Genomic DNA, 57,671 nt, shown 5'->3' on the forward strand with positions numbered 1-57,671 from the left:
TGCTTATGGTACACCTTCCCCGGTTTTCCGCTTCTGGCAGATCTGTTTCCTTGGGATGAAGTGATTTATGATTGCAGTGATCTGTGGGCGGCTCCGATCAGCGGCCGGTCCGGGGTGTTGTCAAATGTTAGAAGAAACATCATTAAACAGGCGGAATTGAGAATCATTCAGCGTGCCGATTCCATTACGTGTACATCTGACTGTCTGCACCAGGAGGTCGGAAAAAAGCTGGAGAACCCGCACCAGAAAGTGTTCACCATTGAAAACGGAGTGGAATATGACCTGTTTTCACGGGAAAATAAACAGCCGGATGAAGACATTTTACGGGGACGGAACGGAACGGTTCTCGGTTTTATCGGCGGAATCAAACCGAAGCTCGATTTTGCGCTTATGTCGGAAACGGCAGATGTGAGGCCTGACTGGACGATTTTATTGGTAGGCCCGAACACGGCTCAGGACGATCCGGATTTCAAGTCGCTTCTGGAACGCCCGAATGTCATCTGGACGGGACCTGCCGCGCCGAATGAAGTGCCGTCCTATATGCAGCTTGTCGACATCGGCATCATGCCGTATAAAAATTCACCTTATAATGACGCGGTATTTCCGCTTAAGCTTTTTGAATTTTTAGCCGCCGGGAAACCGGTTGTCGGCTGCAACCTTTCTTCTACGTCAAAAATCAAAAGGCCTTTCGTCTATGAATACGTTGAAGGCAGTGACCCCGCAGATTTCATCGCGGCCTGCGACGCGCTTCTGGCAGCGGACCGCAGCGGATCATACGAGGCTTTGCGCCGTGAATTGGCCCGGAGACGGGATTGGAATGTTTTATTCGGCCGAATGCTCGAATGCACGGGTATATTGAAAAATGCGCAATCCCATTAAAAGGGAAAGCGCATTTTTTGATTTGCGTGTTTCTTTTTGATGATGCTTGTTATAATAACTAGTAAGAATTATAATGGAAGGAACGGTTCAATATCAGAAAAGACTTCATATAATTCCAAAGGAGACTTCTTTATGCTTGACGAACGCATGTTTCGCATAGTTGTTGCGTTTTTTGTCTCTCTGCTAACGGTTTTAATCCTAACTCCTATCGTAAAAAAAATTGCGATCAAAATAGGTGCAGTTGACCAGCCCAGCAACCGAAAAGTACATGATAAAATAATGCCCCGTATGGGCGGCTTGGCCATCTTTATCGGCGTAGCGGCGGGTGTGCTCGCGGCCGGCATATATAATGAAACGAAAATGACCGCCATCACGGTGGGTGCGTTTATTATTGTTATTTTAGGAATCCTTGATGATAAATACCAATTAAGCGCAAAGGTAAAGTTTTTCGTCCAGCTGGCCGTGGCCATTATGATTGTGAGCACGGGACTGAAAATGGACTTTTTCTCCGTACCGTTTTTAACGGAACGTTTAGAATTGGGATGGGTCGCTTACCCGCTGACTGTGTTATGGATCGTCGGTATTACGAACGCGATGAACCTGATTGACGGTTTGGACGGACTCGCTGCCGGCCTGTCGGTCATCGGACTCTCCACTATCGCCGTTATGGCGTTGTCCGGAGGGAAAATCCTTATTCTGTCACTTTCACTTGTCGTGATAGGAAGCACACTCGGATTTTTATTTTATAATTTTCACCCGGCAAAGATATTTATGGGAGATACCGGATCGCTCTTTCTCGGATACGTCATCTCAGTACTCTCATTATTAGGTCTTTATAAAAGTGTTACTTTATTCAGTATCATCATTCCGATCATCATTTTGGGCGTGCCGATTTTTGATACGACATTCGCCGTCATCAGGCGGATTTTAAACAAACAGCCGATCTCAGCGCCTGATAAGTCACATATACACCACCGGCTGATGGCCTTCGGGCTGTCACACCGCACGGCTGTCATTATCATTTATTTAATCGGTTTTATTTTCAGCGTCAGTGCCATCCTGCTGAAAAGCGCGACCATATGGCTTTCGCTGTTTATTATTTTTGTATTGATTGTATTTATGCAAATCATAGCAGAGGTCACAGGGTTAGTAAATGAACAATTTAAACCATTTACCAAGTTTTACAAGAGATTGGTAAAGAAAAATTAAAAAGAGCAGATCATGCGAATGGTCTGCTTTTTTGTGGATTCTGCTATTCTCTTATTATATAAAAAAACCCGATCCTGCTCAAAGGATCGGGTTTACTCTTAATAGCCTGTTGTGCCGCCGGACTGTGTGCTGTCCGTACCGTTTGCACCAGCAGTACCGTTGGTTGAATCGGTTGTGCCGCTTGTTCCTGTGCTGCCGGAAGTCGAATCAGTCGTGCCGTCTGTCCCCGTGCTGCCGGAAGTCGAATCAGTCGTACTGTCCGTTCCTGTGCTGTCAGAAGCAGGATCGGACGCCGTGCTGCTTCCGGACGGGTAATCCAGGTGTTTCTGCAATTCCTGCCGTACTTTTTCGAGATTGGTCGGATCGGGCTGGAAATAATACGTTCCGCCCGTAGACGCGGTTCCGCCGCCGCCTAAATATAAATCTGATCCTGTTATGGTCAGTGTATCAATCTTTTTGCTGGTAAAGCCGTTGTAAATCTGCTGAAGGGCGAGTCCTTCAGTGATTCGGATATTCGTTTGGACGTTATTGCTTGCTGTTTCAGCGATTTTATCGATTTTAGCAATATTTCCAGCTTTAGACATTTGGTCGATCAGTGCATTTAGGATTTGCTTTTGGCGGTCATTCCGGCCGAAGTCTCCGCGCTTATCCTGCTTTCTCATCCGCGCGTAAGCCAGAGCCTGCTCACCGTTCAAATGCATGTTTCCTTTCTTGAAGTAGATCCGTTTCTTTTTACTGACGTCACTCATTTCGTCGAAGTCAAACGGCACTTTTACATTGACTCCGCCGACTTCATCAATAACATCCTTAAAGCCGTTAAAATCGACAGTGACATACTTATCAATCGGTATGCCTAATAAGTCTTCGACGGTTGAGACGGTTTCATCCGCCCCGCCTTTAGCAAAAGCCGCATTGATTTTTGATTTTTTACCGGTTGTATCGCCGGCAAGCGTCACCCGCGTATCACGCGGAATACTCAGCATTTTCATTGTTTTATTTCTCGGATCAAGGGTAACGACAATAAGAGAGTCTGATCGTCCGCCTTTTCCGCTTGTGGCATAATTTTCGATCCCCATAAACAAAATGGAGAACGGTTTTTTCTTCATATCGATGACTTTATCCCGAAGTTTTGATTTGTCTCCGCGGGAAAGGGCATCATATGCATTATCTGCCGCATTGATCGTTTTGTATACTTTGTATCCGCCAAACCCGGCAGCGACTAACAAAACGAGGGTAAGCAGCAGCAAAATCCGTTTGAATATGATCTTTCGTTTGCTTTTCTTTTTCTTTCGAACACGCACTCTTACACGTTCAGCCATTACATTAGTCTCCTTTAGGGCTGACGTCTGTTTCTAAATACGTCAGTTCTCCCTCTGTATTCTTACTCTTGCCGTTCGTCAGTTCTGTCATCCATTTTATAAACTCGTCTTTGTCTTTTTCTTCAACGTAAGTTTCAAATTCGACATGATCCGCATAATGGATATCTTTCAGTAAAAAAACTGATTCTCTCAGTTCGTTCTCTATCTTGCCGAGCCACGTATAATCCGCTGATGTATGCATAATCCGCATCAGCTTCCGCTCCGTAACTCCTATATGATTTAAGCCTTCAGACACTGACTTCCCATATGCACGAATCAATCCGCCTGCACCGAGCTTTATTCCGCCGAAATACCGGGTAACCACCGCGCAGGTATCTTTCAGACCGCGTTTTTTCAGCACTTCCAGCATGGGGACGCCGGCTGTGCCGCTTGGTTCTCCGTCATCATTCGCCTTTTGTATATGGTCGGTTTCGCCGATCAGATAAGCTGAGCAGTTATGAGTCGCATTCCAGTGCTGTTTTTTTATCTTTTGTATAAATTCCTGCGCTTCCTCTTCAGAAGCAGCACGGCTCAGGTGACAGATAAAACGCGATTTTTCAATCACAATCTCATGTTCACCCGTTTCTTTAACTGTTAAATAGCTGTGCAGCATGATTGCTGGACCCTCCTGACAAGCATTAAAAGACTTGTTTCTACAAATTCGAACAGACTTTAGAATTTTTGCGCATATTTTGGTATCATGAAAGAGTAAGATACTATATAAAAATGTTTTTTTCTAGAATATACGCATTCTTTCATTATAATTCGACATAAATTGCAGTTCAATTACATTTATAATAAAAATACATAACAACACCGTTACGGAGGGAGACAGATGAATAAATCGAAGATGGACTCCAAAGTTTTGGATTCTATACTTATGAAAATGCTGAAAACCGTGGACGGGAGCAAGGACGAGGTTTTTCAAATCGGAGAGCAGTCGCGCCAGCAATATGAGCAGCTGGTTGAAGAACTCAAACAGATCAAACAGCAGGTGTACGAAGTCATTGAGCTGGGCGACAAACTTGAAGTTCATACGCGGCACGCACGAAACCGCTTGTCTGAAGTGAGCAGAAATTTCCATAAGTTCAGCGAAGAAGAAATTCGCAACGCCTATGAAAAGGCGCACAAGCTTCAAGTGGAACTGACGATGATCCAACAGCGCGAAAAGCAGCTGCGGGAGCGCAGAGATGATTTAGAACGCCGGCTTTTGGGGCTTCAGGAAATCATTGAACGGTCAGAATCATTAGTCAGCCAAATAACCGTCGTTCTGAATTACCTGAATCAAGACCTTCGCCAAGTAGGGCTTCTTCTTGCCGATGCGCAGGCTAAACAAGATTTCGGTTTAAGAATCATTGAAGCCCAAGAGGAAGAAAGAAAAAGAGTTTCCAGAGAAATCCATGACGGTCCCGCGCAAATGCTGGCAAATGTCATGATGAGATCGGAATTAATTGAACGGATCTTCCGCGACCGCGGCACGGAGGACGGATTTCAGGAAATCAGAAATCTACGGCAGAATGTGCGGAATGCCCTTTACGAAGTCAGAAGGATTATATATGATTTAAGACCGATGGCATTGGACGATCTTGGGCTGATTCCGACACTGAGAAAATATCTTTATACAACTGAAGAATACAACGGAAAGGTGAAAATACATTTTCAGTGCATCGGAGACACGGAGAACCAAAGGCTTGCCCCGCAATTTGAAGTGGCGCTTTTCCGTCTCGCTCAGGAAGCCGTCACAAATGCACTCAAGCATTCAGAATCAGAGGAAATTACAGTAAAAGTGGAAGTAACCGCTGATTTTGTCGTTCTCATCATTAAGGACAATGGAAAAGGCTTTGATATTAAGGATGCTAAACAAAAGAAAAACAAGTCATTTGGCTTGCTGGGAATGAAAGAAAGAGTAGATCTGCTTGAAGGAACGATAACGATAGACTCTAAAATAGGTCTTGGGACATTTATCATGATTAAGGTTCCGTTATCTCTCGGCCTATAATTTGTTAAATAGAGCCAAAAGACATATTGACCGAACAGCGGCGTATATAGAACAATAGGATAAGGAGGCGTAGCGTGTGACTAAAGTAAATATTGTTATTATCGACGACCATCAACTATTCCGTGAGGGTGTAAAAAGAATATTGGATTTTGAACCTACCTTTGAAGTGGTAGCAGAAGGTGACGATGGAGATGAGGCGGCTCGAATCGTCGAGCATTATCATCCCGATGTTGTCATAATGGACATTAATATGCCGAATGTAAATGGTGTAGAGGCTACTAAACAGCTTGTTGAGCTGTACCCTGAATCTAAGGTGATTATCCTCTCCATCCATGATGATGAAAACTATGTGACTCATGCTTTAAAAACAGGTGCAAGAGGCTATCTCCTGAAAGAGATGGACGCAGATACTTTAATCGAAGCAGTGAAAGTGGTAGCCGAGGGCGGTTCTTACCTTCACCCGAAAGTAACCCACAATCTTGTCAACGAATTCCGCCGTCTTGCGACAAGTGGAGTTTCTGCTCATCCTCAGCATGAGGTTTACCCGGAAATCCGGAGACCATTACATATATTAACGAGACGGGAATGTGAAGTGCTGCAAATGCTTGCAGACGGAAAAAGCAACCGCGGAATCGGTGAATCATTGTTTATCAGTGAGAAAACAGTGAAAAATCACGTGAGTAATATTTTGCAGAAAATGAACGTTAATGACCGGACACAAGCCGTTGTCGTGGCCATTAAAAACGGCTGGGTAGAGATGCGTTAGTCATGTGTGAGAAGACTTGCCTGTTATGGCAAGTCTTTTTTTACAGCTGCATATCTATTAAAATACTTATTAAGTACTTAATAAGGCAGGTAAAGTGATGAAGATTGCAGTTGTAACAGACAGTACAGCATATATTCCGAAAGAGATGAGAGAAGAACATCATATTCATATGATCCCTCTCCAAGTGGTTTTCGGTGAAAAAACATTCCGCGAAGAAACAGAACTCGACTGGAGAAGTTTTTATAAAGAAGTAAAAAATCATGATGAGCTGCCGACTACGTCTCAGCCTTCTTTCGGTGAATTAATCGCATTGTACGAAGAACTGGGCAAAACATATGATGCAGTCATAAGCATACATTTGTCCAGCGGAATCAGCGGAACATATAACAGCGCCGTCTCAGCAAACACTATGGTTGATCATATTAAAGTTTATCCCTTTGATTCAGAGATCAGCTGTTTGGCACAAGGTTTTTATGCATTAAAGGCAGCACAGCTCATTAAAGACGGTGTTGACTCACCGGAAAAGATTATAAAAGAGCTGGAAGAAATGAAAAAAACAGTCCGTGCGTATTTTATGGTGGACGATTTATCACACCTCCAGCGGGGCGGGCGTCTAAGCAGTGCTCAGGCTTTTATCGGCGGTCTGTTAAAGGTAAAGCCTATTCTTCATTTTGACAATAAGGTAATTGTTCCTTTTGAGAAGATTCGGACACGCAAAAAAGCGATTTTGAGAATTTTTGAGCTGTTTGGGGAAGATGCAAGTAAAGGAATCCCGATGCGGGCCGCTGTCATCCATGCAAACAGGGAAGAAGAAGCGGCGGATATTATACAGGAGTTAAGCGGTAAGTATCCTCATGTCGAATTCTATAACAGCTATTTCGGTGCCGTGATCGGAACCCATTTGGGCGAAGGCGCCATCGGAATCGGCTGGTGCTTTAAAAACTAAGTGAAAATCTCCGTTTTCAAGAGCGGAGATTTTTTATTTTTTAATTTTCGTAATTCGACAAAAAGTTCCCGGCAAGGCATACTTTGTGCAGAAAGGAGGCAGGAAGATGTCCGAAGGTGCTTCAAAGTTTTCAGAGGTGCGGGATTTCTTTTACGGCCGGCATTTATTGAGATCTGAGATACCGTTTTCAGATCATCGCATCCAGCGTTTAATAGAAACAGAATATATAACGGACGAGCCGTCAATCATCCGCCGGAAAAACCGTTACATTTGCCAACGATGCGGCCAGTTTGATCAAGCCTGCTTTGCGGCATTTTGGGCGCCCTCTGCCAAAAGGCATATTACCTATTGCCGTGCCTGTGTCATGATGGGAAGGGCTGATGAACTGACATCATTATATTCTTGGAATCAAGCCTCTGAAAACAGCTGGGAGCCTGTAAAGCTTTCTTGGGAAGGAACACTGACAGACGGACAGAAGCAGGCGGCCGCCGCGCTTACAGATGCGATAAAAGAGAGACAAGAGCTGTTAGTATGGGCGGTTTGCGGATCGGGGAAAACAGAGATGCTGTTTCCGGGTATCGAGTTTGCGCTGAATCACGGTTTGCGCGTCTGTGTCGCGACTCCGCGTACAGATGTCGTACTTGAACTGCTGCCGAGACTGAAAAAAGCATTTGAGAAAGTCGAAGTTTCTGCTTTGTACGGCGGCAGCGAGGACAAAGGCCGCTTGACTCCGCTGATGATTTCAACAGCTCACCAGCTGATGCGCTACCGAGACATTTTTGATGTCGTGATAATAGATGAAGTAGATGCGTTTCCTTTTTCAGCCGATGAGACATTAAGATTCGCTGTTGATAAAGCGAGGAAGAAAAACAGCGCCCTTGTTTATGTAACGGCAACTCCTTCAGATACATTAAAAAAGAAGGCTGAAGCCGGTTTGCTGAAAAGCGCCCGCATACCGGCCAGATATCATCGGAAACCCCTCCCGGAGCCGCGTTTTTTGTGGTGCGGCAATTGGAAGAAGAAGCTTCAGAAAGGAAAACTGCCGCGCTCTGTAACGGATTGGGTTTGCCAAAAACTTCAATCAGAGCTGCCTGTTTTCTTATTCGTTCCGTCTGTACACGTATTGAAAAAGACAACGGATTATTTTCAGAAATTAAACATACGGGCAGAAGGCGTACATGCGGAAGACACATTCAGAAAGGATAAAGTGAAACGGTTCAGAGACGGCCGGCTTGACCTGCTGGTAACGACTACGATTTTAGAAAGAGGGGTTACCGTGCCCAAAGTTCAGACATGTGTCCTCGGCGCAGAAGCACCTATCTTTACTGAGAGCGCGCTCGTACAGATCGCAGGCAGAACGGGAAGGCATTATAAACATTTCAGCGGTGATGTCGTCATGTTTCATTTCGGAATTACAAACGGAATGAAAAAAGCAAAAAAACATATTGAACATATGAACAAATTGGCACAAAAAAGTAAATTGTTGGACTAGTTAATTTCAGAAAACGTGATACAGTATACTCATACTTTCCTATGAGGAGCTGTCAGCATGCTTGTCAATTCTAAAGAAATCATATTAAAGGAACTTCTCGACCGCCATATGCCTAAGCTTCATATGAAATGTACATGCCGGGTATGCAAAAATGATGTACTGGCACTTTCATTAAACCGGGCTGAGCCGGCATATGTTACAGATAAAAAGAAAGTTGCTTATGCAAAAGCAGAGATAGTTGATAAACAGAAAAATACGGCGCTGCTTGTCATTCTGGCTGAATCAGCGGCGATTGTTTCGGTTAATCCAAGCGAGTTCTGTGAAACTCGGGAAGGAGCGTAATATCTCTGAATTGTTTATTGTGTGACTCACCAATTTCAAGTTCATTGACTTGGAGATCTCTGTTTTCTCTGGCGCCCGAGCAAGAGGTATGCAGCATATGCAGCAGCCAATTCGAAAAAATTGAAGGCCCCGTATGCAGTATATGCGGGAGGCCTCAGGAGTCAAATGAAAAATGCGCTGATTGTGCGGCCCGGGAATCAAAAACGGAAAAGCGCTTTTTGCTGCGGCAAAACCGTTCGGTATATTTGTATAATGATGCGATGAAGGACTCATTGGCCCGGTTTAAATTCAGGGGTGATGCGAAAATCATTCAAGCATTTGAACGTGACTTTGCTGCCGGCTTTAAAGCGGCATATCCATCAAATACACATACTCTCATCCCTATTCCGCTGAGCGGCGAACGGCTGGCGGAACGCGGATTCAATCAATCCGAGCTGCTGGCCTCTCTGCTCGGAATGCCCGTCATTTCCCCCCTCATCCGACTGAACAACGAAAAACAATCCAAAAAGAGCAAAACAGACAGGCTGTCTGCAGAAAAAAAGTTTTCAGCAGCCGAAAACTCCGCCGAAGGTATGAACGTCATCTTAATAGATGATATTTATACGACGGGCGCCACACTTCACCAAGCCGCCGAAGTCCTGCTGACAGCGGGCAAAGCGTCATCGGTCTCCTCTTTTACTTTAATCAGGAGCTAAATCATTCTTTTTTTCTGCCGATATAATTGATAGAAATATAAGGCAGATTAAAGAAGGAATAGGAGTTAATACGATGGGTGAATTGGCGAATTGTCCAAAATGCAATGCTTTATTTTTTAAAACGAACCTGCAGACCGTGTGCCAGGCATGTATTAAAGAAGAAGAAAAAGCATTTGAAACCGTCTATAAATTTTTGAGAAAGCAGATCAACAGACAGTCGACGATGCAGCAGATCACTGAGGAAACAGGTGTGGATGAAGAGCTGATCCTCAAGTTTATCAAACAAAAAAGGATTCAGATCAGCCAGCTTCCAAATTTGGCATATCCTTGCGAAAGGTGCGGAAATCCAATCAGGACGGGGAAATTTTGCAAGTCCTGTCAGACAGATATTGAGTCGCAATTAGACCATATGAACCAAAAAACAGCCGCTGAATTCGAAGAGAAAAACAGTACAAAAGACACATACTATGCCTATAATACCAAAAACACCTGATTCCCTAAACTAACTGATAACGCAGTCGATAAAAGAATTAGACTGCGAACAGAAAGCGAGAGGAATCCTATGAAAATCAATCAGTACGGAACACAATCCGTTAATCCATACCAAAAAAATTACGAAAAGCAAGCCGTACAAAAAGAGGCTGCAAAGCCGAAGGACAAAGTGGAAATTTCTTCTCATGCAAAAGAGCTTCAAAATGCGTCAGATGCGGTCACTAAAACACGTCAGGAAAAAATCGCTCAGGTTAAAGCGGATATAGAGAGCGGAACATATAAAATAGATTCAAACAGCATCGCTGAAAACATAGTGAATTTCTATAAAAAGCAATAAAAAGGAGAAAGCCAATGTCAGCAAAGCCAATTATTGACCAACTGAAGCGACTTTGCGCACTGCATGAACATCTGCTCACGCTGTCTGAGGAGAAAACGGAAGCGCTGAAAGCAGGTAAAACAAAAGAGCTCTCCAACATATTGACCAAAGAGCAAAAGTATATTCAGGCAATCGGGCAGACTGAGGAAGAACGAATCAGGTTAACTTCTCAGTTTCTCAGCCGCGGTGAGGACAATACAATTGCTGCATGCATCTCCAGAACTTCAGGCAGTGAAAAACAGGAGCTTGAAGGGTTATTTCACTCTTTGTCTGCGCTTCTTGACCGTCTGAAAGAAGTGAATGAGATGAACAAACAGCTCACGATTCAGGCTTTACAATTCATCTCGGGGGCATTCGATATGATCATGCCGGGTGAAAAAGAGAATATGAATTATAAAGAGCCGCAAGCGGCGCGCAAGCCTGTCAGCCGTTTGACATTATTCGATTCAAAAGCTTAGAACGGAGGATTTTCAATGCCATCGACTTTTATGGGGCTCGAAACAGCAAGGCGTGCATTGAGTGCGCAGCAGACTGCATTGAGCACAGTTTCAAATAACGTTGCAAATGCAAATACAGAAGGATATACGAGGCAGCGCGTCACATTACAATCGACGAGCCCTTATCCCGCAGTATCAAAAAACAGTGATCTGACGGCCGGCCAAATCGGAACAGGAGTTAAAGCCGGTTCAGTTGAGCGCGTCAGAGACAGTTTTTTAGACTATCAGTACAGAACTGAAAATACAAAATTAGGGTACTATACAGCCCGTTCCAATTCATTGTCGCAAATGGAAGGCGTCATGAAAGAGCTTGACGATAACGGATTAAACGGATCGCTCAGTTCGTTTTGGAATGCCCTTCAGGACCTGGCGACGAATCCGGAAAATACGGGAGCGCGCTCAGTTTTGCAGGAGCAGGGGAAATCTCTTGCCGAAAGTTTTAACTATATATCTACCTCTTTGACTAACATTCAGGGTGATATTAAAAAGAACCTGGATAACACAGCGGATCAGGCCAATTCCATTCTCAATCAGCTGAATGACCTTAACAATCAAATTGCGGCAGTTGAGCCGAGCGGTATGCTCCCTAATGATTTGTATGACCAAAGAGACAGATTGATTGATCAATTATCTTCTATGGCAAATATTAAAGTTTCATATAATAAGTCGGGCGGACATGCCTTGGCGACTGCTGAGGGCACGGTTAACGTCGAATTGCTGAACGGGAACAACAATTCTCTCGGTACGCTGCTCGACGGTAACACAAAAACAGTTTCAGAAATGAAAATAAACTACGACAAGGACAGCGGCCTCGTGTCGAGTGTGTCAGTCGGCAGCAGTACGGTCAATGCGGATGCATTTACCGGAAAAGGCTCACTTTTAGGTCTTATTGAATCATACGGCTATATGTCAAACGGAGAAGAAAAAGGTCTTTATCCTGAAATGCTGACGGCTCTTGACAATATGGCGCTATCCTTTGCTGACGCGTTTAATGCAGTTCATGAAAAAGGGAAGACCTATACAGGTGAACAGGGCGCAGCATTTTTTGATTTCAGCGGGGGTGAAGCGGTGCCTGCAAAAGGTGCGGCAGCGAAAATAAAAGTCAGTGACAAAATTCTTGCGTCTACTGATAATATCGCAGCGTCGTTAAACGGAGAAAAAAGTGACGGCACAAACGCGACAAATCTTGCAGCCGTACAGAACAGCAAGCTGACTATTAACGGTGAAACCACTACAATTAATGACTTTTATGAATCCCTTATCGGAAAGCTGGGCGTTAATTCACAAAAAGCGGCCAATCTTATGAACAACTCTGAAAGCAACACCCTTTCAGCCGATGAACGGAGACAATCAATCAGTGCAGTATCTTTAGATGAAGAAATGACAAATATGATTCAGTTTCAGCACGCTTATAATGCGGCTGCGCGGATCATAACGATGCAGGATGAAATATTCGATAAAATTATTAACGGTATGGGCACCGGAGGAAGATAGGAGATAAGTAAATGAGAGTAACTCAAGGGATGATCGCAAAAAATTCTCTTCGATTTATCGGCTCAAGTTATGACAAGCTCGATCGGCTTCAGCAGCAAGTGTCTACGGGGAAAAAAATCACGAAAGCTTCTGATGATCCGGTCGTTGCAATGAAGGGAATGCAGTACCGTACTCAGCTTGCGCAGGTAAACCAGTATCAGCGGAATGTTTCGCAAGGCTTTACATGGCTGGAAAACTCGGAATCAAGCGTAAACTCGGAAACGGATATTATGGGGAAAATCCGGGACTTGATGGTTCAGGCGAAAAGTGATTCGAACGGTGAAACAGAATTGAAAGCAATCGGTACAGAAATCGGCCAGCTGAAAAAGCAGCTCGTTTCTGTCGCGAATACTCAGGTAAACGGACGTTATCTGTTTAACGGAACAAATTCAGACGTCCCGCCGATCACTGAAAATGCCGACGGCACATATACGTACAATTATGAGAATTATACCGGTGCTTCGGATGTTAACATCAACATCTCGAACGGAGCAGTGCTGAAAGTGAATTCTGATCCAAACTCAGCTTTCGGAGGCGTCGCACAAAATGGAGATAATGTATTTGAATTTCTAAACTCCCTAGAAGCTTCTTTAAGCAAAGGCACGCTGTCCGAAGCAGATTCAAATCAAATTCTGTCAGATATCGACGGTTTTACTGACAAAATGAATGCTGAAAAATCCAATATCGGCGCACGCACAAACCGGTTGGAACTCATTCAGACAAGATTGGAATCACAAGCGGCAACCGCTGAAAAAGTATTGTCGGATAATGAAGATGTAGAAATGGAAGATGTAATTGTTGATTATTTATCTCAACAGACGGTTCATAGAGCAGCGCTGTCAGTGAATGCGAATATCATTCAGCCGTCACTGATTGACTTCCTGAAATAATATAACTGACCGTCTTCAATATATAAAAAAGCGACTCACACCAGGGAGATCGCTTTTTTTACTAAAATACTATAAACAGGAGGGATCTCTGTGCAGATGCCGAGATTGATTATTGACAGTGTGCCTGCTAAAATCGGTATAACCTTTCAAAAGGAAGAAATCGAGATGGAACAGCCGCCCGCTGACTTGGAAATCGAACAGCCGCCGGCAGAGCTGAACATTGAAAGTACGCCGGCCAAACTGACGATTGACCAGACGAGGGCGTGGGAGAACTTGAATCTCAAATCATTTGAAAAGCTGAACGCTGAAGCCGCCCAGAAAGGTGCGGAAGCCTGCAGCGAGTTTATTGCAAAAACAGTCAGGGAAGGGAAGGAAATGGCGGCTATCGAAAAGAAAACGGGCAATGTGATGGCCCGGCAGGCAGCAGATGTCAGACCGCCCGATCCATTCGGCGAATTCAGCGACTTTCTGCCTGCGCAGTTTCTCGTCGACATTGACTGCATTCCTTCAAAGCTTACGATTGATATTGAAGCCCGCAAACCTTCAATTGAAGCAGCCGTCAATAAACCTGTATGGAATTATACGCCGGGGAAAGTTCAGATTGATATGATGCAAGACCCTAAGGTGACGATTTCGGTTGACGATGGCAACGCAGAATAAAAGATGAAAGTGGTAAAGGATTGTGAAGCATGATAATTAAAACAAAATATCACGGAGAAATCAGAATAGATGAAGGGCAGATTATCTCATTTGAAAACGGCCTGCCGGGATTTAATGACGAGACTCAATTTGTTGTTCTTCCTTTGTCGGAGGATTCACCGTTTTTGGCGCTGCAGTCTGTCAAACAGGAGCACATCGCCTTTATTGTCGCCAGTCCGTTTATTTTCTTTAAAGGGTACGAATTTGACATTGACCATGCGACGCTTGAACTTTTGCATATTGAAGATATAGAGGACGTCGAAGTGATGGCGATTTTAACGCTGGAAGAGCCTTTTGAAAATACAACCGCCAATTTAAAAGCGCCGATTATCGTCAATAAAAAGGAAATGAAGGCGAAACAAATCATTTTACATGATGCTTCCTATGAAACAAAACATCTGATAGGAGGAGGATCATGCTAGTTCTCTCAAGAAAAGTGAATGAGTCCATTCAGATCGGGCCGGATATTGAAATAAAGGTGATCGCCATCGAAGGAGAACAAGTGAAGCTGGGAATTGAAGCGCCTCAGCACGTAGATATTCACAGGAAAGAAATCTACTTGTCGATCCTGGAAGAGAACAACAGAGCTGTATCTTTTAATACTGATTTATTACTTAACTTATCCTCACAAAAAAAGTGAGGATTTTTTTATTTTCAATATAAACAATGGAAGCGGCCGTCCGATATATATATTGTAGCCAATGAGAGGAAAAATTTTCTTCGGAATGACGCTGCGCAAATGCACAAGGACGTGCGAAAAACAATTCAGGGAGGAAATACAAAATGAGAATCAACCACAATATCGCGGCTCTTAACACTAGCCGTCAGCTGAATGCAGGTTCAAACTCTGCTGCAAAAAACATGGAAAAATTATCTTCAGGTCTTCGCATCAACCGCGCTGGTGATGACGCTGCGGGTCTTGCGATCTCTGAAAAAATGCGTTCTCAAATCCGCGGTTTAGACATGGCGTCTAAAAACGCTCAAGACGGAATCTCTCTTATCCAAACATCTGAGGGTGCATTGAACGAAACTCACAGCATTCTTCAGCGTATGAGCGAGCTTGCTACACAAGCGGCGAACGATACAAACACTGATTCTGACCGTTCTGAGCTTCAAAAAGAGATGGACCAATTAGCGTCTGAAGTAACAAGAATCTCTACTGACACTGAGTTCAACACGAAGAAACTTCTTGACGGAACTGCGCAAAACCTTACGTTCCAAATCGGAGCTAACGAAGGCCAAACAATGAGCCTGTCTATCAATAAAATGGACTCTGAAAGCCTGAAAGTTGGTACGACTTATACAGTATCCAATGATCAAAATACACTTACAGCAACTGACGGAAGCACTGCTACTTGGGCGGATGAAGTAACAGATCCAGATGGTAAGGTTACAAAAGCAGCCGGCTATTATGATACTGACGGTAAAGTTGTTGCATCTGAAAAATTAGCTGCAGATTCTAAAGTAACAAAAGGTATCGACATCTCATCTTCAGCTAAAGCTGCGTCTTCAGCTCTTACAACAATCAAAACAGCTATCGACACAGTATCTAGCGAGCGCGCTAAACTTGGTGCGGTTCAAAACCGTTTAGAGCACACAATCAACAACCTTGGTACTTCTTCTGAGAACCTGACTTCTGCTGAATCACGTATCCGTGACGTAGACATGGCTTCTGAGATGATGGAGTACACGAAAAACAACATCCTTACTCAGGCTTCTCAAGCTATGCTTGCGCAAGCTAACCAACAGCCTCAGCAAGTTCTTCAATTGCTTAAAGGTTAATGACGGAAAGATCCTGGTTCTCCAGGGTCTTTTTTTATTTCTTCAGCTATTTCCCCCTTCATCATGCCAAAGAACCCTATTGACAAAATGAAACATTATATTTTGCAGTTAAATTATTGAAAACCTTTTAATATGACCGATATAAGAATAAGATCATACATTTATGGAGCTGTGATATGATAAACAGTCGGAAACTCACTGTTGTCATAGAGCCGTATACGACTAAACGCCGAAAAGGAGAGGGTACATATGGTCACAAGAATCACAGGCCTTAATTCCGGTCTTGATGTAGATTCTCTGGTGAAAAAAATGATGGATGCCGAAAAGCAGCCGCTTAATAAATTAAATCAGCAAAAGCAGACGCTTGAATGGAAACGCGATGCATATCGCGAAATGAATACCCAGCTTGCCGACATGTATTCTACGACATTTAATAATATGCTGATGTCCACAAACTGGAATAAAAAAACAGTAACAAGTTCAGATTCCAGTGTGACCGCGGCGGCCGTCAGTGCTGAACAGAATATTTCAACGAGCATGTCTGTACAGCAGCTGGCTACGCCGACGACTTATAAATCCTCAGGGGTCATCAATTTCACTTCGGGTCAAAGCCAAACATTGAAATTCAATGTCACAAATCCGGGTGAAACGAAGCCGACTGAGGTAAACGTCACGATCGCCGCAACCGATACGATTGACGATGTCATTTCCAAACTGAACAGCTCGGGTCTCGGAGTGACGGCTTTAAAAGAGAAAATCTCCAACGGCTCGGATTATGTGGATACGATCGCGTTCACTTCCAATAAAACGGGGGAAGGGTTTACCCTTGCCGCAGGTGATGACGCAACCAAAAGCTTTCTGAAAGATCAGCTCGGTTTTGCAGTTGATGATGCGACAAATGAACTGACGGCCAATGCCGAAGGGAAAAACGCGAAGTTTACGTTCAACGGGCTTGAAATGACAAAAACGTCAAATAACTTTACGATCAACGGCATCAAATACACGCTGAACAGCGTGACGGACAGCAATAAAACGGTTACGATTAACAGCACGACTGATACGGACGGCATTTTTAACAACATTAAAGATTTCGTTGATAAATACAATACGTTAATTAAAAGTGCAAACGAGAAGGTAACAGAATCAAAATACCGCGATTATAAGCCGCTAACCGATGAACAAAGAGAAGCGATGACCGATAAGCAGATTGAGCAGTGGGAGGCAAAAGCCAAAAGCGGTTTATTACGGAGCGACAGCACGCTGCAGAACGGTTTGGCGGAGATGCGGCTTGATCTGTACTCAACGGTTACGATTGACGGGAAAAAATATCAGCTTGCCGATTTCGGAATTGAGACGTCTGATAGTTATACGGATCAAGGAAAGCTTGTCATTAAAGACGAAGCGAAACTGAAACAGAAAATTACCGAGAATCCTGCTCTCGTGGCTAAACTGTTTAATGCAGACAGTCCTGATACAGCGAAAACCAAAAACCCGGAGGAACAGGGGATTGCCCGGAGATTAAAAGACACATTAAACAAAATGCAGACCCAAATTTCAAAACAGGCGGGTACGGAAAGCTCGGTATCAACCAGCTTTGCCATCGGAAAAAGCCTGAATGAAATAGAAACAAATATTTCCAATATGAAAACGAAGCTGGATGACATCGAAACGAGATATTATAAAAAGTTCAGCGCACTGGATACGGCATTGGAGAAATTGAACAGCCAATCTTCATATCTCACGTCAATGTTAGGATCTTCAACATCATAACCTTGGAGGTTTTATAAAAATGGCAATAAATAATCCTTTTGCTGCTTATCAGCAGACATCCGTCTTTACAGCCGCTCCGGAAGAGCTGACCCTTATGCTTTATAACGGCTGCCTGCGATTCATTAAGCTGGCAAGGCAGGCGATGAAGCAAAACAACCTTGAAGCCAAAAATGAAAATATCGTAAAGGCGCAAAACATCATTCAAGAGCTCAGCCTCACGTTAAATCGGGAGATTGAGATTTCCGAGCAGATGTCATCCATTTATGATTACATCCGCCGCCGGCTGATCGATGCGAACGTGCAGAATAACGGAGAGTTTTTAGATGAAGCGGAAAAGCTCGTTACTGAATTTCGCGACACGTGGAAGCAGGCCATGCAGAGTGAACGGAAAAACAGCCACGGCGCGGGCGGCCTTGCCTGATGAACAGCAATGTCTTTTCTTTGTATAACGAAACGAAGAACATGTACGCCGCACTGAAGGACGCCCCGGAAAGCGACGGTCTCATCAGCAGCGTTACGGCATTTACGGAGAAAAGGGAGGAGATGCTTGCGGGCATTAAGCCGCCTTTTTCCGAAGAGGAAAAAACGCTGCTTCAGCAGGTGGCCGCGATGGACCGTCTGATTACCGGCGAAGTGAAACGGATTCAGGATGGTATCCGAAATGAAATAAAAACGCTTAAGAAAAAACGAATCTACCATAATACGTATTTCAATCCGTATCATCAAACGACAAGTGACGGCCGTTATTACGACAAACGCAAATAGGTGAGTGTTTTGAGAAGTTTGAACGATTACCATTTGGTGTCAGCCTATTACCAGCTTCTTTTTACGATTGATGAGGGGCTTTGCTACCTGTTGGACACGCAGGATGATTTTTTTAAGACGGAGGGCGAGCGGATTTACAACGATTTGATTCAGGCTTTTTTTCATCTCGATTCCTCTCATGCGCTTCTGCTGTCTATCATTGAGTGCCGATGCGTGAAGACGGCGATCCGCTCATTTGACGAGATCTTTCAGGATTTCAGCATGTTAAATGATTATGATTTCCCGTCCGCCCCTTTTCAGGAGTTTTTAAAAACCATCTTTCTGCCGCATTATAAGCTATGGATGGAGCAGACGCACGACTGCATCAAACCGTATGTTCTTCACTAGACCTGCTGCAAGCGGCAGGTCTTTTGCCTGCGTCTTCCGCATATACTTATAATCCTGCCGGAAGCTGCCTGATAATACCGACACCATTCGTCATCGTTCACCGAATTTACACATTATTTTAACGTTTCAGCAGGGATCAGAAGGGGTAAAAGAGAAATAGTTACATATCCTTAGATAAAGGGAGGCGTTCTTTGATGAACTACAATATCAGAGGAGAAAACATTGAGGTTACACCTGCGTTAAAGGATCATGTGGAGAGAAAAATCGGCAAGCTGGAGCGATATTTCGAGCAGAGCGTCAATGCCGATGTGAACGTCAACTTAAAATTCTATAATGATAAGGAATCCAAAGTTGAAGTCACCATTCCGATGACTGATCTGGCGCTTCGTTCTGAAGTGCATAACGAGGATATGTACAATGCAATTGATCTCGCAACAAACAAGCTGGAACGTCAAATCCGAAAGCACAAAACAAAAGTCAACCGAAAATTCCGCGACCAGGGTCTTCCGAAACATTATTTCGAGAACGGCAGCGCTGCTGATACGGGCGTAGCGGTTCAGGACGAAATTGAAGATGACAGCCCGGAAATTGTCCGTCAAAAGCGTTTTAATTTAAAACCGATGGATAATGAAGAAGCGATTCTCCAAATGAATATGCTCGGCCATAATTTCTTCGTATTCACCAACGCGGAGACGAATCTCACAAATGTCGTTTACCGCAGAAATGACGGCAAATACGGATTAATTGAACCGACTGAATAAACCCATCCAGCCTTCCGTGAACGCGCGGAAGGTTTTTCTCTATCTTTACCTGCAAATTCTTTGGAAATAGCAAAAGGTATGTTATGATAATGAGAGGTATACATGGACAGAAAATTATCATTTATTCCATGCAAAATCTGCATGTGAACATAGAGGAGCGTTATAGATGCTTGGGATTTTAAATAAAATGTTTGATCCGACCAAACGTGCGCTGAACAAATACGAAAAAATAGCAAATGACATTGATGCCGTAAGAGGAGATTATGAAAATCTCTCTGACGAGGCGCTTAAACATAAAACGGCAGAATTTAAAGAGCGGCTTGAAAAAGGAGAAACGACGGATGACCTTCTTGTCGAAGCGTTTGCCGTCGTTCGTGAAGCTTCCCGCCGCGTAACCGGCATGTTCCCGTTTAAAGTGCAGCTGATGGGGGGCATCGCCCTTCATGAGGGGAACATCTCCGAAATGAAAACAGGGGAAGGGAAAACGCTGACGTCCACGCTTCCCGTGTATTTAAATGCGCTGACAGGAAAAGGCGTTCACGTCGTAACGGTCAACGAATATCTGGCGAGCCGTGATGCCCAGCAAATGGGAGAAATTTTTGCGTTTCTCGGGCTTACAGTCGGCCTGAACCTGAATTCGATGTCAAAAGACGAAAAACGCGAAGCTTACGCAGCCGATATCACGTATTCAACGAACAATGAACTCGGCTTTGATTATTTGCGTGACAACATGGTGCTTTATAAAGAACAAATGGTGCAGCGCCCGCTTCATTTTGCCGTTATTGATGAAGTCGATTCAATTTTAGTCGATGAAGCGAGAACGCCATTGATTATTTCCGGACAAGCTCAGAAGTCCACAAAACTGTACGTGCAGGCAAATGCGTTTGTCCGCACACTCAAGCAAGATCAGGATTATACGTATGACGTCAAAACGAAGGGCGTTCAGCTGACGGAAGAAGGAATGACGAAGGCTGAAAAAACGTTCGGCATCGACAACCTGTTTGATGTCAAAAACGTGGCCTTGAACCACCATATCAACCAGGCTTTAAAAGCTCATGCGGCGATGCAGAAAGACGTGGATTATGTTGTTGAGGACGGCCAGGTCGTCATCGTTGATTCCTTCACCGGCCGTCTGATGAAAGGACGCCGCTACAGCGAAGGTCTTCACCAGGCGATTGAGGCGAAAGAAGGCCTGGAGATTCAAAATGAAAGCATGACATTGGCGACGATTACGTTCCAAAACTATTTCCGTATGTACGAAAAGCTGGCCGGTATGACCGGTACCGCAAAAACGGAAGAGGAAGAATTCCGTAATATTTATAACATGCAGGTTGTATCCATCCCGACCAACCAGCCGGTCATCCGTGACGACCGTCCGGACTTGATCTACCGCTCAATGGAAGGGAAATTCAAGGCGGTGGCGGAGGATGTCGCCCAGCGCTACATGACCGGACAGCCGGTTCTTGTCGGTACGGTTGCCGTTGAAACGTCTGAATTGATTTCTAAACTTCTGAAAAACAAAGGGATTCCGCATCAGGTGCTGAATGCCAAAAACCATGAGCGTGAAGCTCAGATTATTGAAGAAGCGGGACAAAAAGGCGCTGTCACGATTGCGACCAACATGGCGGGACGCGGAACCGACATTAAACTCGGCGAAGGCGTAAAAGAGCTTGGCGGTCTCGCAGTCGTCGGTACGGAACGCCACGAATCCCGCCGGATTGACAATCAGCTCCGCGGACGTTCAGGACGTCAGGGAGACCCGGGCATCACACAATTTTATCTTTCAATGGAAGATGAATTGATGCGCCGTTTCGGAGCTGAACGGACGATGGCGATGCTTGACCGGTTCGGTATGGATGACTCCACGCCGATTCAGAGCAAAATGGTGTCACGCGCCGTGGAATCATCTCAAAAACGTGTCGAAGGAAACAACTTTGATTCACGTAAACAGCTTCTTCAATATGACGACGTGCTCCGTCAGCAGCGCGAAGTCATTTACAAGCAGCGTTTTGAAGTCATTGACTCTGACAACCTGCGTGACATTGTTGAAGGCATGATCAAGTCTTCTCTGGAACGTGCGATTGCCGCTTATACGCCGAAAGAGGAGCTTCCGGAAGAATGGAATCTTGACGGCCTCGTGGAGCTGGTGAATACAACGTATCTTGATGAAGGCGCGCTTGAAAAGAGCGATATCTTCGGAAAAGAACCGGACGAAATGCATGAGATGATCATGGACCGCATCATGACGAAATATAATGACAAAGAAGAGAATTTCGGCGAAGAGCAGATGCGTGAATTTGAAAAAGTCATCGTATTGCGTGCCGTTGATTCAAAATGGATGGATCATATTGATGCGATGGATCAGCTGCGTCAAGGGATTCACCTCCGCGCTTATGCGCAGACAAATCCGCTGCGTGAATATCAGATGGAAGGTTTCGCAATGTTTGAGCACATGATTGAGTCCATTGAGGACGAAGTTGCGAAATTCGTCATGAAGGCCGAGATTGAAAGCAATCTGGAACGCGAAGAAGTTGTTCAGGGCCAAACGACGGCTCATCAGCCGCAGGACGGCGATGAGGCCAAACAAGCGAAAAAAGCGCCGGTGCGAAAAGTTGTGGATATCGGACGCAACGCGCCTTGCCATTGCGGAAGCGGAAAAAAATATAAAAATTGCTGCGGCCGGACAGAATAGTCTCGACTGTATGAAGCGAACATGACCGGGTCTGCGTCTTATGGCGCCCCGGATCTTTTAATGAGGTGAATGGAATGGAATTATCAGAAATCAGGGCAGAGCTCGAAAATATGGCTTCTCGTTTAGCGGACTTCAGGGGGTCTCTTTGACCTCGAATCAAAGGAAGCCCGCATTGCAGAATTAGATGAAAAGATGGCGGAACCGGAATTCTGGAATGACCAGCAGAAGGCCCAAACCGTCATCAACGAAGCGAACGGTCTGAAAGAATACGTGAACTCCTATCATCAGCTGAGCGAGTCTCACGAAGAGCTGCAAATGACACATGATCTTTTAAAAGAAGAACCTGACCAGGACCTTCAGCAAGAGCTTGAGAAAGAGCTGAAGTCATTAACGAAGGAATTGAATGAATTTGAGCTTCAGCTGCTGCTCAGTGAACCATATGACAAAAACAACGCGATTTTAGAACTTCATCCGGGAGCCGGCGGTACGGAATCTCAGGACTGGGGTTCCATGCTGCTCAGAATGTATACCCGCTGGGCGGAAAGACGCGGTTTCAAAGTTGAAACGCTTGATTATCTCCCGGGAGATGAAGCAGGAATTAAGTCTGTCACACTGCTTATTAAAGGCCACAATGCATACGGCTATTTAAAAGCGGAAAAAGGCGTACACCGTCTTGTGCGGATTTCTCCGTTTGATTCATCAGGCCGCCGCCACACGTCATTCGTGTCATGTGAAGTCATGCCTGAATTCAATGAAGAAATCGACATTGATATTCGTACCGAAGATATTAAAGTTGATACGTACCGGGCGAGCGGTGCCGGCGGACAGCACGTCAATACGACTGATTCAGCCGTTCGGATCACCCACCTGCCGACAAATGTAGTCGTCACGTGCCAGACGGAACGTTCACAAATCAAAAACCGCGACCGGGCGATGAAAATGCTCAAAGCGAAGCTGTATCAGCGCAGAATTGAAGAACAGCAGGCGGAGCTTGACGAAATCCGCGGCGAACAGAAAGAAATCGGCTGGGGCAGCCAAATTCGCTCGTACGTCTTCCATCCGTACTCCATGGTGAAAGATCACCGTACCAATACCGAAATGGGGAACGTGCAGGCGGTTATGGACGGAGATATCGATATCTTCATTGACGCCTATTTACGTTCTAAACTGTCGTAATCCGGGAACACACCTGCCTGTGGCAAGGTGTGTTTTTTTATCCGTTCTCTTTCTCCATTTTTCACAACAGCGCTTTAGCAAATTAATACGGTATTTGGCTGTTATTTACTTCTAAGCCGGGAAGACTTAAAATGCTATCGAGAGAAAATCGGAGAACGGAGGATTTTGCATGGATGTGAATCACAATAAGCCGCTCCGTCTGATCAAAGATTATATATACATCATGATCGGCGCGGCGATTACGGGGGTCGTGTTTAACGTATTTTTGCTGCCGAACCGTATAGCAGCGGGGGGAGTAAGCGGGATCAGCACCATTTTAGAAACGTTTGGTTTTGAACCGGCTTACGTGCAGTGGATTATTAACATCCCTTTGTTTATCGCCGGAGTGATCATTCTCGGCGGGAAGTTCGGAATGAAGACACTGGTCGGTTCCATCGTTCTGCCGCTCGCCGTCTATTTAACAAGAGATCTGCCTGCCGCGACGACCCATGAACTGCTGGCGGCGATTTTCGGAGGCGTCGGGATCGGAACGGGAATCGGCATCGTGTATCTCGGCAAAGGCTCCACGGGGGGAACGGCTCTGGCGGGGCAGATCATTCACAAATACACGGGGCTGTCGCTGGGAACGTGCCTTGCCATCATGGACGGATTAATTGTGCTGAGCGCGATGCTCGTATTCGGAGTGGAGCAGGGATTGTATGCGATGCTCGGGGTATTTATTTCAAGCAAAACGATTGATGTCGTGCAGGTCGGGTTCAACCGCTCCAAAATGGCTTTAATCATTACGCAGCATGAAGAAGCCGTCAGGTCGGCTGTGTTTAAAGAAATCGACAGGGGTGTGACGAAGATTTCCGCAGTCGGCGGGTATACGGAACATGACCGGCCGATCTTAATGTGTGTCGTCGGCCAGACCGAATTCACAAAACTGAAACAAATCGTCAAACAGATTGATGAGTCAGCCTTTGTCATTGTCGCAGACGCAAGCGAGGTGCTCGGCGAGGGTTTCAAACGCGCGTAAACGGGGTTATAATAGCGAAGGGGTGCATCTTACATATGAAATCAAAATGGGCGCTGCTTGCGCTGGTTCTGACCATGTCCGTCCTGCTGGCGGCATGCGGCGGTTCCAATGAATCGAAAAAAGAAAGCTCTGACAGCTCAGGCGGGTCAAAAGCATCTGCGTCAGCAGGAGAAGAGCTTTATCAGCAAAGCTGTATCGGCTGCCACGGAAAAGACTTAGAAGGCGGCGGAGGTCCGAATTTACAGGAAGTCGGCGGGAAGTATGATGAAGCTAAAATTGAAAGCATCATTAAAAACGGACGCGGCAATATGCCGAGCCATCTTGTAAATGATAAGGAAGCCGCTGAGATCGCAAAATGGCTGTCACAGAAAAAATAACAGAAAAACCTTGCCTGTTATAGGGGCAAGGTTTTTTCACGGTCTGGGAATGAAAAGAAACTGTAATAGTAATATGTCTAAATTTGACGTATAATGAAGTGTACTGAGGAAAAGGAACTTTCAGATTTTTCATCTGTTTCCTGACGAATCGGCCATAAACCGCTGTACGTTTGCGAACTCTATGGCTGCAAGACATAAATAAAAGATTAGGTGATTTCATGATAGAGATGAAAGAAGTATATAAATCCTATCCGAACGGTGTAAAAGCGATTAACGGGCTGTCAGTCATAATTCATCCCGGAGAATTTGTATATGTCGTAGGACCGAGCGGAGCCGGTAAATCTACTTTTATTAAAATGATTTACAGAGAAGAAAAGCCGACAAAAGGACAAATATTGATTAATCATAAAGATCTCGCGTCTGTGAAAGAAAAAGAGATTCCTTTCGTGCGGCGTAAAATAGGTGTTGTTTTCCAAGATTTCAAACTTCTTCCGAAATTGACGGTATTTGAAAACGTCGCGTTTGCGCTTGAGGTGATCGGAGAGCAGCAGTCAGTCATTAAAAAACGCGTGCTCGAAGTGCTCGATCTTGTGCAGCTGAAGCATAAAGCGCGGCAGTTTCCCGACCAGCTTTCCGGAGGAGAACAGCAGCGTGTTTCCATCGCAAGATCCATCGTCAACAATCCTGACGTCGTGATAGCTGACGAACCGACGGGCAACCTTGACCCGGTCACATCATGGGAAGTCATGAAGACACTGGAAGAGATTAATAACCGCGGAACGACCGTTGTGATGGCGACACACAATAAAGAAATAGTAAACACCATGAAGAAACGGGTCATCGCGATCGAAGACGGAATTATTGTGCGTGATGAGTCAAGAGGGGAGTATGGTTCTTATGATTAAAATTCTCGGGCGCCATTTGCGTGAGAGTTTTAAATCTCTCGGAAGAAACACATGGATGACATTTGCATCCATCAGTGCCGTTACCGTTACATTGATTTTGGTCGGCGTGTTTTTAGTCATTATGCTGAATTTAAACAACATGGCTAAAAATGCTGAAAAAGAAGTGGAAATTAAAGTATTAATCGATCTGACGTCTAATAAGAAAACGCAGGATACGCTGCAGAATGAGATTAAAGACATCTCGGGAATCCAGAGCGTAGAGTTTTCATCTAAAGATAAAGAGCTTGATCAATTGGTCAAAAGCTTCGGCGACAGCGGAAAGGCCATGAAAATGCAAGATCAGGAAAACCCGCTGAACAACGCGTTTATCGTCAAAACGACAGATCCGCATGATACGCCGAAAGTCGCGAAAAAAATTGAGAAGCTGGATCATGTGTATAAAGTGACATACGGGAAAGAAGAAGTCAGCCGTCTGTTTAAGATCGTCGGGGTGTCACGCAACATCGGGATTGCGTTAATCATCGGCCTTCTGTTCACGGCGATGTTCTTAATTTCAAATACGATTAAAATCACGATTTTCGCCAGAAGAAAAGAGATTGAAATCATGAAGCTTGTCGGCGCGACAAACTGGTTTATCCGCTGGCCGTTCTTCCTGGAAGGGCTGCTGCTGGGGGTTTTCGGTTCTATCATACCGATCGCTCTCGTGCTGAGTACGTACCAGTCGATGGTCGCTTGGGTGGCCCCGAAAGTTCAGGGCTCATTTGTTTCACTTCTGCCGTACAGTCCGTTTGTGTTCCAAGTATCACTTGTGCTCATTCTGATCGGCGCGGTTATCGGAGTATGGGGAAGTCTGACTTCCATCCGGAAATTCCTTCGTGTATAAATACAAAAGCCAGTCTGATATAGACTGGCTTTTTTTAATGGTTTCGTTACTGAATGACAGGCAGGGCCGGTGATTCGGGTTTTAATGTAAAGTCATAAGACGATTCGTCACGGTACATCGGGTCCGCATAAATGGAATCCGAATCGTTTGCCGTTCCTTTTTGGTACGCTGTGAATGAATCATATTCTCTGTTCTTCCAATTCCAAATGCCGTCTTTTCCCGCTTCTTTGTGATAGACGTTATGATTAACGGTATTGCCTTCGTTTTTCGTATAATCATTTGCGATAAAAATCCGTGAACCGCTTGCCGTCATGATGTTTTTTTCGATCGTGTTCCCTTTTGTGCCGTACTGCAGCAGCAGCTGGCCGCCGTCAAGGTCCTTCGTGTCATTTCGATACATAATGTTATGAGCGATCACCGAATTGATGGTGCCGCCGCGTTTCGTGTCATAGCCTCCGATTGAAATACCGGTGTAAGCATTGCCGTACACCTTGTTATCCGTAATCCGGATATCTCGTGCGTATTTCCCTTTATGTTCGGAAGTGGCTTCAATGCCGAGGTCATTGTTGTAAACGGTGTTATTCTTAATGTCCACATGTTCTGCGCCGTCAACGTAAATACCGCCCGCTGAATATTCATTTCCGTAAGCGGGATTTCCGTAAGAAGAGTTATGGCTCACCGTATTGTTTTCAATGACGCCGTTTCGTGCATAGTCGTTTTGCTTGGACGTTCCTTCGTATCCGATCACGTCAATCCCGATATTGTTATTGTCCCGGATGGTATTGCCGGCAATCTTAAATCCGTCAACATTCCCGTTCAGCACGACCGCTTCGCTTGCGCCGAGCGTCAGTTTTTCAACCGTATTATTTGTGATGCTGACATCCTTCATGGCGCCTGTGCCGTAAAACGCAATGCCGTGTGCATTTCCCTCATCAGCCGTGGTTTTAATGTTTCGGATATGGTTGCCGTCAATGTTGATATGACTGCTTGATCCGGTGACGCAGATCCCCATGGCCGTCGCATCTTCTGATGATACGGAGAGATTCTCAAGCGTAACGCCGTGAATGGTAATGTACTGTTTATTGCGGATTTGAATTAACGGAGTTTCAGAATCGCTTTTTGGCGCAGATTTGCCGCTGATGGCGACATGCTCATTCTGATAGTTCCGAAATGTAATCGGCTTTTCGGCCGTGCCGCTGTGCTTTACTTCAAACGTTTCATCGTACGTCCCTTCCCGAATCAATACGGTTGTCCCGGCCTCTGCCTTTTCAGCCGCATGTTTTAATGTGCGGAACGGCTTTTCTTTCGTTCCTTCATTTTGGTCGCTGCCTGCGGGAGAAACATACAAGGCGTCCGTCTGCATTTTTTCATTGGCCTCTGTTTTTTGCCAGACAAAGGCGGTAATGCCTGCGGCCAGAATCGCCGCGGATAAAATCGATAATTTTATTTTCATATCCCATTCTCCTGTATATTTAATGAATTGCATACAAAATATTATACGTTACCCATATATATGTAACAATCTCGCGTTTTCATTTTTTTGTTGCCGTTACATGAATTCTTTGCAATTTACACATACTATCTCCAGGTTTTCGTAAAAGGACTAAGAGGAGGTAAACGATGAAGCAGAAAATGATCGCAGTGATAGCGGCCGTCAGCATCATGTGCGGCGGAGCTCATATTGCCGGGGCGGCACAGCCGAATTCAACAGACGCAGAAAGAAGCCGGGCAATGGAAAAAATCGAAAAAGCATATGAGCTGATCTCGAACGAATACGTGGAAAATGTAGATAAAGAAAAGCTTCTTGAAGGAGCGATTCAGGGGATGCTGTCTACATTAAACGACCCTTATTCCGTTTATATGGACAAGCAGACCGCTAAGCAGTTTTCCGATTCTCTTGATTCTTCTTTCGAAGGGATCGGCGCTGAAGTCGGTATGGAGGACAGTAAAATCATTATCGTATCACCGTTTAAGCAATCTCCGGCGGAAAAAGCGGGACTCAAGCCGAATGATGAAATCATCAGCATAAACGGTGAGTCAATGAACGGGAAAGGTTTAAACGAAGCCGTGCTGAAAATCAGAGGAAAAAAAGGATCGAAGGTTTCTATTAAAATACAGCGTCCGGGTACTGATAAACAGCTGTCATTCCGGATTAAAAGAGCGGAAATCCCGCTTGAAACCGTATTTGCTTCCCGCAAAGAATCAGGCGGTCATCATGTCGGCTACATCGGAATATCGACATTTTCCGAGCATACCGCCCAGGACTTCGCCGCGGCGCTGAAAAAGCTTGAAAAACAAGGGATTGACGGTCTCGTCCTTGATGTAAGAGGGAATCCCGGCGGCTACCTTCAAAGCGTCGAACAAATTTTAAAGCATTTCATCACAAAAGACATGCCGTATATCCAAATTGCGGAGCGTAACGGCGATAAAAAACAATATTTCTCAACCTTAAAACATAAGAAGCCGTATCCCGTCAATGTCATCACGGATAAAGGAAGCGCCTCCGCTTCAGAAATTCTTGCGGGTGCGTTAAAAGAAGCGGGACATTATGACGTTGTCGGTGACACTTCTTTCGGTAAAGGAACGGTTCAGCAGGCCGTGCCTATGGGAGACGGGAGCAACATTAAATTGACGCTTTATAAATGGCTGACACCGAAAGGCAATTGGATTCACAAAAAAGGTATTGCTCCGACAATCGCCGTGAGCCAGCCGGATTATTTTGCGGCGGGACCGCTTCAGCTGAAACAGCCGCTTCAGCCTGATATGAACAGCGCGGATGTCAAGCACGCTCAAATCCTGCTGAAAGGCCTAGGCTTCGACCCGGGCAGAGCAGACGGCTATTTCAGCAAAACAATGAAAAAAGCCGTTCTGGCGTTTCAAGACCGGTACAAGCTTGATAAAACAGCGGTCATTGATAAAAAGACAGCGGAAAAAATGAATCAGCTGATGAATGAAAAGAAATCTGACGAAAAAAATGATTTACAGCTGCAAATGGCGTTAAAATCATTATTTGTAAAATAAATGAAAAGGAGGCGTTTTTTACGTCTCCTGTTTCTTTTGTCGCACTCTAAAAATGAACTAAAAGACATATAATTATGTCGGTTTTGACAAGATATTAAAAAAATTTTCACATTTAAACATTTATAAAGGACAAACATTACCCGATATTTATAGAGAAGAGAGACTTTATGCCGAGTTAATATGTATTCAAAATGAAACTTTTGAAAGTTGCCTCAGTCAGTTTTAGTTCTTACAATAAAAGAAGGTTCTAATAGAGAACAGTTTTAGTTTGGCAGCTGCATTTCAGTATCGAAAGCAGAAGTGTTTGCGGCGCTTCAGCACGGCAGCTGTAATCACCCGTGCTTATCTGGATAAAAAAATGGGGGTTCACAATTGAAGAGGGCAAGTATTGTGCGTGAAAAGAAATATTATGAATTAGTGGAACAACTAAAAGACAGAACAAAAGACGTCACATTTTCATCAACAAAAGCACTAAGTCTTCTTATGCTGTTCAGCAGATACCTGGTCAATTACACAAATGTTGAATGCGTTCACGAAATCAATGAAGAGTGTGCGAAGCATTATTTCACTTACTTAATGAAAAACCATAAACGTTTAGGAATCAATCTGACGGATATTAAGCGGTCCATGCTCCTGATCAGCGGCGTGATCGAGGTGGAGGTTGACCACTATCTGAAAGATTTCTCTCTCTCAAATGTAACATTGTGGATGACGGAAGAGAGATAGACGTTTGAGATATTCAAGCCAATGATTATTTGGTAGAATAGAATTAAAATGTTTGGCTTGAGGCGGTGAAAGCAGTGTCTGTTCAATGGGGAATTGAACTTCTGAAAAGTATCGGTCTGTTTTTTTTGCACCCGATGTTCTGGTTTTTTATCATCATAAGTCTCGCATGCGGATATTTGCGGATCAAACGTGAACGCCATACGTTTCATACAAAAATCGCGGATATGTATGACGAGCTTATCTTTACATACATAAAAGGACTTATACCGGGTATTCTTCTCTCCATATTATTTTTTGGACTGGGAATTTCGATTCCATTCGGTCTTCTCGGCATAATCGCGGCTGTGACGGCTTTGGCTTCGCTGACGTTCCGTATGAATTGGCTGTCCTCAGCTTATATTGTCAGCGCCGGCATGTTCATTGCGTTTATCCTTCAGTATACCCACACAGTGCCGTTTGCGGATCGGTTTCCGCAGGCATTCGGCGTGAATTGGGCATCGGCGGCCGTGTTTATGGGCCTTTTGATTATCACGGAGGGAGCGGCTGCCTGCCGTTCAGCGCATCTGAAAACATCTCCGGCGCTTGTCGTCAGCAGCAGAGGCCTGCCCATCGGCCGACAATTGGCGAATCGCGCATGGCTGCTTCCGCTTTTCTTATTGGTGCCGGGCAGCGGGCTTGAGTCACACCTTTCTTGGTGGCCTGTCTTTACCGTGCCGGGCGGCTCTTTCCATTTGATCTGGATTCCTTATATCGCCGGCTTCGGACAGCGTGTGCAGGGGTCACTTCCGGAAGTCAGCATAAGAATAACGGCGAAACGTGTCATGATTCTCGGGGTTATCGTGACCGCATTCGGGGCAGCGGCCCTTTGGTGGACTCCGCTTGCCGGAGCTGCCGCTTGTATTGCGGTGCTCGGACGCCTGTTTTTATCATTAAGACAGCGGCTGAACGATAACGCGGCTCCGTTTTATTTCTCTAAGCGGGATCAGGGTTTAATGGTGCTCGGCATCATTCCGAATACACCCGCGGATGATCTTGAGCTGAAGATCGGTGAGATTATTACGAAAGTAAACGGCATCCCCGTGAAGCATGTATCGGATTTTTATGAAGCACTTCAAAAAAACCGCGCATTTGTAAAAATGGAGATCATCGGCCTGAACGGTGAGATCCGATTTGATCAGCGCGCGTCCTATGAAGGCGAACATCATGAATTAGGTATTTTATTCGTTCAGGATGAACATGAGCAAGAAGAAATGACAGCATTATAATGTGATTTTTCATAATTATTCGGAATAGTTTCAAGAACTCCTAAACTAGATTTCAAAATCAGCTATAAAAGTAAAACAGCTAAGAAAATTATATTTTCTTAGCTGTTTTATTTTGAAATAATAAAAAAATAAATGAAGGAGAGGTATGGCTTATTGGAAAGGTTATTGCTAATTCCAAAACCTTTAGAAGATGAATTTTTGCAGGATATATATTAAGAATAACTGATTATAATGGTTATGTTGGATAGGGGGAGTACATGATAAAAAAGCTTTTACTTAAGAGATTACCGTTGATTTCACTTGGAGTTATAGCTTACATACTGACAAAATATGCGCAGAACCATCAGGATTGGGCGGAGAAATACAGTAGGTCTGTATATCCGTTATTGTCAAAAACAGTAGGACTTGTACCTTCTTGGGTCACATTTTCTGTTAGTGAATGGCTCGTAGTGTTGGTTGTGTTACTATTTCTATTTTATATCGTTTATTATGTGCGCAAGGTCATCATGAGTAAAGGTGCACGTAGGATGGTAGTTTATCGTGGTGCTCTAGGAATCGTTACGATCTGTAGCGTGATATATTTTTGTTATACTATTTTGGGTGGAATAAACTATCACAGATATTCTTTTTTGTCTCATACCGAATATAAAGAAGAGAACTACAGCAAGGAAGAACTGGTTAAATTGAGTAAGTCACTTGCCGTTGAAATGGAATTGGCAAGGGAAAAGTTAGCGGATACTGATCTTTTGGCTCATGTACCAGAGGTTTTTGATTATTATGCACAACACGCAGTGTTCTCGATGCAAATGTTATCAAAGAAATATCCTGTTTTGGAGCATTCATATTCAACACCAAAACCAGTGGTGATGTCAAAACTAATGTCGCATGCAGGGATACATGGTATTTTTGTCCCTTTTACTTATGAATCCAATATCAATGTTAATGTGCCAGTTTTTTTGGTGCCTGCTACTATGGCGCATGAATTGGCACATCAGAGTGGTTTCATGCATGAGGATGAGGCTAATTTTATAGCTTATCTGGCATGTAAGCAGCAGGATGATCCAATGATACTTTACAGTGGTTTTTTTCTAGCATTTGATTATTCTATATCTGAGCTAAAGAAAGTGGATCCAGATCAGGCGTCTGATATAATGTCCAGTCTGTCCAAGGCGGTGCAGCATGATATAGAACAAAATGAGCAGTACCGGGATAAGTATGAGGGTGTTATTTCAAGTATTTCAAGAAATGTAAATGATGTATATCTGAAGGCAAATAATCAGACAGACGGTTTGAATAGCTATAGTGATATGGTGAATTTGTTGCTGGCAGAGCAGTGAGAGATAGAGAAGTACAATTAAATGTACAGCGGGGGAGTGCGGTGACACTTTCGAGAGAGAAAAATAAGAAGGAAAACTAGAAAAGGTTCCGGAAAGCAGATGCTTACGGAACCTTTTTCGTTATGCCGAATGGCTTTTTTTCGTCTGAACGGTTTCCACGGACTTGATACCAAGCGATACGAACAAGCCGATCACAGAAACTCCGATCAATATGATGAATAGAATATGAAACCCGGAGATTAAACCGATCAGTGCTGAAGAAATAATGCTTCCGAAATAACGGAAGGTGGAGAAAATCCCGGATGCGATGCCGGACATGCCCGGTTCTACCGTCGCAAGAGAAGATACCTGCATGCTCGTCAGCCCCGCACCTGACGCGATGCCTCCGACAATAAGCGATGCCATAAGAAACGGAACGGAATGGGAATAAACCAAAAGCAGAAATAAGAGATTGGCTACGGCCATCAGCCCGAAGGACAGAAAAATCATTCTTCGCGCGCCCCATTTCTGATGCAGCTGAGCTCCGCCCCAGTTGCTGGCGGACATGAAAACAGAAAAGACTGACAGCGCCATGCCGCTGTGCGACGTATTCATGCTGAAGTGGCCGGTCATAAAGAGCGGCATAATCAATAACACGGCGTACATCATTAAATTGCTTAACAGAACCGACAGATTGGCGCTCGTAAAGGTCGTGTTTTTAAACAGATCAAAATCAATAATCGGATGTTTCGTGCGCAGCTCCCGCCTGAAAAATAGCGGAACAAATATGAGAATGAGCAGCGCGTACACCCAATAGCCTAAAGAGCTTTCATTTTTCGTCAGAAGAATAATAGATACAATGCTTCCGGCAAGCAAAACGGACCCGATGATATCAAGCGGAGCGTCAGACGTTTCTTCTTTATATTTAGGAAACATCACTAATGCCGTCACGAGTGCGATTGCAAGAAACGGAATGTTGACCCAAAAGATCGAATGCCAGCTGAAGCTCTCAATTAAAAGAGAGCCGATAAACGGACCGAGAGCCGCGCCCAGCCCGGCACCGAGGCCGAAAAAGCCGAATACTTTCGGAAGCCGTTTTTCAGACACGACATGGCGGATGATGGCGATGCTGTTTGGCGTAAGCAAAGCTCCGCCGGCAGCCTGAAGCGCCCGGAAGAAAATCAATAAGAAAAGACTTGGCGAGAGGGCGCACCCCAATGATGCGATGAGAAAAAGGCCGACGCCCCATAAATACATTTTTTTGTTTCCGTACATATCACCGAGTTTGCCGGCAATGGGCTGTGTCACGGCCATCACGATTAAATACACGGTCACTACCCATGTGATGCTGGCAATTGATTCGCTGAATGAGCGGGAAATGGATGAAAGGGCGACTGCGATCATCGTAGAATTGATAGGAACGAGTATGGCTCCCAGCAAAAGCGAAACAATCAGCGCCCATTCTTTCTTTGAACCCATCCTTCATCCTCCTTGGAGCCGGAAAATGACCGGCCGGTAATGCCTTTCATGAAAATCTCAGTGCTGTGTTTCAGCATCGTTTCCTCAGAGAGAGTAATGACTCTTTTCCCCAGCTGCAGCCGGTGTATAAAATAACCGAAAATCATCGTCATAAAGACGTCTGCATTAGCTTCTTCGCTGCCGGGGCTTATCATATTTTTCTTTGTCAGCTCCTTAAAGTAAACGATTAAATGCATTTTCACGGATTGCGGATATACGACGATATCCTGCAGGACGTCTTCGAATAGTTCCGGTTCGCGCAGGCAGATGCGGAACACTTCTTTTTTTTGTTCCAATTGCTGAAGAAGGGTCGCGGCGAAATGAAGAAGATCCTCATACAGATCGCCTTCCGCCTTAGTGATCATGCTTTCCGGAACCGGCGTCTGCTGTTCAATCATGGCTTTCATTAATCCTTGTTTGTTTTTAAAATTACGGAAAATCGTTGCTTCGCTTACTTTTGCTTTTTCTGCGATTTCCTTTGTTGTCGCTGCGCGGTATCCTTTTTGGATGATCAGATTCATCGCGGCGTCAATAATTCTCTTGTTCGTCGTCCTCAACATGTTTCACCTCGCGTAAATACTGGCAGGACAAGTATACACCCGCCCTGGCCGTCAATAAAGAGGGAAACCTAGCATGAAGCGCGTTTGACAATCGTAATCTTGCCGTTTGTCCCGTCCACCGTGACGATATCTCCGTCGTTGAGCCTGTCAGTCGCGGCACGTGTGCCGAGAACGGCCGGGAGCCCGTATTCTCTCGCGATGATCGCCGCATGTGACAGGATGCCGCCCGTGTCCGTAATGACGGCCTTTGCATCCTGGAACAGACTGGTCCACAGCGGTGTCGTCATTTTGCAGACAAGCACGTCTCCTGTTGAAAAACGGGAAAATTCACTTGCGTCACGAATGACTTTTACAGGGCCGCTTGCGATTCCGCTTGACGCCGCAAGTCCGTAAATTTGATGTTCAGTGTTTTTTTCATCTTCTGTGATGGCGCCGGTAATCTGTTCAGCCGTTTTCAGCTGTTCCGAAGTCGGAGTCCCGAGATAAGCGGGGGCTTCAAGCAATTGATATTGCTGGAAGAGCTGTTTCCGTTCAGCGGCTTTTTCCTTCATCGGAACCGGCGACACGAGCGCTTTCTCGACTTCATCGCTGTATAAGTACCACATATCCTCCCGATCATCGATTACGCCTTGTTTTTGAAGCAGCTCGCCGATTTTCAGAAGGCAGAGGCGCGCTTTGGCGTCCAGCATCGCATCAATATAAAAATGGTGATCATCTTTGATGATGGATGAAGACAATGTCCACTGATAATAGCGGTCAAACGTCTCCCGGAAGCCGTCATCTTCAATTCTATCCATAAAGTCGGTGTAGAGCTGTTTTCGTTTTTCTATCGTTTTATGAAACTCACTGTCAAAATCGTATCCGTTCCGGACATAGTTCTGAATGTTGGCCAAAGCGAAATAAGGGTTTTCTGCCCAAGTTTCTTCAATGAGATCATGACTTTTCACGGATCTCCAGCCGTATTCCTGTAAAAATTCACCGACTTGTTCGAGAAAGCGTTTTCCCTCATTTGATTGCAGAAGCGTCTGATGCAGCTCGTCGGCATGAGAAACCGTAAAGACGCGCCGCAGCTCAGGGCTGTCTTTTACTTGTCCGGAAAGCAGCCAGAGCTGTCTGTCGGTTTCCAATGACTTATTCATGACGCCAGCCAGCATTTCATACAGAAGGGAGGTGTTTTCTTTCTCAACCTGTCCGTACATAGATTCCAGTATCATGTTTAACGCAACCTGCGGAAAGACAATATTGAAATGTTCTGCGTATCCTTTTAAATAGAAGTCTTGCAGGTTTCGGAACGCATCAAGGGCAGTCTCCGGCGTATGGTCTGTATGCGCCAGTTCGTCCAGCTTTTGATAAAAAGGCAGAAAGGTTTCCTGAATAATATCGTACATACGGTCAGCCAAGACGGGGAAAAGCGCTTCTAACTGTTCTGCGGGCAGCTTGTCGTCCGTCTTATGCTGTCTGGAAAAAACACGGCCCTGATGAAGTTTGACACGCTCGATTTCGATGCCCATTACAGGGAATGTCTTCGTGCTCTCTTTGAGGCCGTATTCCAAAGCCGGCACAATAAGTGAGGCGAATAACGGGCTGACGGGGCCTTCTATATTGGCCTCCATATTGAGCCAAAAATCTTTCTGATCCCGGGGCGTCATGATAAATTCCCGTTCTTCGTCTGCCGCTTTCTGATCCTGCACGATCGTTGTAATCGGCCTGGCCTGAAGCAGATACAGCTTATTTTCGGCAAATCCGAATTCGAGATCCACGGGATAACCGTACAGTTCTTCCGTCTTTATCGTCAGCATGGCAAGCTCTTTGACGCTCTCGTCATCAAGGCAGAAGCGGTTTCTCATGTCAGCGGACGTCTCTTTTTCCGTCACGCCTTCGTCTTTAGAAACGATATACATTTCTTTTAAGCCGATTTCTTTTTCAATCTGAAATGTGTCTTTATTGACGATAAATGTGTCGGGCGTCACGCTGCCGGAGACGATTGCTTCTCCGAGACCGTAGCTCGCGCTGATCATCAGTTCTCCGTCATCATGTGTGACGGGGTTGCGGCTGAAAATGACTCCTGAAACCTCGGAATTGATAAGCCCTTGCACGACAACGCCCATTAACGGTTCTGCGGTGTCATTGTTCATTTTCTCTTTATAACCGCTTACCCGCGCCGAGAAGAAGGAAGCCCAGCATTCTTTCACTTTTCCGAGAAACTCTTCTTCTGTTTTGATATTTAAATAGGTTTCGTACTGGCCCGCGAAAGAAGCCCCTTCAAGATCTTCGGACGCGGAGGAGGAACGTACGGCGACAGAGGCGTATGATTCTCTCAATTCATAAAACGACGCGGTCAGTTCCTCCCGAAGCTCTTTTGAAAACGTGCCGTTCATAATGGCGCGCTCCATCTGTTCCTGATCTGCTTGAAGCCCGTTGTCTTCCATAAAACGTGTCAGGGCATTCGTCTGAATGATGAAACCGCCGGGAACGGGCAGCCCGTTTTTCGTCAGTTTAATCAGGTTCATTCCTTTTGCTCCTGCAGAGCGGCTCGATTCTTCCGCTTTTTGAAATCGCACTGAATACATGCGGTATGACCCCCTTTTTTTCTTCATCCAAAAAAATGATAGTAAACACTATCATTACATTGTAAAGAGGGAGGAAGAAACTGTCAAAGATACAAAGACCTAAACCTTCTCATCCTTTCGGCTGAAGAAAGGTAATTCGATTCATCTGGTTAATGGTTCAATGGATTTATATTCACATTTTTTTTGACAGATGATTGAAGACTGCTGAAAAAGGGTATTGTGATAGCAGGGGAACGATTGTCCGATTCTTCATTTTTTACTATAATCAGATGAGATGAAGAATTCCCGAGGAGGGTTTTTGTGATTACAAAAGCCGTTTTTGCATTATGTTTCCCTTTTATGCTGGTCGTCCTTTTTACGCGCGTCACGTTTAACCACTATGTGGCGATCGCTCTCACAGCCGCACTGCTTTTCGCATCCTATTTAAAGGGTTATACCGAAACGTATTTTATCGTGGGATTGGATGTCGTATCGCTGGTGGCCGGAGGGCTGTACATGGCCAAAAAAGAAGCAGACAAAAAGAAAGACAATGCCTGACATGGTGAATATGAAATAGAATGCCTGCTTTTACGCCATAAAAGCAGGTTTTTTATACAAAAATTGACTTGGTAAAAACAAACCATCGAACTTTAGTTCGTATTTTTAGTGATTTTGCCCGTCATTGTGTTACTATATCAATAGGAAGATTTCGTAAAGAAACGGAGGCTTTTTTGTGAAAGATCGTTTTGAGTTAGTCTCGAAATATCAGCCCCAGGGAGATCAGCCGCAAGCGATTGAAAAGCTTGTCAAAGGCATACAGGAAGGCAGAAAACACCAGACTCTCCTGGGTGCGACAGGGACGGGCAAAACCTTTACCGTGTCCAATCTGATTAAAGAAGTGAATAAACCGACACTGGTCATTGCCCATAACAAAACCCTAGCCGGACAGCTGTACAGCGAGTTTAAGGAGTTTTTCCCGAACAACGCTGTCGAATATTTTGTCAGCTATTACGATTACTATCAGCCGGAGGCGTACGTGCCTCAAACGGATACTTTTATAGAGAAAGACGCAAGCATTAATGATGAAATTGATAAACTGAGACACTCCGCGACATCCTCTCTGTTTGAACGGAGAGATGTCATTATTATTGCGAGTGTGTCATGCATATACGGTCTCGGTTCACCTGAAGAATACCGGGAAATGGTCGTGTCGCTCAGACCGGAAATGGAAATTGAGCGGAACGAGCTGCTGAGAAAGCTTGTGGATATCCAGTATGCCCGCAATGATATCGACTTTCAGCGCGGGACGTTCCGCGTGCGCGGAGACGTTGTGGAAATCTTTCCGGCTTCCCGTGACGAACATTGTATCAGAGTGGAATTTTTCGGAGACGAAATTGAGCGGATCAGAGAGGTCGACGCTTTGACCGGAGAAATTCTCGGCGACCGTGACCATGTCGCGATTTTCCCGGCTTCCCACTTCGTCACCCGGGCGGAAAAGATGGAAAAAGCGATTCTGAATATTGAACAGGAGCTTGAGGAGCGCTTGAAAGTGATGCACGAAAACGGCAAGCTCCTTGAAGCGCAGCGGCTTGAGCAGCGGACGAGATATGATCTTGAAATGATGCGGGAAATGGGTTTTTGCTCAGGGATCGAGAACTATTCAAGACATTTGACACTCCGTCCGCCGGGCTCTACGCCATATACGCTGCTTGATTATTTTCCGGACGATTTTATGATTGTCGTTGATGAATCACATGTGACGATTCCGCAGGTGCGCGGCATGTTCAACGGTGACCAGGCGAGAAAACAGGTGCTTGTCGATCACGGGTTCCGCCTGCCGTCAGCGCTTGACAACCGTCCGCTCCGATTCGAGGAATTTGAGAAACACATGCACAATATCGTGTACGTGTCGGCGACTCCGGGACCGTATGAAATTGAGCATACGCCGGAAATGATCGAGCAGATCATCAGACCGACGGGACTCCTCGATCCCCTCATTGACGTCCGTCCGATCGAAGGACAGATTGATGATCTGATCGGCGAGATTCAGGCGAGGATAGAACGGAATGAACGCGTTCTTGTGACGACTTTAACGAAAAAAATGTCAGAGGATCTGACCGATTATCTCAAGGAAATCGGCATTAAGGTCAATTATCTGCATTCCGAGATTAAGACGCTTGAACGGATTGAAATCATCCGTGACCTCCGCCTCGGAAAACATGATGTGTTAATCGGCATCAACCTGCTGAGGGAAGGGCTTGATATTCCGGAAGTGTCACTTGTCGCCATTCTCGATGCGGATAAAGAAGGCTTCCTCCGTTCTGAACGTTCGCTGATTCAGACGATCGGACGGGCGGCACGAAACGCGGAAGGCCGCGTCATCATGTATGCCGATAAAATCACGAATTCGATGGAAATCGCGATTAATGAAACGAAGCGCCGCCGGGAACAGCAGGAGCGCTTTAACGAAATTCACGGCATTACGCCGCAAACGATCAATAAGGAAATCCGCGATGTGATCCGCGCGACGCAGGCCGCTGAGGATAAAGAAGAATATAAAACAAAAGCCGCGCCTAAACTGGCGAAGATGACGAAGAAAGAACGCCAGAAAGTCGTTGAGCAAATGGAGCACGAAATGAAAGAAGCGGCCAGAGCGCTTGATTTCGAGCGGGCGGCAGAGCTTCGTGATTTACTGTTAGAGCTTAAAGCGGAAGGATGATGAACACATGGCAATTGACCGGATCGAGGTGAAAGGCGCAAGGGCGCACAATTTAAAAAACATTGATGTAACGATTCCGCGGGATCAGCTCGTCGTCGTGACGGGGCTGTCCGGATCGGGAAAATCATCCCTTGCCTTTGACACCATTTACGCGGAAGGACAGAGGCGGTATGTTGAATCGCTTTCTGCCTATGCGCGCCAATTTTTAGGGCAGATGGATAAGCCGGACGTCGATGCGATCGAAGGGCTTTCTCCTGCGATCAGCATTGATCAGAAAACGACGAGCCGCAATCCGCGGTCAACAGTCGGAACGGTAACGGAGATTTATGATTATCTCCGGCTGCTGTACGCGAGAGTCGGGAAGCCGCACTGCCCGGAGCACGGCATTGAAATTACGTCGCAAACGATTGAACAGATGGTTGACCGGATTCTTGAATATCCGGAGCGGACGAAGCTTCAAGTGCTTGCGCCGATCATCTCAGGCAGAAAAGGCGCCCATGTCAAAGTGCTTGACCAAATCAGAAAGCAAGGTTACGTAAGGGTGCGGATTGACGGAGAAATGGCCGAGCTTTCCGACGATATTGAACTTGAAAAAAACAAAAAGCATTCCATTGAAGTCGTCATTGACCGGATTGTCGTCAAGGAAGGGGTTGCCGCCCGGCTTTCCGACTCACTGGAAACCGCGCTCCGCTTAGGGGAAGGCCGTGTCATGATAGATGTCATCGGTCAGGAGGAGCTGATGTTCAGCGAGCATCACGCCTGTCCGCTGTGCGGTTTTTCTATCGGAGAGCTTGAACCCCGGCTGTTTTCGTTTAACAGCCCGTTCGGCGCCTGTCCGACTTGTGACGGTCTCGGCTTGAAGCTGGAAGTGGACCCTGAGCTCGTCATTCCCAATCCTGAGCTGTCATTAAAGGAACACGCCATCGCGCCGTGGACGCCGATCAGTTCACAATATTATCCGCAGCTGCTTCAGGCGGTCTGCCGCCATTACGGCATTGATATGGAGACTCCGGTCAAAGACCTGCCGAAGCATCAGCTTGATAAAGTGCTGTACGGCAGCGGAGATGAACGGATCTACTTTAAATACGAGAATGATTTCGGACAAGTGCGCGAAAATGAAATTGAATTTGAAGGCGTACTGCGCAATATTGAGAGACGGTATAAAGAGACAAGCTCCGATTATATCCGTGAACAGATGGAGCAGTACATGTCACAGAAGCCGTGCCCGACGTGCAAAGGCTACCGGCTGAAGAAAGAAGCGCTGGCCGTTTTGGTCAACGGGCGCCACATCGGCACCATTACCGAGCTTTCCGTCGGCGATGCGCTGGAATTTTTCAAAAAACTGACACTGTCTGAGAAAGATATGCAGATTGCCGATTTAATTTTAAGAGAGATTGTGGAGCGGCTCAGCTTCTTAGATAAAGTCGGTCTTGATTACCTGACGCTGAGCCGGGCGGCGGGAACGCTGTCAGGCGGAGAAGCCCAGCGCATCAGGCTTGCAACGCAGATCGGCTCCCGTTTGTCAGGCGTCCTGTACATTCTTGATGAGCCGTCCATCGGCCTTCACCAGCGTGACAATGACCGTCTGATCAGCGCGCTGAAAAACATGAGGGATCTCGGCAACACACTGATTGTCGTGGAGCATGATGAGGATACGATGATGGCTGCCGATTATTTGATAGATATCGGTCCGGGCGCCGGCATTCACGGCGGCCGCGTCATATCGGCGGGGACGCCTGAAGAAGTGATGAATGATGCGGACTCCCTGACCGGACGTTATTTGTCAGGGGCTCAATTCATCCCGATGCCTCCGGAGAGAAGAAAGCCTGACGGCCGGTTCATTGAAATCAAAGGCGCGTCAGAAAACAACCTGAAAAAAGCGAACGCCAAATTCCCGCTCGGCACTTTTACGGCGGTGACAGGTGTGTCCGGTTCCGGAAAAAGCACGCTTGTGAATGAAATTCTGCATAAGGCGCTTGCGCAAAAGCTTCATAAAGCCAAAGCGAAACCGGGAAGCCATAAAGAGATCAAAGGCCTCGACCACCTTGATAAGGTGATCGACATCGACCAGGCGCCGATCGGCCGGACACCGAGATCAAATCCGGCAACTTACACGGGTGTGTTTGATGATATCCGCGATGTATTCGCGCAGACAAATGAAGCAAAGGTGCGCGGCTATAAAAAAGGCCGGTTCAGTTTTAATGTAAAAGGCGGGCGCTGTGAGGCCTGCCGCGGCGACGGCATCATTAAAATTGAGATGCATTTCCTTCCTGACGTGTACGTCCCGTGTGAAGTGTGCCACGGCAAACGTTACAACCGGGAGACGCTTGAGGTCACATACAAAGGAAAAAGCATTTCTGACGTTCTGGATATGACGGTGGAAGATGCTCTGTCTTTCTTTGAAAATATCCCGAAAATCAAACGCAAGCTTCAAACGCTTGCCGATGTCGGACTCGGGTATGTGACGCTCGGCCAGCCGGCGACGACGCTGTCAGGCGGAGAAGCGCAGCGCGTCAAGCTCGCTTCCGAACTGCATAAGCGTTCCACCGGCCGGACGCTGTATATTTTGGACGAACCGACGACAGGCCTCCACGTTGATGATATCGCAAGGCTTTTGGTTGTGCTTCAAAGACTCGTTGATAACGGAGATACCGTTTTGGTCATTGAACATAATCTCGATATCATTAAAACGGCGGACTACATCGTCGATCTGGGACCTGAAGGCGGAGCGGGCGGCGGCACGATCGTAGCCTCCGGGACGCCTGAAGAAGTTGTCGAAGTGAAAGAATCATATACGGGCCGCTATCTGAAACCGGTAATGGAACGTGATAGAAAACGGATGAAAACATTGCTGGCCGAAAAAGAAACGGCAGCCACGTAATAGATCAATAACAACAGCCCAAAACTCATCGGTTTTGGGCTGTTGTTGTTACAGGCTTTTTTTCTGTTGGGGAAGCTGTCTGCTTAAATGCATTAAGTCCTGCAGAATATGGGTGCTGCTGCTGTCCAGCAGCACTTTTATATATTGGATATCATGGGAAATGGGAAGAGGGGCTGCTTTGATCTGTTCCAATTCAGCCAGCATTTCGCTGTTCATTCTTTTCTGTTCGCGAATTAAATTTCGAAGACTCTCTTCCGTTACTTGGGCGTTTGCGGGATCTTTCTCCATTTGTATGTCCTCCTTGCATACGGTCAGGCTTTGTTACATATTGTAATCGGTTCGGGGAAAAGATTCTATAGTGAAATCTCTGAAATCAAAAATTACGTATAACGAAGCATGTCCTTAGCATGAAAATGAAACCCGCCCATTCGTCATACGTATGTATAAGGAAGGGTTTTTACATCACGGCACAGGGAGTGTTTTTATTGAACCGAAATCAAGCGATTATTGCATCAATCTGTTATTTCAGCGTGTTTCTCGCGCCGCTCATTCTTCCGATTGTGGCTTACTTTGTCGTCGATGAAAAAGAGACGAAGCGGCATGCCATGCGCGCTCTGATTTCCCATATCATTCCGTTTGCGGGATTGCTGATTGTGACCGCGGGTGTTGTCGGCGGATTGATTACGGCTCAGGGGGAGAGTATGGTGCCCGTTTTTGTTATGATAACAGGAGCAGCTGTTTATTTTCTGATCCTCATCGGAATGGTCATTTGGAATATCGTGCAGGGAATTAAGGTGTTACGCCAGGTGTAAGAAAAGTCGGGGGAGGAGTTTTGTATGAAACAGGAGAAAGAACGGATTTTAAAGCTTGTGGAAGACGGCATGCTGACGGCGGAGGAAGCACTGACGCTCATTGAAAAACTGGATCATGAATATAAAGAAAAAGAAGAGCAGATCACCGCATTATCTGCGGAGGTCCAGGAACCTGCGGGAGATTTCGAAAGCGGGGCAAAAGGAAGCCAAAAGCCGTCGCTCGGGGCGAAGCTTTTCGACTGGATTGATTCTGCCGTCAAAAAAGTGAAGGAAGCGGATCTTGATCTGAATTTCGGCCACGCACACGAAGTGCAGCATATTTTTCAATTTAAAGACAGTGAATTCTCGGCCATTGATATGCAGATCGCAAACGGCAGCGTCAATATCGTGCCGTGGGCGGATGAAGATATCAGAGCGGAGTGCCAGGCGAAAGTGTACCGGGCGGACAGTCAGGAGGCGGCGCGCACCGCATTTCTTCAGCACATTGAGTGTGAAGTGAAGGGCAATAAGTTTTTTGTCCGCACGGAAAAGAAAACGATGAAAACCAATGTCACGCTTTATGTTCCCCAGAAAGAGTACGATAAGATAAGAGTGAAGCTGTTTAACGGACCGATCAGAGGGGAACATTTACATGTAAAAGAATTCTCGGCGAAAACGACAAACGGCGTTCTGTCATTCTCTCATTTGACGGCTGATAAAGCGTCGGCGGAAACGGCTAACGGACAAATCAAGCTGGCCGGACATCAATGCGGCGCGATTGAAGCGGAAACGATCAACGGCTTAATTGATTTGCGCGGATCGAGTGAATCCATTGACGTTCAAAGCTTTAACGGCAATATCATGCTTACCGTGACAGCGCCGCACTGCCGCTCCATCTACACGAAAACGACGACCGGAAACGTGGATATCGCTCTGCCTGATGATTCGGCGGTGAAAGCGGAGCTGAAAAGCAATCTCGGCTCTCTCAGCCATGAGCTGATTGATGCGGAAATTTTAAAGGAAAAGAATGATACCATTCAAAAAGAACTGATGCTGGCATCAAATCAAGGCCATGATCAGCATCTCTCGATTTTCTCAGAATCGTTAACAGGAGCCATCAAGCTCAAGCATACTCAGAGGTGATTGGATGAAAAGACTTTACCGTTCAGAAAAAAAACGTAAAATCGCCGGCGTCGTCGGCGGTTTGGCGGAGTACGTCAATATGGATGCGTCGCTTTTACGCATTATCACCGTTGTATTAGCGCTTGTCACGAGCGGAATCGTGCCGATTGTATATATTATCTGGTGTTTTGTTGTACCTTTAGAAGGAGATTTGAAATAAATGATCAAATGGGCAGTCAGCATTTTAGTAAATGCTTTATTATTAATCGTTATCGCGGGATATTTTGATTCCGTCCATATCAGCAGTATCGGAGCGGCTGTCATCGCCAGTGTGATTCTTTCTGTGTTAAATGTACTGATCAAGCCGATCATCGTCATATTGACATTGCCCGTCACGGTTGTGACCCTCGGCCTCTTTCTGTTTGTCATCAACGCCATTACGTTAATGATGACCGCAGCCTTGATGGGAGACAGCTTTCAGATTGATGGGTTCGGCACCGCCATTTGGGCATCCGTCTTGCTGTCCGTTTTCCACTTGCTGATCCAAAAAGGCATATTGGAGCCGCTTAGAAAAAGGTAAAAAACGAGCTGTCCCGAGAGGGCAGCTTTTTTATGTGTGATTTACATAAGCGGCAGTCTCCTGACGCAACATAATGCATAGGGAGGTAATGAGATGAAACTTGTGATGACGCTCTTTTTTCTGATTGGTTTGCTTTGTGTGAGTCCTTCTGCGGATGCGGCGCGCAAAGAATCGGCAATCCCCGTGAATCAGCAGGAATTCGGACAGCCGCCTCATTACATACCGCTTCTGGAGAATCCTCCCCAAATCGAAGTAAAGGCGGAAATGAAAAGAAACCTGTTCATACAGGCTCATGTACGGAATGCTGACTATCAAGCGTTTTCGGCGTTTCTTTTTTATAAACAAAGCAATGAGCTGGGGTTTAAAATGGTGCCGATGGAGCCCGCGCCAGGCGCAATCCGGCTGTTTACGGCCCAGGTTTCAAAGCGGGATATCTGGAATGGAGAATTGGAATATTACCTCGTTTTCACCAACGGCAGACAGCGGGCGGAATCGGAGAAAAAGCGGCTGAAGCTGGACGGCTATCAAGCCGATTTGAATCATATTCCCGAGCTGATGATTACGGAGCTTGCGGTTGATACGAAAAATGAAGACGGCGCTGATGCCTATGAATTTATCGAGGTGTATAACACGACGGACAGACCCATTCATTTTAAAGACTATCACATCCGCTACCGCTATCCGAAGGAAGGGCCGGAATCAGATATGATATGGAGGCCGAAAGAAGATACCGTCATTCCGTCAGGCGGGACTTACGTGTTTTGGCTGAGACGCGCCGCATCAGAACTGACGATAGATGATTTCAACCGCTATTACGGGACACGCCTGAAGGAGGGAAAACATCTCGCCGTCATCGAAGGGACGGACGGAATGTCCAACGGCCGCCCGCGTACGGTGGTGCTGTCGGCAAATACCGGAAAGGGTATCGCCTCAGCGCATTACCGTAAACACGCTTTCCGCCGGCTGACTTCTTTGCTGTACAAATATCCGCTGAACGGAACGGGAGAATTGCTGAGGATCTCCACGAGCGAGCATAAGCCGTCACCGGGCTCTGTTTTTCAGGCGCAGATCCCGCAGCAGAAAAGGGTGATAAAACCCGACAAGGAAAAACCGGTCATCGAAGACCTTACAGACAGAAAGCCCGTCCGGCCCGCTGAAAGCATTGAATTAAAGGCTGACATAAAAGACAAAAACCTTGTCAAAACAGCCGCGTTTTATTACCGGACCAATGAGAAAAAACCATTCAAACGAATTCTGGCCGAAAAAGACCGCAATGACAGCTTATACCATCACATTCTTTATTCCCCGGAGCTGCTCGGCCAGGATCAGCTTGAGTATTATATCGCAGCCAGTGATGGAGAAAATGAAGCAAAAACGCCCGTCAAGATGATTGACATTGAACAGACGAGCAAATCACACGGACTCAGAATGAATGTTGAACCCGAAGATACGATATCCGGCACCTATCTGCTCAAAGCGACTTCCGACGTCAGCGCCGATAAGATCAAGCTGTGGATTGACGGCAAGCGGCAGGAGACCCGGCCGGCCCTGGAAAAAGAAGTCTATTTCGCCTTCGATGCCCGGAAAACGAATCTTTATTTTCAAAACACCGTCATGATGGAAAACGAGGTGCTGCACATTTTTGACGATCCGTCTCACCGCTACAGAACGCACTCGGTTCTCCTTCCGGAACGTCTGCTGCAAAAAGGGGGCAAAACACAGAAAGTATCCATCCGTTCGGGCTCAAAGGTTTCTCCTTATGACACGGGAGAGAATCGGGATGATTTTGTCGTGAAACATGCCCGTCTGGTGCTTTCGGACGGAACGGTGATCAAAGACGGGAAGACGGATCCGGCTGAGCAGCTGTTTATCGGTGACGGCAGGCGGGCGAATCAGCAGAAGACCTTCTCATTCAGCCTGCCGGATCATTTGTTTACGTCACGGCTGCTGCCGTGGAACACGGCGAAGCTTTCTGAAGGCTATCACCATATTTTTGTTAGCGACGGTGAGGAGCAGCTGAGCCAATCTGTGCGGGTGGACAATACGGGGCCGAAGATTGTCCCGGGTATCAAAGAAGGCGCGGCGCTGAAAGGTAATGTTGAGCTGAATGCGGACATCCGTGACAAATGGAGCAAAGTGGAAGAGGTCAAAGCATTTTTGGACGGAGAAAGCATTACGCTCCCGCATCACACGTCATCAGCCGATCTCAAGCCCGGAAAACATACCCTTACCATCATTGCGGCAGACCTTGCCGGAAATGAAACAACGTCCGTCCGCACCTTCCATATCAAACGGGAGGAGCCGAACCAGCCGGAGCTTGCGGATCAAAAAATCGGCGCCCACAAAGCAAAGCTGTCCGTCCGGGTAAAAGACCCGACGAAGGATGACATGAATGTATCATTTTATCGCGGCTTCCGTTATACCGCGCGGAATCCGGGCAGCGTGAAAGTGTATAAACACGCCTCATTAACGGAACCGCCGAGGGGCATAAAAGAAAATGAAATGCCGTTTACCCTGCCGGAAATGAACCGCATCTCGGCAAATGACGGAAAAACCGTTTCGGCGGAAAGTGTGGAGCGTTTTCCTTATCACCGATTCGAAGTCTCCGTTGACCCGTCTATCGACGAAACGGATCTGGCCGAGGCGGTCTGGAAAGGAAGCTCTCTGCCCGGCCGAAAGGTAACCATGTATATTTGGAATTACCGGACAAGCCGCTGGCAGGAGGCGGACAGCGTCCTTGCCAAAGATAAAAAGCCGTTTACATTAAAAGCCGCCGTTTCCGCAGCGGATGTGGTGAAGAACTCAAAAATGAATGTCATCGTGCAGGATCAAATACCGGCGAAAGGCAATTACACGTTTGTCTGGATGTCGGATACACAGTATTACGCACAAGGGCACCCGCACATTTTTGACAAAATGACGGAGTGGATCAAAGAAAATAAGGAAAAGCACAATATTAAATATGTCTTTCATACCGGTGATATCGTCGATGATTCAATGGTGATGAAACAGTGGAAAAACGCCGATCACTCCATGCGGACGCTTGACAAGGCGGGGATTCCGTACGGAGTGCTTGCCGGCAATCACGACGTCGGCCATAAAGACGGCACATACCGAACCTTCGGGGATTTCTTCGGGAGCCGCCGGTTTGAACAGAACATGCATTACGGCGGATCATACAAAAATAACCGCGGGCATTATGACCTGCTGTCGGCAAGCGGGAACGATTTTATTATGATTTATATGGGCTGGGGCATTGCGGAACAAGAGATTGACTGGATCAATCAAGTGCTGAAGAGGTATCCGGACCGAACCGCCATCTTATGCTTTCATGAGTACTTGCTTGTGAGCGGAAATCGAAGCCCGATCGGGGAAACGATCTATCGAAAAGTCGTCAAGCCGAATCGCAATGTGGCGATGGTATTAAGCGGCCATTACCATAACGCCATGAAAAAAACCGATGCGCTTGACGATGACGGGGACGGAAAACCGGACCGCCTCGTCCACCAAATTCTGACCGACTACCAGGACGGTCCGGAAGGGGGGCAGGGCTTTATGCGCATGATGCAATTCGATCAGGCCGCCAATCAGGTTCACATGTTCTCCTACTCGCCGTACACGGATGACATCAATTACTATGACACCGATCTGTTCGCTGATAAAGACGAATTCTCGGCAGAAATGGATTTACAGCCGAAGAGGAAAAGGGTGGCGACCGATTATTTTGAATGCAACGTCTATACGAACGAACTGCTCAGTCATAAAAAACACGTAAAAAGCGGAAAAACCGCAAATTGGGTCTGGGACGGCCTGCATCCTGATTCCGTTTATTACTGGTACACCGTCGTTAAGGACCCGTACAACGGCAAAACAATATCACCGCTGTGGATGTTCAAAACGGGAAATACGCCGTATCGCCCGGCTCCGGATCAGTTTGATTTCAGGCATGCCTCAAACCCATAACGAAAAAAATACAGCCTGCTGATCGCTCAGAAGAAAATCTGACGGTCAGCAGGATTTTTTCTGTGCGTAAATGGCGGCGCCCTGCTGTGATAAGTGCTTTTGACTTTTTTATGTCCCTTTTCTATACTAAAATCGATTGGTTTTCGTAATATGCAGGAGGAAACATAATGAACAGTAAAACCGGGACAAAAGAAAGAATTATTCAAACCTCTGCATATCTTTTTCAGATTCAGGGATATCATGCGACTGGTTTGAATCAAATTATAAAAGAGAGCGGAGCACCCAGAGGGTCTGTGTATCATCACTTTCCAAACGGAAAAGCAGAACTCGCCATTGCGGCGATCAAATATACGGGAAGATGCGTTGAAAAGCAAATACAGAATAGTATGTCTCAATTCGCGGACCCTATAGAAGCGATTCAGCACTTTATTCATGTAACGGCTGAACAGTTTAATGATCCGCAGAATATTGAGGGCGTGCCGGTTGGATTGCTGGCGGGTGAGACCGCTCTGATCAATGAAACGTTAAGATGCACATGTGTTGAGGTGTTCAAGAAGTGGACGGATGTGTTTGCGGCAAAATTTCTTGAGCATGGGTTTGAACGAGAGGAAGCGGAGAAGCTCGGGATGACAATCAACTCGATGATTGAAGGCGCAATCATGTTTTCGCTGGCTCATAAAAACAAAGAACCGCTGCTGCTGGTTTCAAAGCAGGTTCCGTATATTGTCCAAAACAGAGGGTAGCATTTTATTACTCTTTTCTTTATAAAAAATAGATACCAGAACCACAGCCTCTTCGTTTTGACAGAGTCATAGAGAACATTCACCGGCTTGATTTGAAAATGGCAGATCAAAAAAACATCTCCAACCCGTAACGGTTGGAGATGTTTCATTTCACCCTGTCCATATAATGCACGAATGTGTAGCGGTCGCCTCTGTAGGCGGATTTGACGTGCTCAAAGGCAGTGCCGTCCTGCAGATAAGTGGTCCGCTTGATATAGAGGACGGGGGCGCCGGGCTGGATACCGAGCAGCTCAGCTTCTTCCTCGGAAGCGGCTCCCGGTTCAAGCTCTTGTTTAGCCCGTGAGATCGGCATCTGATTGTACGCTTCAATATGCTCATACATGGATGATTGAAAATGAGAGGCATCCAGTTTCCCCGCCTTGTCAAACGGAATGTACGAGGCTTCAATCGCCATCGGGATATCATTCGCCAGCCGGACGCGGATGATTTTATGAAGCGTTGCCGGATAGCCGCATCCCAGGATAGAAGATAATTCTTCCGTCGCCTGAATCAGCTGGTATTCGGCAAGTCTGCTCCCCGGCTTCATGCCCCGGCTTCTCATATCTTCCGTAAAGCTTGTCAGCCCTTGAAGCGGCTGTTCCATCTTCAGTTTGCTGACGAACGTTCCCCGGCCTTTCTGCCTGTATAAAAACCCTTCATTCACCAGATTGGAAAGCGCCTGGCGCACCGTCATTCGGCTGATGCCGAATTGTTCGGCGTATTCCCGCTCCGACGGAAGCAGCGCATCCGCTTTCAGCTCGCCGTTTTTGATTTGTGTTTTTAATTGTTCCATAATCTGAAAGTAAATCGGAATCGGAGATTGTTTATCAATCTGCATAGGTCAAATCCTTTCAATCGCCGCCCGCAGCCTTTTCATCAATCAAGACCGTCACATCCGGATGCGCGTGCAGGGCGGAGGCGGGGAATGCTTCGCTGATGCGCCCGTCCAGAAGCTGCTTCACCGCTTGGGCCTTGCTTTTTCCGGATGCCATGATCAAAATCCGTTTGCCGGACAAAATCGTCCCGATCCCCATTGTCAGGGCTTTTACAGGGACCTGATCAATTGACGGAAAGTACCGCGCATTCGCCTGTCTTGTCTCTTCATTCAGCTCAACAACATGGGTTCGGGATTCAAATGGCGTCCCGGGTTCATTAAAGCCGATATGGCCGTTGTGTCCGATGCCTAAAAGCTGTATATCCGCTCCGCCGAGTGTTTGAATCAATCGGTCATAGCGTCCGCATTCGGCATCAAGATCGTCTGCCCGTCCGTCAGGGAGAAAGTGGCGGTCCTTTCGGCTGTCGATATGTGCAAAAAAATGTGTATTCATATAATAATGATAGCTGTTTTTGTCCTCGGGAGAAAGCCCGGCGTATTCATCAAGGTTGATCGTCGTGACATTTCGGAATGACAAGCCCTCTGAGCGGTGCATCCGCACAAGTTCTTTGTATACGCCTTCAGGAGTGCCTCCCGTCGCAAGGCCGAGAACGGCATCCGGCTTTTGTTTCACTGTTTCAGCAATAATCGCTGCGGCTTTTTCACTTAATTCTTCATAATGTCTGCATGTGATAACGTTCATGTCCAATCAGCCTCCCTTGAGATATATGCGGTGTTTCCGCGGCAAATCGTTGCCAGCACGCCGCACTGTCCGTCCGTCAGAACAACGTCGGCGTCTTTTCCTTCCGCGATGCTTCCTTTACGGTCGAATATGCCGAGGCGGCGGGCCGCATTTGCCGATGTCATATTTGCTATATCCGGCCATGAGCAGTTTGTAAACCTGCGCATGAGCGCCGCGCCTTCATTCATTTTTAAAATGGAACCGGCCAGCGTCCCGTCAGAGAGAAGCGCCGTGTCCCCGCGAACGGTGACTTTTTGTCCGCCGAATTCGTATTCTCCGTCCTTAAGCCCTTTTGCCCGCATGGAGTCTGTAATCATGATCAGGTTTTGGCTTCCTTTCGCCAAATAGGCAAGCTTAACGGCCAAAGGATGGGAATGAATGCCGTCGGTGATCAGCTCCGCCGTGATGCGGCCGCAGGCGAGAGCCGTACCGATGCCCCCCGGCTCACGGTGATGAAAGGAGCTCATGGCATTGAAGAGGTGCGTCATATGCACTGCCCCGGCATCCGCCGCTTTTTCTAAAAGCTCGGCTCCTGCGTCTGTGTGTCCCATTGACGGGATGATGTTTTGGTCTTTTAAATAACGGATCAGGCTGAAATCAGGATCTTCTTCCGGCGCAAGCGTCACGATTTTGATCATCCCTCCCGAGAGCCGCTCCCATTTCTGAAAGAGCCCGGCATCAGCAGGAGTAATCCATTGTTTCGGCTGTGCTCCCGCCTTTTTCGGAGAGACAAACGGTCCTTCTAAATGAATGCCGATCAACTCAGCGCCTTTTTGGGCCTGCGGTGAGGAAGACGTCCATTCTTTGGCGTTGACGAGCGCTTTTTCAATGTTTTCGTGCTGTTGTGTGATCGTTGTCGCTAGAAAAGAGGTTGTTCCTTCTTCGGGCAGCCGGGCGGACATTGTATCAAGAGCTGCAACATCAGCGTCCATCGTATCCGCGCCGTATCCGCCGTGAATATGAATATCAATCATTCCGGGAAGCGCATATGAACCCTCGGGCGCCTTCCATTCCTTCTCATACGTTTCTTGCGGTCTTGTTTTCCCCGCGTAAGAAATGATGCCGTTCTTTATACCGAGAAATCCGTTTCGGATGATTTCTTCTTCTGTTACGATGTCCGCACCGCTGATTAACAAGCTTTCAGCCACTTTAAAACACGCCTTTCTGGTTAGTTGTTAGTTTTATTTTACTCCTTTTCAGACTAGTTATCTATACCAGTTATGCCGGAATTGTATAAATCTGTTTTGGTTCAGACGGTAAAGTGATAAAATATAACTGTTCAAAGCTCGGAACATCCCAGAACAGGAGGAACATATCTTGGCAAAGGTTCGGACCAAAGACGTAATGGAGCAGTTCCATTTAGAATTGATCAGCGGAGAAGAAGGGATTAACCGCCCGATTACGATGAGTGATTTATCACGGCCCGGTATTGAAATCGCCGGTTATTTTACATATTACCCGAGAGAACGGGTGCAGCTTTTAGGAAAAACGGAGCTGTCATTTTTCGATCAGCTTCCCGAGGAAGATAAGAAACAGCGGATGAAATCGCTGTGCACCGATGTGACGCCGGCTATCATACTTTCCAGAGATATGCCGATCCCGCCGGAGCTTGTAGAAGCTTCCGAGCAAAACGGTGTGCCTGTGCTCAGATCTCCTCTGAAAACAACCAGGCTGTCAAGCAGGCTGACGAATTTTCTTGAGAGCCGTCTCGCGCCGACAACGGCCATTCACGGCGTGCTTGTGGATATATACGGCGTCGGCGTGCTCATTACGGGAAAAAGCGGCGTCGGTAAAAGTGAAACGGCGCTGGAGCTTGTCAAACGAGGCCATCGTCTTGTCGCGGATGACTGCGTTGAAATCCGGCAGGAGGATCAGGATACCCTTGTCGGGAACGCGCCTGATCTGATTGAGCATCTGCTCGAAATCAGGGGGCTCGGCATTATAAATGTCATGACGCTGTTCGGAGCGGGCGCCGTCAGAAGCAATAAAAGAATTACAATCGTCATGGACCTTGAGCTTTGGGAGCAAGGGAAACAATACGACCGTCTCGGACTTGAAGAAGAAAAAATGAAAATCATTGATACGGAAATTACAAAACTGACCATTCCCGTTCGCCCGGGGCGGAATCTCGCCGTTATTATCGAAGTTGCGGCGATGAACTTCAGATTGAAGCGGATGGGCTTAAATGCTGCCGAGCAATTCACGAATAAGCTGGCGGATGTCATTGAGGACGGCGAACAAGACGAATAGGAGTTGGCAATGATATGAATGAAGCAGGAACACCAATCAATCCGATTGCCTTTCAGCTCGGGCCATTATCCGTGCACTGGTACGGCATCATTATCGGCGCGGGCGCGTTATTAGGGCTTTGGATGGCCATGAGGGAGAGTGAAAAGCGGGGGCTGAAAAAGGACATTTTTATTGATCTTGTTCTTTTCGCCATCCCGATCGCAATCATTTGCGCACGGGCATACTATGTGCTTTTCGAGTGGAGCTATTACTCGGAACACCCCGGGGAAATCATTAAAATTTGGAAAGGCGGCATTGCGATTCACGGCGGATTAATCGGCGCGATCGCAACGGGAGTCGTCTTTTCAAAAGTAAGAGGCATCTCATTCTGGAAGCTGGCGGATATTGCCGCGCCGAGTATTCTGCTCGGCCAGGCCATCGGGCGCTGGGGGAACTTTATCAACCAGGAGGCTCACGGTGAAGCGGTCAGCCGGTCATTTTTGGAAAGTCTGCATCTTCCGGATTTCATCATTAATCAGATGTACATAGACGGACAATATTATCACCCGACGTTTTTGTATGAATCGCTGTGGAGTTTTGCGGGCGTCGTGTTCCTGCTTCTGCTCCGCCGCGTGAACCTGCGCAGGGGCAATCTGTTTTTGACGTATGTGATCTGGTATTCGATCGGCAGATACTTTATTGAGGGAATGCGGACGGACAGCCTGATGCTTACGAACCAGCTTCGGATCGCGCAGGTCATTTCCATTGTGCTGATTGTACTTGCGATTATTTTAATGATTTTCAGACGCATGAAGGGGTATGCCGATAAGCGGTATGCCGACACGGACTGACGCCTGAAATCGGAAAGGACATAAGATGACTGATAAACGTGTAACCGCCATTTTATTTGATCTCGACGGCACGCTGATTGACACGAATGAACTGATTATCGCTTCTTACCTTCATACGCTTGATCATTATTGCCCGGGGCAGTTCAAAAGGGAAGATGTGCTTCCGTTTATCGGCCCGCCTCTGTATGAAACGTTTTCAGGCATTAATGCTGAAAAGTGCGATGAGATGATCAGCATGTACAGAGCATTCAACCATGAAAAGCACGATGAGCTCGTCACGGAGTACGAAACGGTTTATGAAACGCTGGATGAATTGAAAAAAGCGGGGTATCAGCTGGGTATTGTCACCACGAAGCTGAGGGATACAGTCAATATGGGATTGAAGCTGACAGGCATCGGGGCGTTTTTCGATACTGTCGTCACGCTTGATGATGTAAAGCATCCGAAGCCTGACCCCGAGCCTGTGCGGCTTGCGCTCAGCCGGCTTGGGTGCGATCCGTCGGAAGCCATAATGGTCGGTGACAATTATCACGATGTCATGGCGGGCAAAAACGCCGGCACGAAAACAGCCGGCGTCGCGTGGACAATTAAAGGCGCACAGACGCTTTCCGCCTATGAACCTGATTATATGCTCGAGAAAATGAGTGATTTATTGCACATCACCGGAGTGAAGTAATCCGTGAGAAAAACAGACCGCCATCCGGTTTCAGGTGCAAATTCATTGTGGCATGTTTATCAGACGGTTCCCTTTCTGAAGGTGATGAAAAATTTCATCATCATTCAGATCGCAAGGTATACGCCGTTTTTAAGCGTGAAAAACTGGCTGTACCGAACCTTTTTGAAAATGAATGTCGGAAAACAGACGTCATTCGCGCTGATGGTGATGCCGGATATCATGTTTCCCGAAAAAATCACTGTCGGAAAAAACAGCATTATCGGCTACAATACGACGATTTTGGCTCATGAATACTTAATACATGAGTACCGGACCGGTTTTGTCACAATCGGTGACGAGGTGATGATCGGGGCAAACACAACGATTCTGCCCGGCGTCACCATCGGGAGCGGAGCCGTTGTATCAGCCGGCACGCTGGTGCATAAAGATGTCCCGGCCGGGGCGTTTGTCGGAGGAAATCCGATGCAGGTGATCTATACGGACGAAGAAATGAAAAAACGAATGGAAAACCCCGCTGATTAACGTCAGCGGGGTTTTTTTATGACTTGATCACAATGGCCTGGCTGCCCATCTGCTTCCAGGCTTTTTCAAAGTCAGATCGGTCTGTTTTTCTGTTTTTATAGCCGTAAGGATCATTAACGTATACATAATCGTGATCATAACCGGTGACGGCTACGCTATGCATGCTGAACGTAATGTCGATTTTTCCGTTCGGCGTATTCCAAGTCTGCATATGATCAACCGGCTTAAAGGATGTGGTGGTAATCACCCAGACCGGCCGCCCTTTTTCAAGCTGGCGGTACACTAAAGAAATGTCTTTTCCCGTCAGATCGTATACTTTGTTTCCCGCATATTCTTTGGCAAGTTTATCAATCGGCTCATGATAAACGCCTAAACCCGGGCCGTTTTCCATATCTCCGGCAAATCCTTCATTCGGATCTCCCTTCAGCCCGCTGCTGTATGTGAGCGGAACTTTATTGATTTTATCCGCCAATGTATTTTTTGACACATGATATCCGGCATTGTTCAAAATCATGGCAAGGCTTGTCACCTCACAGCCATTGTACAGTCTGGGAGAATCCATCTGTCTGTACAGAACGACATTCAGCGGTGACGCGCTCCCTTTTAACGGTGTTTTCTCATCAGGCTCGTCGGACTGCTGATTAAAAAAATTCAAATGAATATCGTTTGTATAGATGTTATACCCGAGATAGACAAGGATGGCTGTCAGAATCAGCACACATAATGTTCCAAGCGTCTTCATTATTACTCTCCCTTGTTCTGATGAAGCTATTCTATGTATTATAGCACTTCTGCTCAATATGATTCGATCGTTCCGATATGTTTACAGGTTTGTTCATTCTTTAGCCATGTTTATGGAAAAGAATAGGCGGATATTGGGCGTTGCAATTCATTCTTTTATCTGCTAACATATTATCATATTAGCGAACTAAAGGATTCGGAATTTTCCTTCAGACAAAGCGGAGGTGTAAAAGGCAAATGTTTATGTTTGAGAAACCGCATGGCATGAGAGATACGCTGCCCGGTTTATACGAAGCAAAGAAGAAAGTCCGTTCCACACTGACGGATTTAATTGATAAATGGGGTTATCAGTTTATGGAGACGCCGACCCTTGAATTTTATGAAACAGTAGGCGTCCAGTCAGCCATTGAAGAACAGCAGCTGTTTAAGCTTCTCGATCAGGACGGAAAAACGCTTGTGCTTCGGCCTGACATGACCGGACCGATTGCCCGGGTGGCGGCGTCTAAGCTGCACAAAAATAATCATCCGCTCAGAGCGGGATACGCGGCAAGCGT

General features: G+C 46.3%; 57 protein-coding genes (2 of these 57 running past the window's edge). 46 read left to right on the forward strand and 11 right to left on the reverse strand.

Annotated elements, in window-relative coordinates; all coding sequences use genetic code 11:
* Together tuaH and OQ477_RS13915 are read left to right on the forward strand one after the other, a co-directional pair.
* Window positions 1-879, forward strand: the 3' portion of a protein-coding gene (gene tuaH, locus OQ477_RS13910) for a teichuronic acid biosynthesis protein TuaH (protein WP_265972806.1). 318 nt of this gene lie to the left of the window's left edge; only the last 879 of its 1,197 coding nucleotides appear in the window; its start codon lies beyond the left edge, outside the window; it ends in the stop codon at window positions 877-879.
* A 132-nt stretch (window positions 880-1,011) separates the two neighbouring features.
* Window positions 1,012-2,088 carry a glycosyltransferase family 4 protein gene (locus tag OQ477_RS13915; protein ID WP_003151382.1) on the forward strand — a complete coding sequence of 359 codons (1,077 nt, stop codon included), beginning with the start codon at window positions 1,012-1,014 and terminating at the stop codon, window positions 2,086-2,088.
* Window positions 2,089-2,186: 98 nt separating this feature from the next.
* Here the strand turns inward: OQ477_RS13915 and OQ477_RS13920 are convergent, their stop codons facing one another.
* Together OQ477_RS13920 and OQ477_RS13925 are read right to left on the reverse strand one after the other, a co-directional pair.
* Complete coding sequence (locus OQ477_RS13920) at window positions 2,187-3,407, reverse strand: LCP family protein (RefSeq protein ID WP_265972807.1); 1,221 nt, start codon at window positions 3,405-3,407, stop codon at window positions 2,187-2,189.
* A gap of 4 nt (window positions 3,408-3,411) precedes the next feature.
* Complete coding sequence (locus OQ477_RS13925; RefSeq protein WP_007614107.1) at window positions 3,412-4,059, reverse strand: YigZ family protein; 648 nt, start codon at window positions 4,057-4,059, stop codon at window positions 3,412-3,414.
* A 222-nt stretch (window positions 4,060-4,281) separates the two neighbouring features.
* Between OQ477_RS13925 and degS the strand changes: the two genes are divergently transcribed.
* The 26 genes from degS (at window position 4,282) to ftsX (ending at window position 26,689) form a co-directional block, all read left to right on the forward strand.
* Window positions 4,282-5,445, forward strand: a complete 1,164-nt coding sequence (degS, locus tag OQ477_RS13930; protein ID WP_007407484.1) for a two-component sensor histidine kinase DegS — start codon at window positions 4,282-4,284, stop codon at window positions 5,443-5,445.
* A 76-nt stretch (window positions 5,446-5,521) separates the two neighbouring features.
* Window positions 5,522-6,211 carry a two-component system response regulator DegU gene (gene degU, locus OQ477_RS13935; protein ID WP_003219701.1) on the forward strand — a complete coding sequence of 230 codons (690 nt, stop codon included), beginning with the start codon at window positions 5,522-5,524 and terminating at the stop codon, window positions 6,209-6,211.
* Between the two features lie 97 nt (window positions 6,212-6,308).
* Complete coding sequence (locus OQ477_RS13940; protein WP_265972810.1) at window positions 6,309-7,157, forward strand: DegV family protein; 849 nt, start codon at window positions 6,309-6,311, stop codon at window positions 7,155-7,157.
* Between the two features lie 106 nt (window positions 7,158-7,263).
* Window positions 7,264-8,649, forward strand: a complete 1,386-nt coding sequence (locus tag OQ477_RS13945) for a DEAD/DEAH box helicase (protein WP_265972812.1) — start codon at window positions 7,264-7,266, stop codon at window positions 8,647-8,649.
* 57 nt (window positions 8,650-8,706) lie between these two features.
* Window positions 8,707-8,991 carry a late competence development ComFB family protein gene (locus OQ477_RS13950; protein WP_003151389.1) on the forward strand — a complete coding sequence of 95 codons (285 nt, stop codon included), beginning with the start codon at window positions 8,707-8,709 and terminating at the stop codon, window positions 8,989-8,991.
* Window positions 8,992-8,996: 5 nt separating this feature from the next.
* Window positions 8,997-9,686 carry a phosphoribosyltransferase family protein gene (locus tag OQ477_RS13955; protein ID WP_198161198.1) on the forward strand — a complete coding sequence of 230 codons (690 nt, stop codon included), beginning with the start codon at window positions 8,997-8,999 and terminating at the stop codon, window positions 9,684-9,686.
* A gap of 73 nt (window positions 9,687-9,759) precedes the next feature.
* Window positions 9,760-10,179, forward strand: a complete 420-nt coding sequence (locus tag OQ477_RS13960) for a TIGR03826 family flagellar region protein (RefSeq protein ID WP_012118571.1) — start codon at window positions 9,760-9,762, stop codon at window positions 10,177-10,179.
* A gap of 69 nt (window positions 10,180-10,248) precedes the next feature.
* Window positions 10,249-10,515: a flagellar biosynthesis anti-sigma factor FlgM gene (gene flgM / locus OQ477_RS13965; RefSeq protein ID WP_265972814.1), complete on the forward strand. Its 267-nt coding sequence runs from the start codon at window positions 10,249-10,251 to the stop codon at window positions 10,513-10,515.
* A 14-nt stretch (window positions 10,516-10,529) separates the two neighbouring features.
* Window positions 10,530-11,012 carry a flagellar protein FlgN gene (locus OQ477_RS13970; protein ID WP_003151394.1) on the forward strand — a complete coding sequence of 161 codons (483 nt, stop codon included), beginning with the start codon at window positions 10,530-10,532 and terminating at the stop codon, window positions 11,010-11,012.
* A gap of 15 nt (window positions 11,013-11,027) precedes the next feature.
* A complete protein-coding gene (gene flgK, locus OQ477_RS13975) occupies window positions 11,028-12,545 on the forward strand; it encodes a flagellar hook-associated protein FlgK (RefSeq protein WP_265972815.1) in 1,518 nt (505 codons plus the stop codon).
* An 11-nt stretch (window positions 12,546-12,556) separates the two neighbouring features.
* A complete protein-coding gene (flgL, locus tag OQ477_RS13980; protein WP_003151396.1) occupies window positions 12,557-13,474 on the forward strand; it encodes a flagellar hook-associated protein FlgL in 918 nt (305 codons plus the stop codon).
* 90 nt (window positions 13,475-13,564) lie between these two features.
* Window positions 13,565-14,134 carry a DUF6470 family protein gene (locus OQ477_RS13985; protein WP_007407476.1) on the forward strand — a complete coding sequence of 190 codons (570 nt, stop codon included), beginning with the start codon at window positions 13,565-13,567 and terminating at the stop codon, window positions 14,132-14,134.
* Between the two features lie 29 nt (window positions 14,135-14,163).
* Entirely contained in the window at window positions 14,164-14,595 is a 432-nt protein-coding gene (gene fliW, locus OQ477_RS13990; RefSeq protein ID WP_007407475.1) for a flagellar assembly protein FliW, read from the forward strand.
* Window positions 14,589-14,813, forward strand: a complete 225-nt coding sequence (csrA, locus tag OQ477_RS13995) for a carbon storage regulator CsrA (protein ID WP_003151402.1) — start codon at window positions 14,589-14,591, stop codon at window positions 14,811-14,813. Before fliW ends, csrA begins: the two co-directional genes overlap by 7 nt.
* Before the next feature lie 143 nt (window positions 14,814-14,956).
* Window positions 14,957-15,955: a flagellin gene (locus OQ477_RS14000; RefSeq protein ID WP_265972818.1), complete on the forward strand. Its 999-nt coding sequence runs from the start codon at window positions 14,957-14,959 to the stop codon at window positions 15,953-15,955.
* Between the two features lie 249 nt (window positions 15,956-16,204).
* Window positions 16,205-17,725: a flagellar hook-associated protein 2 gene (locus OQ477_RS14005; RefSeq protein WP_265972820.1), complete on the forward strand. Its 1,521-nt coding sequence runs from the start codon at window positions 16,205-16,207 to the stop codon at window positions 17,723-17,725.
* A 19-nt stretch (window positions 17,726-17,744) separates the two neighbouring features.
* Window positions 17,745-18,146, forward strand: coding sequence for a flagellar export chaperone FliS (fliS, locus tag OQ477_RS14010; protein ID WP_052827910.1), 402 nt, complete (start codon window positions 17,745-17,747; stop codon window positions 18,144-18,146).
* Window positions 18,146-18,490, forward strand: a complete 345-nt coding sequence (fliT, locus tag OQ477_RS14015; RefSeq protein ID WP_007407472.1) for a flagella biosynthesis regulatory protein FliT — start codon at window positions 18,146-18,148, stop codon at window positions 18,488-18,490. The genes fliS and fliT overlap by 1 nt, the downstream gene beginning before the upstream one ends.
* A gap of 9 nt (window positions 18,491-18,499) precedes the next feature.
* Complete coding sequence (locus OQ477_RS14020; RefSeq protein ID WP_038460031.1) at window positions 18,500-18,877, forward strand: hypothetical protein; 378 nt, start codon at window positions 18,500-18,502, stop codon at window positions 18,875-18,877.
* 194 nt (window positions 18,878-19,071) lie between these two features.
* Window positions 19,072-19,638 (forward strand): ribosome hibernation-promoting factor, HPF/YfiA family, encoded by a 567-nt coding sequence (gene hpf, locus OQ477_RS14025; protein WP_007407470.1) that lies wholly within the window; start codon window positions 19,072-19,074, stop codon window positions 19,636-19,638.
* A gap of 166 nt (window positions 19,639-19,804) precedes the next feature.
* On the forward strand, window positions 19,805-22,330 hold the full coding sequence (secA, locus tag OQ477_RS14030) for a preprotein translocase subunit SecA (RefSeq protein ID WP_088461735.1): 2,526 nt from the start codon (window positions 19,805-19,807) through the stop codon (window positions 22,328-22,330).
* Between the two features lie 74 nt (window positions 22,331-22,404).
* Window positions 22,405-23,506 (forward strand): peptide chain release factor 2 gene (prfB, locus tag OQ477_RS14035; protein WP_096034905.1). Its coding sequence is split into 2 segments (ribosomal slippage): window positions 22,405-22,476 and window positions 22,478-23,506, totalling 1,101 coding nucleotides; the frame shifts between segments, so codons are not numbered across the junction.
* Between the two features lie 169 nt (window positions 23,507-23,675).
* Window positions 23,676-24,524: a YitT family protein gene (locus OQ477_RS14040; RefSeq protein ID WP_007614078.1), complete on the forward strand. Its 849-nt coding sequence runs from the start codon at window positions 23,676-23,678 to the stop codon at window positions 24,522-24,524.
* Window positions 24,525-24,559: 35 nt separating this feature from the next.
* Window positions 24,560-24,901: a cytochrome c551 gene (cccB, locus tag OQ477_RS14045; RefSeq protein WP_007614074.1), complete on the forward strand. Its 342-nt coding sequence runs from the start codon at window positions 24,560-24,562 to the stop codon at window positions 24,899-24,901.
* 218 nt (window positions 24,902-25,119) lie between these two features.
* Window positions 25,120-25,806: a cell division ATP-binding protein FtsE gene (gene ftsE / locus OQ477_RS14050; RefSeq protein ID WP_265972827.1), complete on the forward strand. Its 687-nt coding sequence runs from the start codon at window positions 25,120-25,122 to the stop codon at window positions 25,804-25,806.
* On the forward strand, window positions 25,799-26,689 hold the full coding sequence (gene ftsX, locus OQ477_RS14055; RefSeq protein ID WP_007407464.1) for a permease-like cell division protein FtsX: 891 nt from the start codon (window positions 25,799-25,801) through the stop codon (window positions 26,687-26,689). The genes ftsE and ftsX overlap by 8 nt, the downstream gene beginning before the upstream one ends.
* A gap of 46 nt (window positions 26,690-26,735) precedes the next feature.
* Here the strand turns inward: ftsX and OQ477_RS14060 are convergent, their stop codons facing one another.
* Window positions 26,736-28,142, reverse strand: coding sequence for a right-handed parallel beta-helix repeat-containing protein (locus OQ477_RS14060; protein WP_265972828.1), 1,407 nt, complete (start codon window positions 28,140-28,142; stop codon window positions 26,736-26,738).
* A gap of 209 nt (window positions 28,143-28,351) precedes the next feature.
* Here OQ477_RS14060 and OQ477_RS14065 point away from each other — a divergent pair, with 209 nt between their 5' ends.
* The 4 genes from OQ477_RS14065 to OQ477_RS14080 all read left to right on the forward strand — a co-directional run bounded on the left by OQ477_RS14065 (window position 28,352) and on the right by OQ477_RS14080 (window position 33,038).
* Entirely contained in the window at window positions 28,352-29,710 is a 1,359-nt protein-coding gene (locus OQ477_RS14065) for a S41 family peptidase (protein WP_416346534.1), read from the forward strand.
* Window positions 29,711-30,082: 372 nt separating this feature from the next.
* Window positions 30,083-30,436, forward strand: a complete 354-nt coding sequence (swrA, locus tag OQ477_RS14070; RefSeq protein ID WP_014305920.1) for a swarming motility protein SwrAA — start codon at window positions 30,083-30,085, stop codon at window positions 30,434-30,436.
* 74 nt (window positions 30,437-30,510) lie between these two features.
* Window positions 30,511-31,701: a S1C family serine protease gene (locus tag OQ477_RS14075; RefSeq protein ID WP_265972831.1), complete on the forward strand. Its 1,191-nt coding sequence runs from the start codon at window positions 30,511-30,513 to the stop codon at window positions 31,699-31,701.
* Between the two features lie 290 nt (window positions 31,702-31,991).
* On the forward strand, window positions 31,992-33,038 hold the full coding sequence (locus OQ477_RS14080) for a DUF3810 domain-containing protein (protein WP_323054516.1): 1,047 nt from the start codon (window positions 31,992-31,994) through the stop codon (window positions 33,036-33,038).
* A 120-nt stretch (window positions 33,039-33,158) separates the two neighbouring features.
* Here the strand turns inward: OQ477_RS14080 and OQ477_RS14085 are convergent, their stop codons facing one another.
* The 3 genes from OQ477_RS14085 to OQ477_RS14095 all read right to left on the reverse strand — a co-directional run bounded on the left by OQ477_RS14085 (window position 33,159) and on the right by OQ477_RS14095 (window position 37,665).
* On the reverse strand, window positions 33,159-34,496 hold the full coding sequence (locus tag OQ477_RS14085; protein ID WP_265972835.1) for an MFS transporter: 1,338 nt from the start codon (window positions 34,494-34,496) through the stop codon (window positions 33,159-33,161).
* Window positions 34,469-35,092: a TetR/AcrR family transcriptional regulator gene (locus OQ477_RS14090; RefSeq protein ID WP_265972837.1), complete on the reverse strand. Its 624-nt coding sequence runs from the start codon at window positions 35,090-35,092 to the stop codon at window positions 34,469-34,471. Before OQ477_RS14090 ends, OQ477_RS14085 begins: the two co-directional genes overlap by 28 nt.
* 71 nt (window positions 35,093-35,163) lie before the next feature.
* Window positions 35,164-37,665, reverse strand: coding sequence for a PEP/pyruvate-binding domain-containing protein (locus OQ477_RS14095; protein WP_265972838.1), 2,502 nt, complete (start codon window positions 37,663-37,665; stop codon window positions 35,164-35,166).
* Between the two features lie 300 nt (window positions 37,666-37,965).
* Here OQ477_RS14095 and OQ477_RS14100 point away from each other — a divergent pair, with 300 nt between their 5' ends.
* The 3 genes from OQ477_RS14100 (at window position 37,966) to uvrA (ending at window position 43,244) form a co-directional block, all read left to right on the forward strand.
* Complete coding sequence (locus OQ477_RS14100) at window positions 37,966-38,202, forward strand: CsbA family protein (RefSeq protein WP_003151438.1); 237 nt, start codon at window positions 37,966-37,968, stop codon at window positions 38,200-38,202.
* Window positions 38,203-38,377: 175 nt separating this feature from the next.
* Window positions 38,378-40,363 (forward strand): excinuclease ABC subunit UvrB, encoded by a 1,986-nt coding sequence (gene uvrB, locus OQ477_RS14105; protein ID WP_003151439.1) that lies wholly within the window; start codon window positions 38,378-38,380, stop codon window positions 40,361-40,363.
* A gap of 7 nt (window positions 40,364-40,370) precedes the next feature.
* On the forward strand, window positions 40,371-43,244 hold the full coding sequence (gene uvrA / locus OQ477_RS14110) for an excinuclease ABC subunit UvrA (RefSeq protein WP_101669670.1): 2,874 nt from the start codon (window positions 40,371-40,373) through the stop codon (window positions 43,242-43,244).
* A 48-nt stretch (window positions 43,245-43,292) separates the two neighbouring features.
* Here uvrA and OQ477_RS14115 read toward each other — a convergent pair whose 3' ends face one another.
* The gene (locus OQ477_RS14115) at window positions 43,293-43,532 is read right to left on the reverse strand and encodes a hypothetical protein (protein WP_038460009.1); all 240 of its coding nucleotides are present in this window, start codon (window positions 43,530-43,532) and stop codon (window positions 43,293-43,295) included.
* A gap of 197 nt (window positions 43,533-43,729) precedes the next feature.
* Here OQ477_RS14115 and OQ477_RS14120 point away from each other — a divergent pair, with 197 nt between their 5' ends.
* From OQ477_RS14120 to OQ477_RS14145, 6 genes are all read left to right on the forward strand, one after another.
* Entirely contained in the window at window positions 43,730-44,056 is a 327-nt protein-coding gene (locus OQ477_RS14120) for a hypothetical protein (RefSeq protein WP_003151444.1), read from the forward strand.
* 24 nt (window positions 44,057-44,080) lie between these two features.
* Entirely contained in the window at window positions 44,081-45,178 is a 1,098-nt protein-coding gene (locus OQ477_RS14125; RefSeq protein WP_265972840.1) for a DUF4097 family beta strand repeat-containing protein, read from the forward strand.
* A gap of 4 nt (window positions 45,179-45,182) precedes the next feature.
* Window positions 45,183-45,377, forward strand: coding sequence for a PspC domain-containing protein (locus OQ477_RS14130; RefSeq protein ID WP_265972842.1), 195 nt, complete (start codon window positions 45,183-45,185; stop codon window positions 45,375-45,377).
* A complete protein-coding gene (locus OQ477_RS14135; RefSeq protein WP_265972844.1) occupies window positions 45,378-45,737 on the forward strand; it encodes a phage holin family protein in 360 nt (119 codons plus the stop codon). It abuts the gene before it with no gap.
* Between the two features lie 93 nt (window positions 45,738-45,830).
* Window positions 45,831-49,700: a metallophosphoesterase gene (locus OQ477_RS14140; protein ID WP_265972846.1), complete on the forward strand. Its 3,870-nt coding sequence runs from the start codon at window positions 45,831-45,833 to the stop codon at window positions 49,698-49,700.
* A gap of 167 nt (window positions 49,701-49,867) precedes the next feature.
* Window positions 49,868-50,443, forward strand: coding sequence for a TetR/AcrR family transcriptional regulator (locus OQ477_RS14145; protein WP_265972848.1), 576 nt, complete (start codon window positions 49,868-49,870; stop codon window positions 50,441-50,443).
* Window positions 50,444-50,588: 145 nt separating this feature from the next.
* Here OQ477_RS14145 and OQ477_RS14150 read toward each other — a convergent pair whose 3' ends face one another.
* The 3 genes from OQ477_RS14150 to nagA are packed head-to-tail and all read right to left on the reverse strand — an operon-like array spanning window position 50,589 to window position 53,246.
* Window positions 50,589-51,320, reverse strand: a complete 732-nt coding sequence (locus OQ477_RS14150; protein WP_012118554.1) for a GntR family transcriptional regulator — start codon at window positions 51,318-51,320, stop codon at window positions 50,589-50,591.
* Window positions 51,321-51,333: 13 nt separating this feature from the next.
* The gene (gene nagB, locus OQ477_RS14155; protein ID WP_015418310.1) at window positions 51,334-52,059 is read right to left on the reverse strand and encodes a glucosamine-6-phosphate deaminase; all 726 of its coding nucleotides are present in this window, start codon (window positions 52,057-52,059) and stop codon (window positions 51,334-51,336) included.
* Complete coding sequence (gene nagA, locus OQ477_RS14160; protein WP_265972849.1) at window positions 52,056-53,246, reverse strand: N-acetylglucosamine-6-phosphate deacetylase; 1,191 nt, start codon at window positions 53,244-53,246, stop codon at window positions 52,056-52,058. The genes nagB and nagA overlap by 4 nt, the downstream gene beginning before the upstream one ends.
* A 169-nt stretch (window positions 53,247-53,415) precedes the next feature.
* Between nagA and hprK the strand changes: the two genes are divergently transcribed.
* From hprK to OQ477_RS14180, 4 genes are read left to right on the forward strand one after another with little or no spacing between them, the layout of a single operon-like run.
* Window positions 53,416-54,348 (forward strand): HPr(Ser) kinase/phosphatase, encoded by a 933-nt coding sequence (hprK, locus tag OQ477_RS14165; protein ID WP_003151456.1) that lies wholly within the window; start codon window positions 53,416-53,418, stop codon window positions 54,346-54,348.
* A 14-nt stretch (window positions 54,349-54,362) separates the two neighbouring features.
* Window positions 54,363-55,178, forward strand: a complete 816-nt coding sequence (lgt, locus tag OQ477_RS14170) for a prolipoprotein diacylglyceryl transferase (RefSeq protein ID WP_265972850.1) — start codon at window positions 54,363-54,365, stop codon at window positions 55,176-55,178.
* A gap of 25 nt (window positions 55,179-55,203) precedes the next feature.
* Entirely contained in the window at window positions 55,204-55,854 is a 651-nt protein-coding gene (ppaX, locus tag OQ477_RS14175; protein WP_012118550.1) for a pyrophosphatase PpaX, read from the forward strand.
* A 3-nt stretch (window positions 55,855-55,857) separates the two neighbouring features.
* On the forward strand, window positions 55,858-56,376 hold the full coding sequence (locus OQ477_RS14180; protein WP_007407438.1) for an acyltransferase: 519 nt from the start codon (window positions 55,858-55,860) through the stop codon (window positions 56,374-56,376).
* Window positions 56,377-56,392: 16 nt separating this feature from the next.
* Here the strand turns inward: OQ477_RS14180 and OQ477_RS14185 are convergent, their stop codons facing one another.
* Complete coding sequence (locus OQ477_RS14185; RefSeq protein WP_022553851.1) at window positions 56,393-57,118, reverse strand: C39 family peptidase; 726 nt, start codon at window positions 57,116-57,118, stop codon at window positions 56,393-56,395.
* Between the two features lie 236 nt (window positions 57,119-57,354).
* Between OQ477_RS14185 and OQ477_RS14190 the strand changes: the two genes are divergently transcribed.
* Window positions 57,355-57,671, forward strand: the start of a protein-coding gene (locus OQ477_RS14190) for an ATP phosphoribosyltransferase regulatory subunit (protein ID WP_265972852.1). 856 nt of this gene lie beyond the right edge of the window; 317 of the gene's 1,173 nt are visible here — the first part of the coding sequence; its start codon is at window positions 57,355-57,357; its stop codon lies beyond the right edge, outside the window.

This window comes from Bacillus sp. ChL18, from assembly GCF_026241425.1.
Taxonomy (GTDB): domain Bacteria; phylum Bacillota; class Bacilli; order Bacillales; family Bacillaceae; genus Bacillus; species Bacillus velezensis.

Excerpts from the sequence above, each read along its gene's own strand:
- OQ477_RS13915 (WP_003151382.1), top strand. The coding sequence starts at position 1,012 with ATGCTTGACGAACGCATGTTTCGCATAGTTGTTGCGTTTTTTGTCTCT.
- OQ477_RS13920 (WP_265972807.1), bottom strand. The coding sequence starts at position 3,407 with ATGGCTGAACGTGTAAGAGTGCGTGTTCGAAAGAAAAAGAAAAGCAAA.
- OQ477_RS13925 (WP_007614107.1), bottom strand. The coding sequence starts at position 4,059 with ATGCTGCACAGCTATTTAACAGTTAAAGAAACGGGTGAACATGAGATT.
- degS (WP_007407484.1), top strand. The coding sequence starts at position 4,282 with ATGAATAAATCGAAGATGGACTCCAAAGTTTTGGATTCTATACTTATG.
- OQ477_RS13940 (WP_265972810.1), top strand. The coding sequence starts at position 6,309 with ATGAAGATTGCAGTTGTAACAGACAGTACAGCATATATTCCGAAAGAG.
- OQ477_RS13945 (WP_265972812.1), top strand. The coding sequence starts at position 7,264 with ATGTCCGAAGGTGCTTCAAAGTTTTCAGAGGTGCGGGATTTCTTTTAC.
- OQ477_RS13950 (WP_003151389.1), top strand. The coding sequence starts at position 8,707 with ATGCTTGTCAATTCTAAAGAAATCATATTAAAGGAACTTCTCGACCGC.
- OQ477_RS13960 (WP_012118571.1), top strand. The coding sequence starts at position 9,760 with ATGGGTGAATTGGCGAATTGTCCAAAATGCAATGCTTTATTTTTTAAA.
- flgM (WP_265972814.1), top strand. The coding sequence starts at position 10,249 with ATGAAAATCAATCAGTACGGAACACAATCCGTTAATCCATACCAAAAA.
- OQ477_RS13970 (WP_003151394.1), top strand. The coding sequence starts at position 10,530 with ATGTCAGCAAAGCCAATTATTGACCAACTGAAGCGACTTTGCGCACTG.
- flgK (WP_265972815.1), top strand. The coding sequence starts at position 11,028 with ATGCCATCGACTTTTATGGGGCTCGAAACAGCAAGGCGTGCATTGAGT.
- flgL (WP_003151396.1), top strand. The coding sequence starts at position 12,557 with ATGAGAGTAACTCAAGGGATGATCGCAAAAAATTCTCTTCGATTTATC.
- fliW (WP_007407475.1), top strand. The coding sequence starts at position 14,164 with ATGATAATTAAAACAAAATATCACGGAGAAATCAGAATAGATGAAGGG.
- csrA (WP_003151402.1), top strand. The coding sequence starts at position 14,589 with ATGCTAGTTCTCTCAAGAAAAGTGAATGAGTCCATTCAGATCGGGCCG.
- OQ477_RS14000 (WP_265972818.1), top strand. The coding sequence starts at position 14,957 with ATGAGAATCAACCACAATATCGCGGCTCTTAACACTAGCCGTCAGCTG.
- OQ477_RS14005 (WP_265972820.1), top strand. The coding sequence starts at position 16,205 with ATGGTCACAAGAATCACAGGCCTTAATTCCGGTCTTGATGTAGATTCT.
- fliS (WP_052827910.1), top strand. The coding sequence starts at position 17,745 with ATGGCAATAAATAATCCTTTTGCTGCTTATCAGCAGACATCCGTCTTT.
- fliT (WP_007407472.1), top strand. The coding sequence starts at position 18,146 with ATGAACAGCAATGTCTTTTCTTTGTATAACGAAACGAAGAACATGTAC.
- hpf (WP_007407470.1), top strand. The coding sequence starts at position 19,072 with ATGAACTACAATATCAGAGGAGAAAACATTGAGGTTACACCTGCGTTA.
- secA (WP_088461735.1), top strand. The coding sequence starts at position 19,805 with ATGCTTGGGATTTTAAATAAAATGTTTGATCCGACCAAACGTGCGCTG.
- OQ477_RS14040 (WP_007614078.1), top strand. The coding sequence starts at position 23,676 with ATGGATGTGAATCACAATAAGCCGCTCCGTCTGATCAAAGATTATATA.
- cccB (WP_007614074.1), top strand. The coding sequence starts at position 24,560 with ATGAAATCAAAATGGGCGCTGCTTGCGCTGGTTCTGACCATGTCCGTC.
- ftsE (WP_265972827.1), top strand. The coding sequence starts at position 25,120 with ATGATAGAGATGAAAGAAGTATATAAATCCTATCCGAACGGTGTAAAA.
- ftsX (WP_007407464.1), top strand. The coding sequence starts at position 25,799 with ATGATTAAAATTCTCGGGCGCCATTTGCGTGAGAGTTTTAAATCTCTC.
- OQ477_RS14060 (WP_265972828.1), bottom strand. The coding sequence starts at position 28,142 with ATGAAAATAAAATTATCGATTTTATCCGCGGCGATTCTGGCCGCAGGC.
- OQ477_RS14065 (WP_416346534.1), top strand. The coding sequence starts at position 28,352 with ATGTGCGGCGGAGCTCATATTGCCGGGGCGGCACAGCCGAATTCAACA.
- OQ477_RS14085 (WP_265972835.1), bottom strand. The coding sequence starts at position 34,496 with ATGGGTTCAAAGAAAGAATGGGCGCTGATTGTTTCGCTTTTGCTGGGA.
- OQ477_RS14095 (WP_265972838.1), bottom strand. The coding sequence starts at position 37,665 with ATGTATTCAGTGCGATTTCAAAAAGCGGAAGAATCGAGCCGCTCTGCA.
- uvrA (WP_101669670.1), top strand. The coding sequence starts at position 40,371 with ATGGCAATTGACCGGATCGAGGTGAAAGGCGCAAGGGCGCACAATTTA.
- OQ477_RS14115 (WP_038460009.1), bottom strand. The coding sequence starts at position 43,532 with ATGGAGAAAGATCCCGCAAACGCCCAAGTAACGGAAGAGAGTCTTCGA.
- OQ477_RS14125 (WP_265972840.1), top strand. The coding sequence starts at position 44,081 with ATGAAACAGGAGAAAGAACGGATTTTAAAGCTTGTGGAAGACGGCATG.
- OQ477_RS14130 (WP_265972842.1), top strand. The coding sequence starts at position 45,183 with ATGAAAAGACTTTACCGTTCAGAAAAAAAACGTAAAATCGCCGGCGTC.
- OQ477_RS14135 (WP_265972844.1), top strand. The coding sequence starts at position 45,378 with ATGATCAAATGGGCAGTCAGCATTTTAGTAAATGCTTTATTATTAATC.
- OQ477_RS14140 (WP_265972846.1), top strand. The coding sequence starts at position 45,831 with ATGAAACTTGTGATGACGCTCTTTTTTCTGATTGGTTTGCTTTGTGTG.
- OQ477_RS14145 (WP_265972848.1), top strand. The coding sequence starts at position 49,868 with ATGAACAGTAAAACCGGGACAAAAGAAAGAATTATTCAAACCTCTGCA.
- OQ477_RS14150 (WP_012118554.1), bottom strand. The coding sequence starts at position 51,320 with ATGCAGATTGATAAACAATCTCCGATTCCGATTTACTTTCAGATTATG.
- nagB (WP_015418310.1), bottom strand. The coding sequence starts at position 52,059 with ATGAACGTTATCACATGCAGACATTATGAAGAATTAAGTGAAAAAGCC.
- lgt (WP_265972850.1), top strand. The coding sequence starts at position 54,363 with ATGAATGAAGCAGGAACACCAATCAATCCGATTGCCTTTCAGCTCGGG.
- ppaX (WP_012118550.1), top strand. The coding sequence starts at position 55,204 with ATGACTGATAAACGTGTAACCGCCATTTTATTTGATCTCGACGGCACG.
- OQ477_RS14185 (WP_022553851.1), bottom strand. The coding sequence starts at position 57,118 with ATGAAGACGCTTGGAACATTATGTGTGCTGATTCTGACAGCCATCCTT.